The 56,197-nt window shown below is 71.2% G+C and carries 54 protein-coding genes (1 of these 54 running past the window's edge); 35 read left to right on the forward strand and 19 right to left on the reverse strand.

Features of this window, described 5'->3' with window-relative positions; genetic code table 11:
* Positions 1–376 precede the first annotated feature (376 nt).
* The 9 genes from AC07TY_RS05560 (at position 377) to AC07TY_RS05600 (ending at position 9,917) form a co-directional block, all read left to right on the forward strand.
* Positions 377–1,021, forward strand: a complete 645-nt coding sequence (locus AC07TY_RS05560; protein WP_494784613.1) for a GNAT family N-acetyltransferase — start codon at positions 377–379, stop codon at positions 1,019–1,021.
* Between the two features lie 10 nt (positions 1,022–1,031).
* The gene (locus AC07TY_RS05565) at positions 1,032–1,892 is read left to right on the forward strand and encodes an NAD(P)-dependent oxidoreductase (RefSeq protein ID WP_123505631.1); all 861 of its coding nucleotides are present in this window, start codon (positions 1,032–1,034) and stop codon (positions 1,890–1,892) included.
* A gap of 62 nt (positions 1,893–1,954) precedes the next feature.
* Entirely contained in the window at positions 1,955–3,223 is a 1,269-nt protein-coding gene (locus AC07TY_RS05570; RefSeq protein WP_494784614.1) for a D-arabinono-1,4-lactone oxidase, read from the forward strand.
* 85 nt (positions 3,224–3,308) lie between these two features.
* Positions 3,309–4,523, forward strand: coding sequence for a PucR family transcriptional regulator (locus AC07TY_RS05575; RefSeq protein WP_494784615.1), 1,215 nt, complete (start codon positions 3,309–3,311; stop codon positions 4,521–4,523).
* A gap of 91 nt (positions 4,524–4,614) precedes the next feature.
* A complete protein-coding gene (gene folE, locus AC07TY_RS05580; RefSeq protein ID WP_494784616.1) occupies positions 4,615–5,199 on the forward strand; it encodes a GTP cyclohydrolase I in 585 nt (194 codons plus the stop codon).
* Positions 5,196–6,104, forward strand: a complete 909-nt coding sequence (gene folP / locus AC07TY_RS05585) for a dihydropteroate synthase (protein WP_494784617.1) — start codon at positions 5,196–5,198, stop codon at positions 6,102–6,104. Before folE ends, folP begins: the two co-directional genes overlap by 4 nt.
* A complete protein-coding gene (locus AC07TY_RS05590; protein ID WP_494784619.1) occupies positions 6,101–6,853 on the forward strand; it encodes a pyrimidine reductase family protein in 753 nt (250 codons plus the stop codon). The genes folP and AC07TY_RS05590 overlap by 4 nt, the downstream gene beginning before the upstream one ends.
* Positions 6,854–6,945: 92 nt before the next feature.
* Entirely contained in the window at positions 6,946–8,232 is a 1,287-nt protein-coding gene (locus AC07TY_RS05595) for an NAD(P)/FAD-dependent oxidoreductase (protein WP_494784620.1), read from the forward strand.
* Positions 8,233–8,285: 53 nt separating this feature from the next.
* Positions 8,286–9,917, forward strand: coding sequence for an ABC transporter substrate-binding protein (locus tag AC07TY_RS05600; RefSeq protein ID WP_494784621.1), 1,632 nt, complete (start codon positions 8,286–8,288; stop codon positions 9,915–9,917).
* Here AC07TY_RS05600 and AC07TY_RS05605 read toward each other — a convergent pair whose 3' ends face one another.
* Complete coding sequence (locus AC07TY_RS05605) at positions 9,918–11,069, reverse strand: FAD-dependent oxidoreductase (protein ID WP_494785042.1); 1,152 nt, start codon at positions 11,067–11,069, stop codon at positions 9,918–9,920. It abuts the gene before it with no gap.
* A 160-nt stretch (positions 11,070–11,229) separates the two neighbouring features.
* Here AC07TY_RS05605 and AC07TY_RS05610 point away from each other — a divergent pair, with 160 nt between their 5' ends.
* The 3 genes from AC07TY_RS05610 (at position 11,230) to AC07TY_RS05620 (ending at position 14,619) form a co-directional block, all read left to right on the forward strand.
* On the forward strand, positions 11,230–12,531 hold the full coding sequence (locus AC07TY_RS05610; protein ID WP_488624901.1) for a CDP-alcohol phosphatidyltransferase family protein: 1,302 nt from the start codon (positions 11,230–11,232) through the stop codon (positions 12,529–12,531).
* Between the two features lie 147 nt (positions 12,532–12,678).
* Positions 12,679–14,127 (forward strand): phosphatase PAP2 family protein, encoded by a 1,449-nt coding sequence (locus AC07TY_RS05615; RefSeq protein ID WP_494784622.1) that lies wholly within the window; start codon positions 12,679–12,681, stop codon positions 14,125–14,127.
* A gap of 153 nt (positions 14,128–14,280) precedes the next feature.
* The gene (locus AC07TY_RS05620; RefSeq protein ID WP_494784623.1) at positions 14,281–14,619 is read left to right on the forward strand and encodes a hypothetical protein; all 339 of its coding nucleotides are present in this window, start codon (positions 14,281–14,283) and stop codon (positions 14,617–14,619) included.
* Positions 14,620–14,718: 99 nt separating this feature from the next.
* On the opposite strand, the gene AC07TY_RS05625 is transcribed toward AC07TY_RS05620, so the two are convergent.
* A complete protein-coding gene (locus AC07TY_RS05625; RefSeq protein ID WP_123505621.1) occupies positions 14,719–15,174 on the reverse strand; it encodes a DUF4190 domain-containing protein in 456 nt (151 codons plus the stop codon).
* A gap of 149 nt (positions 15,175–15,323) precedes the next feature.
* Between AC07TY_RS05625 and AC07TY_RS05630 the strand changes: the two genes are divergently transcribed.
* The 9 genes from AC07TY_RS05630 to AC07TY_RS05670 all read left to right on the forward strand — a co-directional run bounded on the left by AC07TY_RS05630 (position 15,324) and on the right by AC07TY_RS05670 (position 23,502).
* A complete protein-coding gene (locus tag AC07TY_RS05630; RefSeq protein ID WP_494784624.1) occupies positions 15,324–16,310 on the forward strand; it encodes an FAD:protein FMN transferase in 987 nt (328 codons plus the stop codon).
* A gap of 1 nt (position 16,311) precedes the next feature.
* Positions 16,312–16,869, forward strand: coding sequence for a ferric reductase-like transmembrane domain-containing protein (locus AC07TY_RS05635; RefSeq protein WP_494784625.1), 558 nt, complete (start codon positions 16,312–16,314; stop codon positions 16,867–16,869).
* Complete coding sequence (locus tag AC07TY_RS05640; RefSeq protein ID WP_494784626.1) at positions 16,866–18,098, forward strand: NADH-ubiquinone oxidoreductase-F iron-sulfur binding region domain-containing protein; 1,233 nt, start codon at positions 16,866–16,868, stop codon at positions 18,096–18,098. Before AC07TY_RS05635 ends, AC07TY_RS05640 begins: the two co-directional genes overlap by 4 nt.
* Positions 18,095–18,394 (forward strand): ferredoxin, encoded by a 300-nt coding sequence (locus AC07TY_RS05645; protein WP_494784627.1) that lies wholly within the window; start codon positions 18,095–18,097, stop codon positions 18,392–18,394. Before AC07TY_RS05640 ends, AC07TY_RS05645 begins: the two co-directional genes overlap by 4 nt.
* Positions 18,395–18,481: 87 nt before the next feature.
* Positions 18,482–19,426 (forward strand): SDR family NAD(P)-dependent oxidoreductase, encoded by a 945-nt coding sequence (locus AC07TY_RS05650; protein WP_494784628.1) that lies wholly within the window; start codon positions 18,482–18,484, stop codon positions 19,424–19,426.
* Positions 19,427–19,486: 60 nt separating this feature from the next.
* Positions 19,487–19,840: a hypothetical protein gene (locus tag AC07TY_RS05655; protein ID WP_494784629.1), complete on the forward strand. Its 354-nt coding sequence runs from the start codon at positions 19,487–19,489 to the stop codon at positions 19,838–19,840.
* A gap of 214 nt (positions 19,841–20,054) precedes the next feature.
* A complete protein-coding gene (locus AC07TY_RS05660; RefSeq protein WP_494784630.1) occupies positions 20,055–21,737 on the forward strand; it encodes a circularly permuted type 2 ATP-grasp protein in 1,683 nt (560 codons plus the stop codon).
* Positions 21,731–22,660, forward strand: coding sequence for an alpha-E domain-containing protein (locus AC07TY_RS05665; protein WP_123505613.1), 930 nt, complete (start codon positions 21,731–21,733; stop codon positions 22,658–22,660). The genes AC07TY_RS05660 and AC07TY_RS05665 overlap by 7 nt, the downstream gene beginning before the upstream one ends.
* Positions 22,657–23,502 (forward strand): transglutaminase family protein, encoded by an 846-nt coding sequence (locus AC07TY_RS05670; RefSeq protein WP_494784631.1) that lies wholly within the window; start codon positions 22,657–22,659, stop codon positions 23,500–23,502. The genes AC07TY_RS05665 and AC07TY_RS05670 overlap by 4 nt, the downstream gene beginning before the upstream one ends.
* Positions 23,503–23,673: 171 nt before the next feature.
* On the opposite strand, the gene AC07TY_RS05675 is transcribed toward AC07TY_RS05670, so the two are convergent.
* The 3 genes from AC07TY_RS05675 to AC07TY_RS05685 all read right to left on the reverse strand — a co-directional run bounded on the left by AC07TY_RS05675 (position 23,674) and on the right by AC07TY_RS05685 (position 26,407).
* The gene (locus AC07TY_RS05675; RefSeq protein ID WP_494784632.1) at positions 23,674–24,495 is read right to left on the reverse strand and encodes an endo alpha-1,4 polygalactosaminidase; all 822 of its coding nucleotides are present in this window, start codon (positions 24,493–24,495) and stop codon (positions 23,674–23,676) included.
* A gap of 104 nt (positions 24,496–24,599) precedes the next feature.
* Positions 24,600–25,952 carry an MFS transporter gene (locus tag AC07TY_RS05680; RefSeq protein WP_494784633.1) on the reverse strand — a complete coding sequence of 451 codons (1,353 nt, stop codon included), beginning with the start codon at positions 25,950–25,952 and terminating at the stop codon, positions 24,600–24,602.
* Positions 25,949–26,407 (reverse strand): MarR family winged helix-turn-helix transcriptional regulator, encoded by a 459-nt coding sequence (locus tag AC07TY_RS05685; protein WP_123505609.1) that lies wholly within the window; start codon positions 26,405–26,407, stop codon positions 25,949–25,951. The genes AC07TY_RS05680 and AC07TY_RS05685 overlap by 4 nt, the downstream gene beginning before the upstream one ends.
* Before the next feature lie 103 nt (positions 26,408–26,510).
* On the opposite strand from AC07TY_RS05685, the gene AC07TY_RS05690 reads away from it, so the two are divergent.
* The 6 genes from AC07TY_RS05690 to lplAB all read left to right on the forward strand — a co-directional run bounded on the left by AC07TY_RS05690 (position 26,511) and on the right by lplAB (position 32,576).
* Positions 26,511–27,263 carry an SDR family NAD(P)-dependent oxidoreductase gene (locus AC07TY_RS05690; RefSeq protein ID WP_494784634.1) on the forward strand — a complete coding sequence of 251 codons (753 nt, stop codon included), beginning with the start codon at positions 26,511–26,513 and terminating at the stop codon, positions 27,261–27,263.
* Between the two features lie 166 nt (positions 27,264–27,429).
* Positions 27,430–28,107: a response regulator transcription factor gene (locus tag AC07TY_RS05695; protein WP_123505607.1), complete on the forward strand. Its 678-nt coding sequence runs from the start codon at positions 27,430–27,432 to the stop codon at positions 28,105–28,107.
* A complete protein-coding gene (locus tag AC07TY_RS05700) occupies positions 28,100–29,812 on the forward strand; it encodes a HAMP domain-containing sensor histidine kinase (protein WP_494784635.1) in 1,713 nt (570 codons plus the stop codon). Before AC07TY_RS05695 ends, AC07TY_RS05700 begins: the two co-directional genes overlap by 8 nt.
* Before the next feature lie 125 nt (positions 29,813–29,937).
* Positions 29,938–30,522 (forward strand): hypothetical protein, encoded by a 585-nt coding sequence (locus AC07TY_RS05705; RefSeq protein WP_488624883.1) that lies wholly within the window; start codon positions 29,938–29,940, stop codon positions 30,520–30,522.
* A gap of 133 nt (positions 30,523–30,655) precedes the next feature.
* Positions 30,656–31,516 (forward strand): alpha/beta fold hydrolase, encoded by an 861-nt coding sequence (locus AC07TY_RS05710; RefSeq protein WP_494784636.1) that lies wholly within the window; start codon positions 30,656–30,658, stop codon positions 31,514–31,516.
* Positions 31,517–31,526: 10 nt separating this feature from the next.
* Complete coding sequence (gene lplAB, locus AC07TY_RS05715) at positions 31,527–32,576, forward strand: lipoate-protein ligase LplAB (RefSeq protein ID WP_494784637.1); 1,050 nt, start codon at positions 31,527–31,529, stop codon at positions 32,574–32,576.
* Here lplAB and AC07TY_RS05720 read toward each other — a convergent pair.
* The 3 genes from AC07TY_RS05720 to AC07TY_RS05730 all read right to left on the reverse strand — a co-directional run bounded on the left by AC07TY_RS05720 (position 32,573) and on the right by AC07TY_RS05730 (position 35,729).
* Entirely contained in the window at positions 32,573–33,331 is a 759-nt protein-coding gene (locus tag AC07TY_RS05720; protein ID WP_494784638.1) for a hypothetical protein, read from the reverse strand. The genes lplAB and AC07TY_RS05720 overlap by 4 nt on opposite strands.
* 485 nt (positions 33,332–33,816) lie before the next feature.
* On the reverse strand, positions 33,817–35,412 hold the full coding sequence (locus AC07TY_RS05725; protein ID WP_494784639.1) for a glycosyl hydrolase family 28-related protein: 1,596 nt from the start codon (positions 35,410–35,412) through the stop codon (positions 33,817–33,819).
* Between the two features lie 32 nt (positions 35,413–35,444).
* The gene (locus AC07TY_RS05730; RefSeq protein WP_494784640.1) at positions 35,445–35,729 is read right to left on the reverse strand and encodes a GNAT family N-acetyltransferase; all 285 of its coding nucleotides are present in this window, start codon (positions 35,727–35,729) and stop codon (positions 35,445–35,447) included.
* A gap of 59 nt (positions 35,730–35,788) precedes the next feature.
* Here AC07TY_RS05730 and AC07TY_RS05735 point away from each other — a divergent pair, with 59 nt between their 5' ends.
* Complete coding sequence (locus AC07TY_RS05735) at positions 35,789–36,643, forward strand: DNA-methyltransferase (RefSeq protein WP_123505600.1); 855 nt, start codon at positions 35,789–35,791, stop codon at positions 36,641–36,643.
* Between the two features lie 124 nt (positions 36,644–36,767).
* Here AC07TY_RS05735 and AC07TY_RS05740 read toward each other — a convergent pair whose 3' ends face one another.
* Entirely contained in the window at positions 36,768–37,271 is a 504-nt protein-coding gene (locus tag AC07TY_RS05740; protein WP_123505599.1) for a flavin reductase family protein, read from the reverse strand.
* A gap of 209 nt (positions 37,272–37,480) precedes the next feature.
* Positions 37,481–39,316, reverse strand: a complete 1,836-nt coding sequence (locus AC07TY_RS05745) for an MDR family MFS transporter (protein WP_488624877.1) — start codon at positions 39,314–39,316, stop codon at positions 37,481–37,483.
* A gap of 170 nt (positions 39,317–39,486) precedes the next feature.
* Here AC07TY_RS05745 and AC07TY_RS05750 point away from each other — a divergent pair, with 170 nt between their 5' ends.
* Complete coding sequence (locus AC07TY_RS05750) at positions 39,487–40,356, forward strand: amidase domain-containing protein (protein ID WP_494784641.1); 870 nt, start codon at positions 39,487–39,489, stop codon at positions 40,354–40,356.
* Between the two features lie 171 nt (positions 40,357–40,527).
* Positions 40,528–41,457: a putative endonuclease domain-containing protein gene (locus tag AC07TY_RS05755; RefSeq protein ID WP_494784642.1), complete on the forward strand. Its 930-nt coding sequence runs from the start codon at positions 40,528–40,530 to the stop codon at positions 41,455–41,457.
* Positions 41,458–41,553: 96 nt separating this feature from the next.
* On the opposite strand, the gene AC07TY_RS05760 is transcribed toward AC07TY_RS05755, so the two are convergent.
* From AC07TY_RS05760 to AC07TY_RS05795, 8 genes are all read right to left on the reverse strand, one after another.
* Entirely contained in the window at positions 41,554–42,087 is a 534-nt protein-coding gene (locus tag AC07TY_RS05760) for a hypothetical protein (RefSeq protein WP_488624875.1), read from the reverse strand.
* On the reverse strand, positions 42,084–43,496 hold the full coding sequence (locus AC07TY_RS05765; RefSeq protein ID WP_494784643.1) for a DUF58 domain-containing protein: 1,413 nt from the start codon (positions 43,494–43,496) through the stop codon (positions 42,084–42,086). The genes AC07TY_RS05760 and AC07TY_RS05765 overlap by 4 nt, the downstream gene beginning before the upstream one ends.
* Positions 43,493–44,503 (reverse strand): AAA family ATPase, encoded by a 1,011-nt coding sequence (locus AC07TY_RS05770; protein WP_233579921.1) that lies wholly within the window; start codon positions 44,501–44,503, stop codon positions 43,493–43,495. The genes AC07TY_RS05765 and AC07TY_RS05770 overlap by 4 nt, the downstream gene beginning before the upstream one ends.
* Positions 44,500–45,075, reverse strand: coding sequence for a hypothetical protein (locus AC07TY_RS05775; protein WP_494784644.1), 576 nt, complete (start codon positions 45,073–45,075; stop codon positions 44,500–44,502). Before AC07TY_RS05775 ends, AC07TY_RS05770 begins: the two co-directional genes overlap by 4 nt.
* On the reverse strand, positions 45,072–45,839 hold the full coding sequence (locus tag AC07TY_RS05780) for a DUF4129 domain-containing protein (protein WP_494784645.1): 768 nt from the start codon (positions 45,837–45,839) through the stop codon (positions 45,072–45,074). The genes AC07TY_RS05775 and AC07TY_RS05780 overlap by 4 nt, the downstream gene beginning before the upstream one ends.
* Positions 45,840–45,902: 63 nt before the next feature.
* A complete protein-coding gene (locus AC07TY_RS05785; RefSeq protein ID WP_123505591.1) occupies positions 45,903–46,697 on the reverse strand; it encodes a ferritin family protein in 795 nt (264 codons plus the stop codon).
* Between the two features lie 72 nt (positions 46,698–46,769).
* Entirely contained in the window at positions 46,770–49,058 is a 2,289-nt protein-coding gene (locus AC07TY_RS05790; protein WP_494784646.1) for an HAD-IB family hydrolase, read from the reverse strand.
* On the reverse strand, positions 49,055–49,876 hold the full coding sequence (locus AC07TY_RS05795; RefSeq protein WP_494784647.1) for a hypothetical protein: 822 nt from the start codon (positions 49,874–49,876) through the stop codon (positions 49,055–49,057). Before AC07TY_RS05795 ends, AC07TY_RS05790 begins: the two co-directional genes overlap by 4 nt.
* 76 nt (positions 49,877–49,952) lie before the next feature.
* Here AC07TY_RS05795 and AC07TY_RS05800 point away from each other — a divergent pair, with 76 nt between their 5' ends.
* The 4 genes from AC07TY_RS05800 to AC07TY_RS05815 all read left to right on the forward strand — a co-directional run bounded on the left by AC07TY_RS05800 (position 49,953) and on the right by AC07TY_RS05815 (position 53,832).
* The gene (locus AC07TY_RS05800; RefSeq protein WP_123505588.1) at positions 49,953–50,732 is read left to right on the forward strand and encodes an SDR family NAD(P)-dependent oxidoreductase; all 780 of its coding nucleotides are present in this window, start codon (positions 49,953–49,955) and stop codon (positions 50,730–50,732) included.
* Between the two features lie 2 nt (positions 50,733–50,734).
* Positions 50,735–51,643 (forward strand): lysophospholipid acyltransferase family protein, encoded by a 909-nt coding sequence (locus AC07TY_RS05805; RefSeq protein ID WP_233579920.1) that lies wholly within the window; start codon positions 50,735–50,737, stop codon positions 51,641–51,643.
* On the forward strand, positions 51,640–53,349 hold the full coding sequence (locus AC07TY_RS05810) for an FAD-binding oxidoreductase (RefSeq protein ID WP_494784648.1): 1,710 nt from the start codon (positions 51,640–51,642) through the stop codon (positions 53,347–53,349). The genes AC07TY_RS05805 and AC07TY_RS05810 overlap by 4 nt, the downstream gene beginning before the upstream one ends.
* 183 nt (positions 53,350–53,532) lie before the next feature.
* Positions 53,533–53,832 carry a hypothetical protein gene (locus AC07TY_RS05815; RefSeq protein WP_123505587.1) on the forward strand — a complete coding sequence of 100 codons (300 nt, stop codon included), beginning with the start codon at positions 53,533–53,535 and terminating at the stop codon, positions 53,830–53,832.
* Positions 53,833–53,932: 100 nt separating this feature from the next.
* Here AC07TY_RS05815 and pgm read toward each other — a convergent pair whose 3' ends face one another.
* Positions 53,933–55,552: a phosphoglucomutase (alpha-D-glucose-1,6-bisphosphate-dependent) gene (gene pgm, locus AC07TY_RS05820; RefSeq protein WP_494784649.1), complete on the reverse strand. Its 1,620-nt coding sequence runs from the start codon at positions 55,550–55,552 to the stop codon at positions 53,933–53,935.
* A gap of 99 nt (positions 55,553–55,651) precedes the next feature.
* On the opposite strand from pgm, the gene pheA reads away from it, so the two are divergent.
* Positions 55,652–56,197: the 5' portion of a prephenate dehydratase gene (pheA, locus tag AC07TY_RS05825; RefSeq protein WP_494784650.1), read on the forward strand. The gene runs 438 nt beyond the window's last position; 546 of the gene's 984 nt are visible here — the first part of the coding sequence; it begins with the start codon at positions 55,652–55,654; the stop codon falls past the right edge of the window.

Raw genomic sequence — 56,197 nt, forward strand, 5'->3', positions numbered from 1 at the left:
TCCTTGTGGGGCGGGCGGATTGCGGCGGTTTGCCTTGTGGGGCGTGCAGCTGGACGGCGGAGTCCTTGTGAGCGCGCAAGGCGTCCTTTGTTAGTGGCGGCGGGCGGCGCGGGCGGCGGCGCGGACGGCGGGCGGGCGCTGGGGTGCGAGTTCCTGCGCGTGCTCGCAAGGAAGTGTTGGGTAGACGTCCTTGTGGGGCGGGCGGATTGCGGCGGTTTGCCTTGTGGGGCGTGCAGCTGGACGGCGGAGTCCTTGTGAGCGCGCAGGGCGTCCTTTGTTAGTGGCGGCGGGCGGCGCGGGCGGCGGCGCGGACGGCGGGCGGCACGGAGCGCAACACGAATTGACCGCGCACGGGCCCCGCGGCTACCGTCGCGGCATGCCCGCGCCCGCCGCCCCGACGCCTGACGCCCCGCGCCCCGACGCCTTCGCCGTGGTGTGGACGACCGCGGACGCGCCCCTCGCCCGCCCCCTCGTCGACGACCTCGCCCGCGACTACGACGCGCGCTACGAGCCCAACGACGGCATCCCGTCGTCGGCGGAGCTGACGCGCTACCCCGTCGAGCTGTTCACGCCCGAGCACGGCGGCGCGTTCCTGATCCTGACCGAGGTCGCGCCGGCCGACCCTGCCCTTGGCGACGCCGCGCCCGACACCGCCGCGCCCGACACCGCCGCGGACGCCGCCGCCACGACCACCCCCGCCGCCCCCACGACCACCCCCGCCACCGCCGTCGCCGGCGGCGCCTTCATCCGCGTCGACGGCGACACCGTCGAGATGAAGCGCGTCTGGACCCACCCCGACCACCGCCGCCGCGGCCTCGCCCGCCGGGTGATGGCCGTGCTGGAGGCCGAGGCGCTGGCCCGCGGCTACACGACCGCGCAGCTCACGACGGGTGCGCGTCAGCCGGAGGCGCTCGGCCTCTACCTGCGCCTCGGCTACGAGCCGCTGTTCGACCTCGACGGCGACTACGAGCAGATCAGCTACCTGAGGTTCCGCAAGGTTCTGGCCAGCCCTGGCGCGTAGCGTCGAGTGCATGAAGGTTACTGTTCTCGGTCTCGGCATCATGGGTCTCGGCGTCGCTCGCACGCTCCTGAGAGAGGGGTTCGACGTCACCGTCTGGAACCGGTCGGCCGAGAAGGCGGCGCCGCTGGCCGATGAGGGCGCGACCGTGGCGGCGTCCCCGGAGGAGGCCGTGGCGAGCGCCGACGTGATCCTGTCGATCCTGTTCGATGCGGACAGCGTGCTGAGCGTGCTCGCTCAGGCGTCCGGCGCGGTCCCGGACGACGCCGTCTGGGTGCAGGCGTCGACGATCGGCCTCGACGGCACGAACCGAGTGGTCGCCGCGGCCGACGACGCGGGCGTGTCGCTCGTCGAGGCCATGATGCTCGGCACGAAGCAGCCGGCCGAGACGGGCAAGCTCGTGATGCTGGCGGCGGGCGACGTGGCGCTGCTCGAGAGGGTGCAGCCGGTGCTCGACGCCATGGGTGCGAAGACGGTCGTGGCCGGCGACCGGGTCGGCAACGGCACGGCGCTGAAGCTCGCCGCCAACGCCTGGGTCGCGACGGTCACGGCGGGGATCGCGCAGTCGATCGCCCTGGCGGAGGCCCTGGGTCTCGACGGCGGGCAGTTCCTGCGCGCGATCGAGGGCGGTGCGACCGACACGCCGTACGCCCACGTCAAGGGCGAGTCGATGCTGTCGGGGGAGTTCCCGCCGTCGTTCGCACTCGACGGCCTGCGCAAAGACCTCAGCCTGATCGGCGAGGCGGCACGGGGCTCCGGAGTCGAGCCGCGCGTGCTCGATGCCCTCGCCGCGACGTACGCGGCGGCGTCGGGCGACGGCCACGGCGGCGACGACATCGCGAGCGTCTACGCGGCGTTCACCCCTCGGGGCTGACCAATTGTTGCGAGTTAGAACAAATTGGTGATGTGAGCGCTCACTCCCGCTAGAGTCTCCGCATGACGTTCACCGCCGAACGCGAGCAGAACTGGGCCGGCACTCACGTGTACGGTGCCTCGCGCATCCTGAATCCCACATCCGTCGACGAGCTGCGCACGATCGTGGCCGCCGAGCCCCGTGTGCGAGCACTGGGCACACGCCATTCGTTCAACGCGGTCGCCGACGGGCCCGGCGTTCTGGTGTCGCCGATCGACATCCCCGCCGACATCGTCGTCAGCGACGACCGCACCTCGGTCGCAGTGGGCGCAGGAACCCGCTACGCCGTCGTCGCCACCGAGCTCGAGCGGCAGGGCCTCGCTCTGCACAACATGGGCTCGCTCCCGCACATCTCCGTCGGCGGGGCGACGGCGACGGGAACCCACGGGTCAGGCGCGGCGAACGGGTCGCTCGCGACCTCCGTGCGCGCCCTGGAGTTCGTCACGGCCGACGGGTCGGTCCGCACGGTCACCCGCGGCGACGCCGACTTCGCCGGCAGCGTCATCCACCTCGGCGCGCTCGGCATCGTGAGCCGCGTCACGCTCGACGTCGAGCCGAGCTACCGCGTGCGCCAGGACGTCTACCTCGGCGTGCCGTGGTCGTCGCTCGAGGGTGCGGGACTGCGCGAGATCATGAGCTGCGCGTACAGCGTCAGCCTGTTCACCGTCTACGGCGACGACATCACCCAGATGTGGGTGAAGACCAGGATCCCCGAGGGCGTCGACGACGTCGAGATGCCCGACGAGCTGTTCGGCGGCAAGCACAACGACAACCGCGTCGCCTTCGTGTCGGAGGACGACAACACGACTCCGATGGACGGCTCCGTCGGCCCCTGGGTCGACCGGCTGCCGCACTTCCGCATCGACCGGAACCCCTCGAACGGCGAGGAGATCCAGACGGAGTACTTCGTGTCGCTCGACGAGGGCGCCGCCGCAATCCAGGCGGTGCGCACGTTGGCCGCGAAGATCCAGCCGCACCTGCTCGTGACCGAGCTGCGCGCCGTCGCCGGCGACGACTTCTGGCTGAGCGAGACGCAGGGGCAGGACTCGCTCTGCATCCACTTCACCTGGGCGAAGCACGTCGACGAAGTCGCCGAGCTGATCCCGCAGATCGAGGAGGTCCTGCGGCCGTTCACCCCGCGCCCGCACTGGGGCAAGGTGAACACGGTGTCGGCGTCCGAGCTCGAAGAGCGCTACCCGCGGCTCGGGGAGTTCCGCGCGCTCGTCGCGAAGCACGACCCCGACGGCAAGTTCTCGGGCGGGTTCCTCGACGAGCTGGTCCTCGGGCGCTGAGCGCGGCTCGGGGGCTGAGCCCGGCTTCGGCGTAAGGCGGCGTCACACGGGCGGCGGCTCGACGGCCGCTGGTTAGCCTTGACGCGTGGACGACGACCTGCAGGCGATGGTCGACTCCCTCGCGCTGAGCATCCAGCGGTCCGTGGCGGTCGACGACGCTCAGCTGCGCCTCGTCCGGTCGAGCGCCCACTTCGGCGACGAGGACGACCTCCGGCTCAAATCGCTGGTCGACCGGCGCGTGCCGGACGGCGTCGCCTCGCACCTGCACCGCCTCGGCGTCCCGTCGTGGCGGACCCCGGGTCACGTGGCCGGCACCCCGGACGACCCGTTCGCGACCCGCTGGTGCGTGCCGCTGCGCACCGGTCTCGAGCTGCTCGGATTCCTGTGGGTCATCGACGACGGCGACCTCACCGACGACCAGCTGTCGCTCATCGCCGACGGGGCGGCGCGCTTCGAGGCCCGCCTGTCGCGCGACGCCGAGACCAGGGCCGGCGTCGATCGCCACCTGCAGAGGCTCGTCCGCGCTCTCGTCTCGCCGTCGGCATCCGAGCGGTCCGCCGCCCTCGACGCGGTCCGAGCCGGAGACGGCGGCGACCTGAGCCGCATCGACACCCTCCCGGCGCTGAGCGTCGTGCGGATCGCGGTCGAGCCGGGTCCGGATCCGTCGGCGGCGAGGCAGGCGCTATCGGCCTCCCTGTCGCGAGGCCTCCGAGCCGGGCTCGCGACGCGTCCGCCGGGCACCTACGCCGTCGCCGTCGGCGAGCGGGAAGCCGCCGCCCTCATCGGCTGGTCGGCCGTCCCCGCCGATGGCGACGCCGAGATCGTGGGCGCGCGGGTCCGCGACGCCCTGGCCCGGACCGACCCGGACGTGGCCGAGGGGTCGACCGTCGGCGTCGGCGGAGCGGTGACCGCGCTCGACGAGGCGCACCTCTCCGCTCGGCAGGCCGCCGTGGCCGTTCGGGCCGCACGCGCGGACGCCGAGCCGCTCCGGCTGTGGTCCCGCCTCGGCGCGAGCGCGCTCGTCGCGGCCATCACGCCAGGCGGGATCGACCTCGAGGTCCTTCCGGAGCCGTTCGCGACGTTGCTGGCAGAGCAGAGTGGCGACACCCGCGCCCTGCTCCTCGCCTACCTCGACAACGCGGGGAGCGCATCGGTCACGGCGAACCAGCTCAATCTGCACCGGTCGACGCTCTACTACCGCGTCGCGCGCTTCGAGCAGGCCACCGGTCTCAGCCTCGACCGCGGCAGGGACCGACTGGCGCTGCACCTGTGGCTGACGCTCGACCGATTCGAGTCGTGAGGGGACGCTCCGGTCGCTGTCGGCACCGCGCGGTAAAGTTCCGCCCGAGCACCCCGAAGCACCGGGGTACGCGGAGGGGTACAGCGTAGAGATGACGCGACAGTTCGATCGGCCGAGAATCGAGGCGGCGGTTGCCGAGATCCTGAGCGCGATCGGCGACGATCCCGCCCGGCCCGGCCTCGCCGATACTCCCCGCCGCGTCGCCGACGCCTACGAGGAGTTCTTCTCCGGGCTCGGGGTCGACGTGAGCGCCCTGATGGGCGCCAGTGTCGTCCCCGCCGACGCCGGCGAGCTCGGCGAGCTCGTCATCGTGCGCGACATCCGGTTCCGGGCGGTGTGCGAGCACCACCTGCTGCCGTTCCTGGGCGTCGCGCACGTCGCCTACGTGCCCGGCACGCAGATCGTCGGGCTCGGCAAGATCCCCGGGCTGGTCGACACGCTCGCGTCCCGCCCCACGCTGCAGGAGCGCCTGGGCGAGGAGATCGCCGACGCGCTGACGTCGTCCGTCGACGCGGCAGGCGTCCTCGTGGTTCTCGACGCGGTCCACGGCTGCGTGACGACCCGCGGCTCGCGGCAGACGCAGAGCTCGACGGTCACGGTGGCGAGCCGCGGCGTGCTCGGCGACCCCGCCGGTCGTGCGGAGGCCATCGCCCTCATCGGCCAGGGGGTCGAGTGACCTCGCTCGAGGCCGCGCCCGGGTTCCGGCTGCCGGCGATCTCGACCCCGGTCCGCCGCATCGGCCGCCGTACCTTCGACTTCGACCGCCAGATCGCCGTCATGGCCATCGTCAACCGCACGCCCGACTCGTTCTACGACCAGGGCGCCACATTCGCGCTCGACCGTGCCGTCGAGGCGGCGGTCGCCGCCGCCTCGGCCGGCGCCGACTGGGTCGACATCGGCGGCGTCAAGTTCGCTCCGGGGCCCGAGCTCTCAGCAGTCGAGGAGGCGGGGCGCGTCGTGCCGGTGGTGGAGGCGCTCGCACAGCAGTCGGATGTCGTGATCTCGGTCGACACGTTCCGACCGGAGGTCGCCGAGGCGGCGATCGCGGCGGGCGCCAGCGTCATCAACGACACCACCGGCCTCGCCGACCCGCGCCTCGCCGACGTGGTCGCGACCAGCGACGCCACCCTCGTCGTCACGCACTCGCTGGCGGCGCCGCGGCAGCCGGTGCCCCGCCCGCACTACGACGACATCGGCGGAGAGGTGGCGGAGTTCCTGCGCGGGCGTGTCGACTTCGCTCTCGAGCGGGGGATCCCCGAGGAGCGCCTGATCGTCGACCCCGGGCACGACCTCAACAAGAGCACGGTGCAGACCCTCGAGCTGACGCGCCGGCTGGCGGAGTTCACGACGCTGGGCCTGCCGGTGCTGGCCGCCGTGTCGAACAAGGACTTCATCGGCGAGTCGCTCGAGCGTGAGAAGCCCGAGCGGCTGGCCGGCTCGATCGCCGCGGCGACCGTCTGCGCGATGCTCGGAGCCCGGATCGTGCGGATGCACGCCGTGCCCGAGTCCGTCGACGCCATGCGCATGGTCGAGGCCGTGCTGGGCTGGCGCGAGCCGGCGAACCCGGTGCACAACCTGTGATCGACGCGCTGTTCCCGACACCGGGGAACGACCTGAGCGACGACGACCTGCTGGCGCTGTACGCGCCGGCCGACCGCTCTGTGCCGCAGCTGCGGGCGAACTTCGTGGCGAGCGTCGACGGGTCGGCGACCGCGTCCGGGCTCTCCGGCGCGCTCGGCGGCCCGGCCGACAAGCGCGTGTTCGACCTGCTGCGGCAGCTCTGCGACGTCGTCGTGGTGGCTGCGGGCACGATCCGCTCGGAGGGGTACGGGGCGATGCGCCTGCCGGCGTCGGCCGAGCAGTGGAGGCGGGCGCAGGAACTCGCGCCCCAGCCCGCCTTCGCCATCGTGACGGGGCGCCTCGACCTCGACCCGTACTCCGACGTGTTCGCGAAGGCGCCGGTGCGACCGCTCGTGCTGACCGCCGCCTCGGCCGACGCGGATCGGCGTGCGGCGCTCGCCGAGGTGGCCGACGTGGTCGACTGCGGCGACGACACGGTCGAGCCGCGGCGTCTCGTCGAGGTGCTCGTCGCGCGCGGCCTGACGCAGATCCACTGCGAGGGCGGGCCGTCGCTGCTCGGCGCCCTGATCGAGTCCGACGTGCTCGACGCGCTCTGCCTCACGATCAGCCCGGCGCTCGAGGGCGGCTCCGGCCCCCGGATCACGCACCGCGCCGCCGGCGCCGCGCCGATCGACCTGCGGGCGATGACGCTCGACCACGTGCTGAACGCCGACGGCATGCTGCTGACGCAGTACTCGCGGAGGCGCTGACCGCGACCGGTCGCGACACGTGTCGAGGTGGCGACCGCACATCCGCGACAGGTGCCGACCGACTGGGCTCCGGCCGCCGAATAGCATCGAGCATGCCCATCGATCAACCGAACCCTGCCGCCGCGGCTCGTGGCTCTGTGCACGTCGTGGGCGCGGGCATCCTCGGCCTCTCGGCCGCCTGGCACCTCCATCTCGCGGGCTATCGCGAGATCACCGTCGTCGATGCCGGGCCCGCCCTCCACGGCACGACGCCGGCGGGCGCCGGGTTCGTGCTTCCTGCCGCCGCCGACGAGAGCCGCCGGGGCGGCACGTTCGCGGTGCCGATCTCGCACTACTCGCTCGACTTCTACCGTCGGCTCCACTCCGACGGCCACGACATCGAGTTCGGCGAGCACGGCAACATCGTCATGGCGACCACCGAGTCCTTCCTCGCGGAGTCGGCGGCCGGAATCGCCGGTCATCCCCTGGCCGATCCCGGCACCCGGGTGCTGAGCGCCGCCGACGTCGTGAGCCTCACCGGAGGCGCGGTGGACGGCGCCGCGATCACGGGCGGCGTCTTCATGCCCAGAGCCGGCCAGGTGACCACTTCTCGCGTCGTCGAGGTCCTGACCGCGCTGCTCGAGGCGGAAGGCGTGCAGATCGTCTACGGTGCCCGCGTCACCGCCCTCCAGACGGCCGACGGGCGTGTCTCCCTCCTGAGCACGTCCGTCGGCGACCTCCCCGTCGAGGCTGTCGTCCTCGCAGGTGGAGCGTGGCTGAACGCTCTGCTCGAACCCCTCGGCACCCGGCTCCCGCTGCTGCCGATGGTGGCCACGCGGTTCGTCACGGCGGATGCCGGGCTCGCCGCCGATATGCCGACGATCCAGAGCCGGGACCTCGGGCCGATGTGGCTCCGCAACCTGCACGGGTCGTTCTCGTGGGGTGCCGGCCCCGGCTATCGGAGCTCGCGACTGGTCCGCGCCTCGGGGGTCGACACCGGAGTCGCCGTCGGACGCCCCCGTGCCGACGTGCTCGTCGACGCCCTCCGGGTGCACCAGCCCGTGATGGAGCACGTGTTCCCGGCGCTCGCCGATGTCGAGGTCGTCACCGTCATCCAGGGTCAGCCCGTCTGGACCGCCGACGGCCGCGGCTACGTCGGCGAGGTCCCGGGTGTCGACGGCCTGTGGGCGCTCGGCGGAGACAACGAGAGCGGCGTCATGAACGGACCCGGGATGGGCCGGCTCCTCGCCGACATCGTCACCGGCGCCGACGACCCGATCGCCGATGTCGCGGCCTTCCGTCTGGACCGCCTCCCGCAGGCCGACTTCCCGACCGAGGAGTCCATCGAGGCCTTCATCGCGTCCGAGGGCGACCGCGTCGCGCACGCGTTCACCGATTGATCCACCTCGCCACAGCAGGCACACCTCCCCACCACCGATCGATAGGCCCTTTCATGCGACTGAAGTCCCGGCTCGCCGTCCCCCTCGTCGGAGCAGCGCTTCTCGCCGTCCTCTCCGGCTGCGTCAGCGTCTCCTCCGACTCCGTCGACGACAGCTCGTCTGACACCATCACCCTCGGGACCACCGACAAGGTGACCGCCCTCGACCCCGCCGGCTCGTGGGATACCGGGTCGTTCGCCATCCAGACCAACGTCTACGGCGAGCTCCTCAACTTCAAGCCGGGCACGACGACGCCGGTTCCCGACCTGGCCGAGTCGGCCGAGTTCACGACCCCGACGACCTACACGGTGAAGCTCCGCTCGGGCGAGAAGTTCTCGAACGGGCACGCGCTGACGTCGTCCGACGTCAAGTTCTCGTTCGACCGCATGATCTCGATCGCAGACGCGAACGGCCCGTCGTCCCTGCTGTCGAACGTCGAGAGCGTCGCCGCTCCCGACGACACGACGGTCGTCTTCACGCTCAAGCAGGGCGACGACCAGCTCTTCCCGCAGGTGCTCGCCTCGCCCGCCGGCTTCATCGTCGACGAGGACGTCTTCTCGGCGACGAAGCTGACCGCCGACGCGACGATCGTCGCCGGGAACCCCTTCTCGGCGCAGTACCGCCTCAAGCAGTACACCCCGTCGCAGATCGCCGACTACGTCGCCAACACGAACTACGACGGCGTCCTCGGCTCGCCGAAGACGAAGAACATCCTCGTCACGTACTACACGAGCGCCACCGACCTCAGGCTCGACGTCGCCGACGGCAAGGTCGACATCGCCTCGCGCGCCCTCTCGCCGACCGACATCGTGTCGCTCCAGAAGAACTCCAAGGTCGCGATCCACACGGGGCCCGGCTCGGACATGCGCTTCGTCGTCTTCAACTTCGACACGATGGCATTCGGCACGAAGTCATCCGACCCCGACAAGGCCAAGGCCCTCGCCGTCCGCCAGGCCATCGCCGACGTCGTCGACCGGGCCGCGATCGCGAAGGACGTCTACAAAGGCACCTTCTCGCCGCTCTACTCGGTGATCCCGGCGGGCCTCGCCGGAGCGACCGACGCCTACAAGACCGCCTACGGCGACGGTGAGGGCGGCCCGGACGTCGCGAAGGCCGAGGCCGTGCTGAAGGCCGCCGGCATCACGGCGAAGGTCCCGGTCAAGCTGCAGTTCAACACCGACCACTACGGTGCTTCGTCGTCGGACGAGTACTCCGAGCTGGCCGATCAGCTCAACGCCTCCGGCCTGTTCACCGCCACCACGCAGTCGACCCTGTGGGAGCAGTACCTGAAAGACATCGCGGCGGCCGAGTACCCCCAGTTCCAGCTCGGCTGGTCGGCCGACTACCCCGACTCCGACAACTACTTCAACGTGATCTACGACCCGGCCTCGTCGCCCGCCTTCATCAACAACGGGGCGCGCGACGCGAAGCTCAACGAGCTGATCGCCGGCGAGAAGGTCGAGGCCGACGCCGCCGAGCGGACCACCCTGATCGAGGAGGCCCAGACCCGCGCCGCCGAGGTGCTGTCGACGCTGCCGCTGCTGCAGGGCAAGCTCGTCGCGGTCTCGGGGACCGACATCACCGGCATCGACTCGACGCTCGACGCGTCGAACCGGTTCCGCTTCGGAGTGCTCGGCCGGAAGTAGCTAGCGCGCCAGCGCGAAGCGCGACGGCGGGCGATCGCCCGCCGTCGCGAGGTCGGCGAGAATCCGGCCCACGGTCGGCGTGAACTTGAAGCCGTGCCCTGAGAAGCCGGCGCCGACCGTGACCGGGCCGACGCGGTCGAGCACGAAGTCGGTCGTGTCAGTCGACGTGTAGGTGCAGCTGATCTCGGCGAAGTCGTCGGGGTCGACGCCCGGAAGCCAGTCCGCCGCGTACCGCCGGAGGGCGTCGAGCTGCACGGGCTCCGACTCGAAGGTGCGGGCATCGGGGTCTGTCACCAGTCCGGTGCCGTGCCAGCCGACCTTGACGCCCTCGCCGGGCGTGAGCATGCCGTAGACGTCGGAGTACCAGTAGTCGCCCGACTCGCTCGAGCGGTCGTGCAGGTGGTTGAACGAGGGCCAGGCGTCGCCCCCGAGCGCGGGTCTGAGGGCGAAGTGGGCGGGCTGCTCCTGCGTGACGACGAGTCGCGGCAGCCGGATCCGGTCGCCGAGCAGCTTCTCGGTCCAGGCGCCGGCCGTGACGACGAGCGACCGGGCTCGCACGGTGACGACCCGCCCGTCGGTCTCGAGGTCGACGTCGGCGTGGTCGTCGGCCACTCGGATGTCGACGGCGCGCGTCGCGTGCCTGACCTCGGCGCCGAGCGACGTCGCCACCCGCTGCAGCGCCGCGACCGAGGCATCGGCGCGCACGCGGCCGGAGTCGGGCGAGAACAGCACGCGCGTATCGAACCGCATTCCGGGCCACCGCTCGTGCGCCTCTTCCGGGCGCAGGAACTCGGAGCGCACGCCCGTCCCGGCCAGCGCCGCGCGCACCGCGTCGAACGAGGCCCGTGATTGGCCGTCGCCGTTGCGCGGGCCCTCGCCGTGGTTCACCAGGCCGACGAGGTCGAGCAGCTCGGCGCCCGAGGCGGCCTCGAGCTCCTCCCACAGGCGTCGTGCCTCGACGAGCATGGCCACGTAGTCGGGCTCGGAGTAGGCGACGTTGAAGTTGCGGAACTCGCCGTGCGAGGCGCCCATCGCGTGGCCGGGCTCGAAGCGCTCCGCGAGGAGCACCTCGCGGCCGCGTCGGGCGAGGGCCCAGGCTGTGGCGGAGCCCATCGCGCCGCCCCCGACGATCAGCGTGTCGACGTGTTCGATGTTGGGTCCTCTCGTGGCCGTCGTTCAAAGGTACGGCGAGTGCGACAGCCGGGTGGCCGACAATCGTCGGAATCCGGAGTCGTCACCTCGACCAGGTGCCGCCGGCGGCCTCCGTCGCGGTGGACCGGATGCGCCCGCGACGATCGGTACCATAGGTCGCATGCAGGATTTCGGCGACTTCATCCAGTGGCTGACCGACTCGGCCAGCCAGCTGCCGACGACGCTCGTCTGGGGCCTCGGATTCGCGTTCGCCTTCCTCGAGTCGGGGCTCGGCCTCGGCTTCTTCGTTCCGGGCGAGACCGTCGTGACAATTCTGGCGGCGACGTTCGAGTCGGTCCCCGCCGTCCTCGTGATGCTCGTCGTCGTGGCCGTCGGCGGATCGCTGGGCGACCATGTCGGCTACACGATCGGCCGCCGGATCGGCCCCCGCATGCGCGAGACGAAGCTGATCCAGAAGCTCGGCACGAAGAACTGGGACCGCGCCGTCGGGGTGCTCGAGAAGCGCGGCGCCCTCGCGGTCTTCCTGACGCGGCTCGTTCCGGTCGTCCGGACTCTCACTCCTGCCGCGGCCGGCGTCGCCCAGGTGCCCTACCTCGCCTTCCTCCCGGCCTCGCTCCTCGGCGCCCTGACCTGGTCGACCCTCTACGTCGGCATCGGCTACCTCGTGCGGTCGTCGCTCGACGTGATCCAGAAGTACCTGGGCTCGGCCGGCTGGCTGGTGCTGGGGGCGGTCCTCGTCGTCGCGGTGATCGTCATCATCGTGCGCATCGTGCAGAAGCGCGCGCCCGCCGACGATCAGCGCGCGGTGATCGGCAACGGCGCCGAAGCCGGCACCATGCCGCCGGCCAAGGGCGTCATCGGCTCGCTGCGGTACCGGCTGTTCCAGCAGGACGAATGGCGGACGATCCCGAACGCCGTGTCGGCGGTGCGGATCCTCCTGCTGCCGGTGTTCGGAATCCTGCTCGTGCTCGAGCACTACTGGGCGTCCATCGTCGTGCTCCTCGTGGTCTTCCTCAGCGACTTCGTCGACGGGTTCGTCGCCCGACGCTTCCACATGACCAGCGTCCTCGGCGCGTGGCTCGACCCCGTCGCCGACCGCCTCACCGTTCTGATCGTCGGCGTCTCGTTCGTCGCCGCGCAGATCGTCCCGTGGCAGACGGTCGTGATCCTTCTGATCCCCGACGTCCTGATGGGGATCTGGGCGGTGGCCGCCTTCAACGGCGCCCCCGACGTGAAGGTCTCGTTCATCGGCAAGGTCCGCACCACCCTGCTGTTCGTCGGGCTGTTCCTGATGCTGGTCGGAATGGCGGTGCCGTCGGTGTACCGCGTGTTCGTGGGCGTCGGATTCGTGCTCTTCCTGCTCGGCATCATCGGCCACTACATGGCGATGACTCACAACGCGCGGGGCATGCTCGGCCTCTGGCAGCGGTCGCGGGCGGCGGGGCGGGTCGACGCGGCGTAGCCTGTCGGTTCGGGAGGGGCGGCGGCAGTTCCTGCGCCCTCTGTCTTTTTGCAGGCTGCGCAGGTTGTTCACCTTCGTGACCCCTGTTCGTTATCCGGGCTTCGTAGGTTTCTCTCGGCACCCTCCGCCGAGATCAGAGAGAAGAACATGCGCACTCGCCCCACCCGCCGAGCCGTCGGCACGGCCGCCGTCGCAGCACTGGCCGCCGTCGCCCTCGTCGCGACCCCGATCGCCGCCACCGCCGCGACCACGTACCCCAGCGACACCACGGCACCGGCGCTCACCCCGCTGCTGACCGGCTACAACCAGTTCTGGACCTCCGACGGCAAGAACGACCTCCATGGCTCGGTCGAGGACAACGCGACACTCGCCCTCAACGACAGGCTCGCCGTCTGGATCAACAACAACGCCACGGCGAAGCAGCAGTTCCGCGCCCTGCAGAATTCGGAGTACCAGACCAGCGACGGCACCGCCTACGACCAGTCGGTCTCGATCGCCGACGGCCTCGGCTCGGTCATCTCCAAGCTCTACGTCAAGGGCACCGTCAGCGGCGACCTGCCGCTGACCACCGCGCTGGTCAACTCGTCGACGGGCACCTCGGGCGCCTACGTCGGCACCAGCGTGCCGAAGGCCGCCTTCAGCTACCCGCGGCCCTTCCTCCCCAGCGACGCGAGCTCGCCCGCCGTGTCGGGCGACGCCGCCGGCTGCGCCCCCGCGACGGTGAACGCGTCGTCAGTGCAGAGCAACCGCACCGGAAAGAGCTACGCCGACGCGGCCGGAAACCTGAAGATCAAGCGCGTCGCCGACACGGTCGACGCGACGCACGAGTTCTCGAACAGCGACGTCGCCCTGTCGGCCGGCTACGGCACCGTGGGCATCTGCACCGGCGGCTCGTACCCGTCGGGTCACACCACGACGGCCTACCAGGCCGGACTCTCGCTGGCCGAGCTCCTGCCCGAGCTCGCCCCCGAGATCCTCGCCCGCACCTCCGAGGCCGGCAACAACCGCATCGTGCTCGGCGTGCACTACCCGCTCGACATCGTCGGAGGCCGCATCTCGGGCGAGGCCGCTCTCGCGACCCGCATGTCGGACGCCGCCTACGTGAAGGGCGTCATCGCTCCCGCCCGCGCGGAGCTCGTCGCGTACATCAAGTCGCAGACGCACACCACTCTCGCCAAGACGCTGAAGACCCAGAAGTCGTACGCCGACAATCCCTACGGCGGCAAGAAGATGCCCGGCGGAACCGCGCAGATCGTCACCGACCGCCGCTCGGCCGTCAACGTCTACACCGACCGCCTGACGTACGCCTTCCCGAAGACGGGCGCTACCGGTGCAGCGGCGTCCGTGCCGGCGGGCGCGAGCAGCCTGCTCCTCACGGCCTACCCGACGCTCACGGACGCCCAGCGCACCTCGGTGCTCGCGCAGACCGAGATCGCCTCGGGCTTCCCGCTCGATCAGACCCGCAAGGCGACCGGCTCGTGGGAGCGGCTCAACCTCGCGAAGGCGACCAGCGCCATCGTCCAGGTCACCAAGAACGGCACCGTGAAGGTGCTCTCGACCGGTGGCGTGGCGAAGGTCGTCAAGGCCGTCGAGTAGGGCACAGGTCAGTACGGTCGGCCGGGTCTCCGCTCTTGCGGGGGCCCGGTCGTCTGTGCGGGCGCAGGGCAATCGCATCGCCGGCGTCCAGCCCGTCGAAAGCCGCGGCCCCGATGGTTGACACGTCAGGAAGCCACGAACCGAGAGGGCCGCATGAACATCCGCGCCAGAGGGATCCGCAACGCCCGCGCCGTGACCGCCGCCGTCGGGGCCGTCGGCGTCGTCATCGCTGCCGTCAGCGGTATCGCCGTCTTCAACCAGAGCGCCGACGCGTCGGCCGATGCCGCCACCACGCCGGGCTCGTCGACCTCGTCGACTGCGACCGACTCGGCCACCGAAGAGCCGTCGAGCTCGTCGTCGTCGGCGTCGGCGTCGGCGTCGGCGTCGGCCTCCGCTGAGCCGTCGGACACCTCGTCGTCCGAGAGCTCGTCGTCCGGCATCAGCAGCGGCACGTCGTCGGGCTCCTCCGACGCGACGTCGTCCGGCTCCTAGCCCAAGGCCGTCTGCGGGCACGGCGAGACTCCAGCGTTGGCCCCTCGGCGGGGCCGATCAAGGGCCAAATCTGGAGTCTCGCCACCCGCAGAAGGCTGGCTACGAGCAGGTGTAGGTCACGCCGTTGACCTGGTGCGTGCCCGGACCGAGGTCGGCGCACTTGGCGGCGACGCCCGCGATGGCGATGCCGCCGATGATCCCGCCGATGATCGTGAGCGCGAGCACGACGCTCGCGATGATGATGCCGGCCGTGGCGAGGCCACGCGGCCGGCCGTCGCGGGGCGCGGTGCGGAACGCGATGATGGACAGGATGAGCCCGACGACGCTGAGCACGCCGAGGAAGGCGAGGATGAACCCGACGATGGCCATCGGCGAGGTGCCCTGGCGCACGGCACCCGGGTTGTAGCCCTGCTGCCCGTCGTACGGCTGCGGAGACCCGTAGCCCTGCGGCTGGCCGGAGCCCTGTCCGTATGCCGGCGGCTGTCCTCCGCCTGCCGGAGGCCCGCTCTGGTAGGCCGGCTTGCCGTCGTCGTCCGGTGTCCGTGCGTCGCTCATGTGATCCCCCTTGTTCGTGATGGTGCGTGCAACAGTAGGCCACTGGCGCCCAGGGCGCATTCCGGGTCCTCATAAGAACCGCAGGGCGACGACAGGGCAGGCCGAAAGGTGCGGCCGCGACAGTGGAGGTCCCGACGGAAGGACCAGCCATGACCCAGCACTCCCCGCAGGCGGCCACGACCCTCACGGCCGCGACCGAGTGGCCGCTGTGGAGCACGACGGCGCGCATCGTCGTCACGGACGCCGTGGCGCTGACCCGCGCCCGGCAGATCGCCGACCGGATCCTGGCCGACGTCGAGATGGCGGCGAGCCGGTTCCGCGCCGACTCGGAGGTCCGGCGGATCCAGGACCGCGCCGGGGAGGGCGTCGAGGTCAGCGACATGCTGGCGGCGCTCGTGCACCAGGCGCTGCTCGCCGCCCGCGTCACCGACGGCGACGTCGACCCCACGCTCGGCGGGGTGCTCGACGGCCTCGGCTACGACCGCGACGTCAGGATGCTGCCCCGCGCCCAGCACGGCGACGAGGCGTCGTTCTCGATCTCGGTGGCGGTGCCGCGCGAGCCCGGCTGGTCGCGCGTGCGGCTGGACGGGCGGGTGCTGACAGTTCCTGCGCCCCTCCGGCTCGACCTCGGCGCCACGGCGAAGGCCGTCGCCGCCGACCTCTGCGCGACGGCGATCGCCTCCGAGCTGCACTGCGGCGTGCTCGTCAGCCTCGGCGGCGACATCGCCACGGCCGGGCGGGCGCTGGGCGACGGCTGGCAGGTGACGGTGCAGGATCTCGCGGACGACCCGGTGTCGCGCATCACCGTCTCCGACGGCTTCGCGGTCGCCACCTCCAGCACGCAGAAGCGCCGGTGGGTGCATGACGGCCGCCAGGTGCACCACATCCTCGACCCGCGGCTCGGCCTGCCGGTGCCACCGGTCTGGCGGAGCGTCACGGTCGCGGCGCCCGACTGCTTCCACGCGAACACCCTCTCGACGGCCGCGATCGTCAAGGGGCGCCGCGCGATCGACTGGCTGACCCGCCGCGGCATGCCGGCCCGACTCGTCGACACGCACGGCGACGTCGTGCACCTGAACGGCTGGCCCGACGACGAGACCGCTCCGCACCGCCACGCCGACCGCTGGGCGAGCTGACGTGGACGACGCCCTCTGGGCCATCGGCCGAGGCACCGGCATCGCCGCGCTCGTGCTGTTCACGGGGTCGATCGTGCTCGGCATCATCACCCGGTCGGGCCGGCCGCTGCCGGGACTCCCGCGCTTCTCGGTGACGCTCGTGCACCGCAACGTGTCGCTCGCGGCCACCCTCTTCTTGCTCGTGCACATGGGCACGCTGTTCTTCGACCCGTACGCGCAGCTGAACCTGCTCGACCTGGTGGTGCCGTTCTTCGGCGAGTACCGGCCGTTCTGGCAGGGCCTCGGCACGGTCGCGTTCGACCTCGTCGGCGTGATCGTCGTGACGAGCCTCCTCCGCAACCGGCTCGGGCCCCGCGTCTTCAAGGCCCTGCACTGGTCGGCCTACGCGCTCTGGCCGATCGCGCTGGCGCACGCCATCGGCAACGGCACGAACGGCACCGACGGCTGGTTCCTCGCGCTCGCCGGGGCCTCGGTGCTCGCCGTGCTGGTCGCCCTCGGCTGGCGGCTGTCGTCGCGCTACGTCGAGTTCCGCGGAGTTCGACTCGGAGAGATCTCATGACCATGACCCAGCCCATCCGTACCAGCGTCGCCGGCCCCACCGGGGTGCGCCGCCTGTTCGCGGCATCGGCACCCGACCTCGCGTCGCACCTCGCCGCATTCGGCCCGATGCCCGCCGCCTTCGACGAGGGCCATCTGATCGCCGAGCTCGACGACTCAGGCCTGACGGGGCGGGGCGGCGCCGGGTTCCCGACCTGGCGCAAGCTCATCGCCGCGGCCGAGTCGGTGCCGTCCAAGCGCGGACCCGCGGTCGTCATCGCCAACGGCGCCGAGGGCGAGCCGCTCAGCAGGAAGGACGCCGCTCTCCTGCGCAGCGCCCCGCACCTCGTGCTCGACGGGCTCCTCCTGGCAGCGGCCACGATCCGCGCCGGCGACGTCGTGCTCTACGCACCGGCCTCGTCGCTCGAGCCGGTGGCGCGGGCCATCGCCGAGCGTCCCGATGCGGGCCGTGTGCGTCTGGTCGCCGCCCGTGACACGTTCCTATCAGGCGAGGCGTCGGCCGTGGTCAGCGCGGTCGGCGGCGGGCCCGCGATCCCGCGCGACCACCCCACCCGGATGACCGAGGCGGGCCTGCGCGGAGCCCCGACCCTCGTGCAGAACGTCGAGACCCTCGCCCACGTGGCGCTGCTCGCCCGGTTCGGGGCCACCTGGTTCCGCCAGGCGGGAACCCCCGACGACCCCGGCACGCGCCTCGTCTCGCTCAGCGGCGACCTCCCGGTGCCGGCCGTCTTCGAGGTGCCCGGCGGCGTGCCGCTCGCCGACGCGCTGGGCGCCGCGGGAGCCTCCGTCGACGGCCTCCGAGCCGTGCTGGTCGGCGGCTACCACGGCGCCTGGGTTCCGGCGTCGGCGCTCTCCACCCGGTTGTCGACGCAGGAACTCGCGCCCTTCGGCGCAACCCCCGGCGCCGGAATCCTCATGGCCCTCGGCACGCACCGATGCGGCCTCGACGCCGCCGCAGAGATCGCGGCGTACCTGGCCGGCCAGTCCGCCCGCCAGTGCGGCCCGTGCGCCAACGGCCTGCCGCGGCTCGCCGACGTGCTGCGGCGCCTCGCTGCCCGCGACCGGGCCGAGTGGCTCCCCGGCGAGGTCGACCGGCTGGCGCGGTTGGTCGCCGGGCGCGGCTCGTGCCACCACCCCGACGGAACGTCGCGCATGGTCCTGAGCGCGCTCACCGTCTTCGCCGACGACGTGCGCGAGCACCTCGCCGGACGCTGCGTGGTGACGTCGTGACCCGCGTCGACGTGCCGTTCGGGCGGCGGGCCGTCGGTGCGCGCGGCGCGCGTCCGGCCGATGTCGACGCCGCGCCCCGCGCGGCGGGCGACGGCACGCTCCACATCGACTGGACGCGCTGCGACGGCCGCGGGCTCTGCACCGAGCTCCTGCCGGAGCTGCTCGACCGCGACGAGTGGGGCTACCCGCTCGCGCGCGCCGGGTCGGGATCGGACGTCGCCGTGCCCGCCGAGCTCGCCCGGGCAGCCCGCCAGGCGGTCGCGCTGTGCCCGCGCGCGGCGCTGCGGCTGGGGTGAGCGGCGCCTGCGCAGTTCCTGCGGCCGGAGTCGCGCTCTCGAAGCGACCACAGGGCACCTCGAACCCGGCAGGCATAGCCTTCAGGCATGACACGCCTCACGACGCCCTTCGGGGCCAAGTCCACCGCCGCCGAAGTGCTCGAGGGGATCGACCTCACCGGGAAGCGCGCGGTCGTCACCGGCGGGGCCTCCGGCATCGGCATCGAGACCGCGCGGGCGCTCGCCGGCGCCGGAGCCGACGTCACGCTGGCCGTCCGCAACGAGGTCGCCGGGGCCGAGGCGGCGGCCGACATCGCGTCGACCACGGGGTCCACGACGGTCGCGAGCCGCTACCTCGACCTGCAGAAGCGCGAGACGCTCGCCGCGTTCGCCGACGCCTGGGACGGCCCGCTCGACATCCTCGTCAACAACGCCGGCATCATGGCGACGCCGCTCGAGCGCACTCCCGACGGAAACGAGCTGCAGTTCGCGAACAACCACCTCGGCCACTTCGCCCTCGCCGTCGCCCTGCACGACGCGCTGGCCTCGGCCCGCGACGGGGCCCGCATCGTGTCGCTCAGCTCCACCGGGCATCTGGCCTCCGACGTGGTCTTCGACGACCTCGCCTTCGAGCGCCGCGAGTACGACCCCTGGCTCGGCTACGGCCAGTCGAAGACCGCGAACGTGCTCTTCGCCGTCGGCGTCTCACAGAAGTGGGCCGACGACGGGATCACCGCGAACGCCGTCCACCCCGGCGGCATCATGACGAACCTGCAGCGGCACCTCGACCCCGACTTCGCCAGGAAGGCCGGCTGGGTCGCCGAAGACGGCACCCCGAATCCCGCCTTCAAGACCACGGAGCAGGGCGCGTCGACGTCGGTGCTCGTCGCGGCATCGCCCCTGGTGGACGGCATCTCGGGCCGCTACTTCGAAGACGCCAACGAGGCCCTGCCCCACGACCCCGACGGCCCGCGCTCGGGCGTCGCCGCGTACGCGGTCGACCCGTCGTCCGCCGAGCGCCTCTGGGCGGTGTCGCTCGACCTCACGCGGTAGACGGGTCGAGGGGTACGCGCAACCCCTTGTGCGCCAGTCCTGAACGCGTAGAACTGAACGATGAAGCGAATCACCTACGGCGGCCGCTCGCTCGTCACCGCGGCCGTCGTGGCCGACGCTCTGCTCGACTACGCGGTCCACGTCGCCGGGCGCGGCGTGGCCGTGGTGGTGGAGGTCCCGGTGCTGGAGGAGAACGGCGACATCGCCTCCCACGCCCTCCTGCTCGGCCCGGGGACCGCGCTCGACGTCGTCGACATCGACGGCTACATGTCCGCCAGTCGCGACGGGGAGTTCGCGATCCCCGACTTCCCCCCGCTGATGGTGCACGCGATGTCGCTCGATCCGGCCGACGCGCCCGAGCTCGCCGATCCCTTCGAGATGCTCCGCGTCGAGATGGCGCCGCGTCCGGCGTAGCGGCTAGGCCTCCTGATCCGGCCGTCACACCAGTCCGCCGCGTGGCACCCGGGCCGATCGCGAGTGCGTGGGCCGAACGGAGGGGGCGCAGGAACGGGCAGCCCGCCGGCGAGCCGCGAGTTCCTGCGCCGCTCGCCGGGCCGGCCCGGACGCCGTCACACCCCCGCCCCGCGCCCGAAACACTCCCGCAACACCGTCGGCCTAGGTTCGTCACATGGGAGACCTCTTCGACGGCTATGCCGGCGTCAGCCACGGCAGGGCCGGCGGCGCGGCCACGGGCGCATGGGACGAGATGTTCCTGCGCGCCGGCGGTCCACGCGCCATGTACCGCGAGATCCATGCCGCGCTCGAGAGCATGACGCAGGACGAGCTGCGGGGCCGCACGGCCGCCCTCGCCGACTCGTACCTCGCCCAGGGCGTCACATTCGACTTCGCCGGCGAGGAGCGGCCGTTTCCGCTCGACGCGGTGCCGCGCGTCATCGAGCAGGCCGAGTGGGTGGACGTCGAGAAGGGCGTCAAGCAGCGGGTCAAGGCGCTCGAGGCGTTCCTCGCCGACGTCTACGGCCCGCAGCGCGCTGTGGCGGACGGCGTCATTCCGGCGTCGCTGATCACGTCGTCGAGCCACTTCCACCGGCAGGCCGCCGGCATCGACCCCGCCAACGGCGTGCGGATCCAGGTGTCGGGAATCGACCTGATCCGCGACGAGGCAGGCGCCTGGCGCGTGCTCGAGGACAACGTGCGAGTGCCCTCGGGGGTCAGCTACGTCATCTCGAACCGCCGGGTCATGGCGCAGACCCTGCCCGAGCTGTTCGTCTCCATGCGGGTGCGGCCGGTCGGCGACTACCCGAACAAGCTGCTCCACGCGCTGCGCAAGAGCGCCCCGGTCGGCGTCGAGGACCCCACCGTGGTCGTGCTCACGCCCGGCGTCTTCAACTCGGCGTACTACGAGCACACGCTGCTGGCCCGCCTGATGGGCGTCGAGCTCGTCGAGGGCCGCGACCTCTACTGCTCGGGCGGCCGCGTCTGGATGCGCACCACCGCCGGCCCGCAGCGCGTCGACGTGATCTACCGCCGTGTCGACGACGAGTTCCTCGACCCCCTGCAGTTCCGCGCCGACTCGGTGCTCGGCTCGCCGGGCCTCCTGATGGCGGCGCGCCTCGGCACCGTCACCATCGCCAACGCGGTCGGCAACGGCGTCGCCGACGACAAGCTCGTCTACACGTACCTGCCCGACCTGATCCGCTACTACCTCGGCGAGGAGGCGATCCTGCCGAACGTCGACACCTGGCGCCTCGAAGACCCGGGCGCGCTCGAGGAGGTGCTCGACCGGCTCGACGAGCTCGTCGTCAAGCCCGTCGACGGCTCGGGCGGCAAGGGCCTGGTGGTCGGACCGGCCGCGTCCAAGCCGGAGCTCGACGAGCTCCGAGCTCGACTCATCGACGACCCGCGGGGCTGGATCGCGCAGCCGGTCGTCCAGCTGTCGACGATCCCGACGCTCGTCGACGACGGCCTCCGGCCCCGCCACGTCGACCTCCGCCCCTTCGCGGTCAACGACGGCGACGACGTCTGGGTGCTGCCCGGCGGCCTCACGCGCGTCGCGCTCCCCGAGGGGCAGCTCGTCGTCAACTCGAGCCAGGGCGGCGGATCGAAGGACACCTGGGTGGTCGGCGTCGACGCCGGCACCTGGGTGGCGGGGCACAGCGTCTCCGAGCTGGTCGGCGAGCAGGCGACGCCCACGTCGTCGATCCCGATCATCGCGGCCGACCACGTGCCCGACCACTCGCCCGAAGACGACCCCAAGCGCGACCAGCAGTCGCAGCAGCAGCAAGCGCAGGTTCCCGGACCCCACAACGTCACCCAGGAACAGCAGCAGCAACAGGAAGGCACGTCATGCTGAGCCGGATCGCCGAGAGCCTCTTCTGGATCGGCCGGTACATCGAGAGGGCTGACGGCACCGCCCGCATCCTCGACGTGCACCTCCAGCTGCTCCTCGAAGACCCCTGGATCGAGGAGGACGCCGCCTGCCGGTCGCTCCTCTCGGTCATGGGGTCGGAGGCGCCCGAGGGCGTCGAGATCACTCGGGCCGACGTGCTGTCGATGCTCGCCGTCGACCGCCACAACCCGGCCTCGATCGCCTACTCGCTCGGAGCGGCGCGCGAGAACGCCCGGCGGGCCCGCGAGATCGTGTCGACCGAGCTCTGGGAGTGCCTCAACACGACCCGTGCCCGGATGCCGCGCAAGGTGTCGAGCGACAAGGTGCACGAGTTCTTCGCCTGGGTGCGCGAGCGCTCGGCGCTGGCCGTCGGCATCATCGAGTCGGCGACGAGCCGCGACGAGGTCTGGCAGTTCTTCACCCTCGGCCGGTCGATCGAGCGCGCCGACATGACTGCCCGCCTGCTGGCGACGCGCACGCTGACCGAGGCGTCGGGCCCGTCGTGGACCACGATCCTGCGGTCGGTCGGGGCGTACGAGGCGTACCTCCGCACGTACCGCGGGGTGCCGAGCGCACGCAACGCGGCGGAGTTCCTGCTTCTGGATCGCCTCTTCCCGCGGAGCGTGCTGTTCGCGATCTCGCGGGCGGAAGCGTGCCTGCGCGAGGTCGAGCCCAACACGGCGCGGACGGCCTCGTCGGATGCCGGGGTCCGTATCCTCGGACAGATGCGCTCCGAGCTCGAGTACAAGCCGATCGCCGAGATCCTCGACGACCTGCCGACGCACATGGACGCCGTGCAGGCCGCGACGTCGGCCGCATCGGAGGCGATCCGCCAGCGCTACTTCCCGACCTCCGCCGCGCCGACCTGGGTCGGTGAGCGCTCGTGAGCCGACTTCGCATCAAGCACGTCACGGGGTTCCAGTACGAGGGCGAGGCCAAGGCCAGCTACAACGAGGCGCGCATGCTGCCGGCGTCGACCGAGAACCAGTTCGTGCTCTCGTCGAACCTCCGCATCGAGCCGAACTCGGGCGCCCACGAGTACCTCGACTACTGGGGCTCGCGCGTCTCGTCGTTCGAGGTGCTCCAGCCGCACCGCCAGCTGTCGCTGACGGCGACGTCGCTCATCGAGGTGCGCCCCTCGCCCCACCTGCCGCACGACCTGTCGTGGGACGACCTCCACGACGCCGCCACCCGCCGCTCGGAGTTCGTCGAGCAGCTCGAGCAGACGCCCCTCACGGCGCCGCCGCCCGAGGTCGTCGAGCTGGCCGCCGCGGCGGTCGCCGACACGGCGACGCCCTGCGAGGCCGCGCTGCGCATCGGCGAGGAGATCGGCGACCGGGTCAAGTACCTCCGGGGCGTCACGAACGTGAAGTCGACCGCGGCCGACGCCTGGGCCGCGGGAGCCGGCGTCTGCCAGGACATCGCCCACATCACACTCGGCGCGCTCCGCTCGGCGGGCATCCCGGCCCGGTACGTCTCGGGGTACCTGCACCCGAAGCCGGCCGCGCCGCTCCACGAGACGATCGTCGGCGAGTCGCACGCGTGGGTCGAGTACTTCTGCGGCGGCTGGTCGGGCTACGACCCGACGAATCTCATCGACATCGGCGAGCGGCATGTCGTCGTCGGCCACGGCCGCGACTACAACGACGTGCCGCCGTTGCGCGGGGTGTACGGGGGATCGCGGACGTCGAAGCTCTTCGTCACCGTCGACATCACCCGCGAGGCGTAGTCCGCGGCCTCCGCGTCGGCCCCGCCCTCGGCGCCCGTCCCCGCCCCCGAAGTCGCCCCCCGAAGCAGCCGAGACTCCAGACGTGGCCCCGATTCGGTATCGAAAAGGGGCCACGTCTGGAGTCTCGGTGGCTCGGCGGCTCGGTGGCTCGGCACCGCGGGGCGCCGACGGTCAGCAGGCCTCGTAGACGTAGTCGGCCGACTTCGGCGTCGTCAGGTCGCGATCGCGCAGGATCGTCATCGGCGGCGTGGCCGAGCGGGCGCAGACCTCGGCGAACGTGCCCCGGAGGTCGTCGGTGTACTCGACGTCGAGCACGTTCGAGCCGTACACCTTCGTGAAGGTGCCGCACTCGTCGTAGGTGTCGCACTCCTCCGAGACCGCGAAGTCGTAGCCGATCTGCGTCTTGCCGCGCGATCCGAGCTGCGCGGTGTTCTTCTGCCCGGCCGCGAGGCCGTCGGCATGGGCCTGCTTCACGAGCAGCTTCGCGAACGCGATCGCCTTGGCCAGCGTCAGCGCGCCCTTCGATCGGGAGTACGAGTCGAGGTTGTCGAACTCGACGGCCTCGAAGCCCTTGGTCGCGCACGACGTCGTCGACCTGCCGACGATCGTCGCCGCCTTGACCCGCTTCGCGCGCGTCGAGATGTCGATGATGTGCTCGTCGGGCCAGCCCGGGTCGACCAGCGGCTTGCCCGACTTGGTGTGCACGATGAGCGAGCTCGGCCACTTCACGCCAGGCTGGGTCTGGAACCCGTTGACGTAGCAGATCGAGTAGATGCCCTTGGCCGGCTTCGACGTGCTGTCGCGGGTGACGACCGTGACCCCGTCGGGCGGCGTGTACGAGCCGCCGAGCTGGTAGTCGGCGGCGCCGTGCACGGGCGGGAGTACGACCGTCGCGGGCGGGTCGGCGACCGAGGCCGAGCACCCTCCGGCCGTGGTGACGACGAGGGCTGCGACGACGGCGGCCGCGGCGAGAGCGAGGCGGGCGCGGAGCATGCGCCCCAGCCTAGGTGGCGCCGACGCCACGAGGCAGGCCCCCGATCGGGCAGGCGCGCAGGAACTGGCGGCCCGCCGCCGTTCGCCGAGTTCCTGCGCCCCCGCTACCGCCGCGCGACCGTCTCGTCGGCCGCCAGCTCCGTTCGGACGCCGTCGCGCACCGCCTGGCCCGGCAGCGTGATCAGGCCGGTCGGGGGCAGCCCGTCGCCGTCGTGCCGCACCCGGAAGTGCAGGCCCGAGTCGTGCCGCAGGCGCAGGTGCTGGCGCCGGACGAGCCAGATGATCGCGACGGCTGCCGCCGCGAACCCGGCCCCCGCGCCCACGCCGATGGCCGCGCGCGGGCCGTAGGTGTTGGCGACCCAGCCGACGATCGGGGCGCCGATGGGGGTTCCGCCCGTGAAGATCGCCATGTAGAGGGCCATGACGCGGCCGCGCATCTCGGGTGCCGCGCCGAGCTGGACGGTGCCGTTGGCGGTGGTCATGAGGGTGATCGACGACAGGCCGACCGCGACGAGCACGGCGGCGAAGCTCCAGTAGGTGGGCATCAGAGCGGCCACGGTGCAGGTGACGCCGAACGAGACGGCGGCGAGCACGAGGATCCGCATGCGGGGCCGCTCGCGCCGCGCCGACAGCAGGGCACCGGCGAGGGATCCCACCGCGACGGCCGAGGTGAGCAGGCCGAATCCGTCGGCTCCGACGCCGAACGCCTGCGTGGCCATCGTCGAGGTGAAGATCGGGAAGTTCATGCCGAACGTGCCGATGATGAAGATCATCACGAACACGACGACCAGGTCGGGGCGACCGCGGACGTATCGGAACCCCTCTTTGATCTGGCCCTTCGCCCGCGAGACCTTCGGCTTGAACTCGAGCTCGCGCACGCGGATGAAGCGGAGCGACGACAGGACCGCCAGGAACGACGCCGCGTTGATCAGGAAGACCCAGCCCGAGCCGACGGTCGCGATGAGCACGCCGGCGACGGCGGGGCCGATCAGCCGGGCGCCGTTGAACGACGCCGAGTTGAGCGACACCGCGTTCGACAGCTTCTCGGGTGGCACCAGCTCGGAGACGAAGCTCTGGCGGATCGGCGCGTCAATGGCCTGCACGATGCCGAGCAGCAGCGCGAAGCCCCACACCATCCAGAGCTGGACGACGTGCGTGACGACGAGCAGGCCGAGCGCCAGCCCGAGCGTGCCGAGGGCCGCCTGCGTGAACATCAGCATCCTGCGGCGGTCGTAGCGGTCGGCGATGAGCCCGGTGATCGGGATCATCAGAATCGGCGGCAGGAACTGCAACGCCATCGTGACGCCCAGCGCCGTGGCGTTGTGGTCGGTGAGCTCGGTGAGCACGACCCAGTCCTGCGCGGTCGACTGCATCCACGTGCCGGTGTTCGACACGAGCGCCCCGCCGAACCACAGCCGGTAGTTGTGCAGGCTGAGCGAGCTGAACATCGCGCTCACTCGCGAGCCAGCTCTCGCAGGATCCGCGTGGCCTCGGCAAGCGATCGGCGCTCGTCGGCGGTGAGCCTGGCCAGCCGCGGCACCAGCCACTCGTCGCGCCGGCGCCGCGTCTCGAGGACGAACGTCGCGCCGTCGAGCGTGGTGCGGAGCACGACCTTGCGCCGGTCGTCGTCGTCGGTGCCGCGCTCGACGAAGCCGAGCTCGACGAGGGCGCCGACCGTCCTGTTCATCGACGGGGGAGTCACGCCCTCGTGCTCGCTGAGCGCGCCGATCGTGAGGGGCTCGTTCTGGAGCAGGAAGCCGAGGGCCGCCATCTGCGCGTCGGTGACGTGCGTGTCGGCCTTTTGCTGACGGAGGCGGCGCGAGAGGCGGAGGACGCCCTGGCGCACGTCGGTCGCCAGCTGGGAATGGGGCACCGTGCGCAGGGCGCCGGTGCTGGGACTGGGGTCGGTCATCGATGGTTAGCCTAACAAATTAGCTTTGCTAAATAAATGGCACCGGCGTAGGATTCGAGATAAGCAACAACCGTTTACTAAATGTCACGAAGGACAGAAGAACATGGCAAGGTTCGACAGCAGGGTCGCGATCGTCACCGGCGGCGGCAGCGGCATCGGCGAAGGCATCTCGAAGGCGCTCGCCGCCGAGGGTGCGAAGGTCGTCGTCACCGACATCACGATCGAGGCCGCGCAGCGCGTCGTCGACGAGATCGTGGCCGCCGGCGGCACCGCCGCGGCCTTCTCGGCCAACACCGGCATCGCCGAAGACAGCGAGAAGACCGTGAAGTTCGCGCAGGACACCTACGGCGCCCTCCACCTCGCCGTCAACAACGCCGGCATCGGCGCGCCCGCTGCGAACATCGGCGACTACGAGGTCGCCGCATGGGACCGCGTCGTGAACGTCGACCTGAACGGCGTGTTCTACGGCCTCCGCTCGCAGCTGCCCGCCATCGTCGCGGCCGGCGGCGGCGCCGTCGTCAACATGAGCAGCGTGCTCGGCTCGGTCGGCATCGCCCAGAACGCCGCCTACGTCGCCTCGAAGCACGCCCTCATCGGCCTCACCAAGGTCGCCGCCCTCGAGTACTCGGCGCAGGGCGTCCGCACCAACGCCGTCGGCCCGGGCTTCATCGACACCCCGCTGGTCCGCTCGTCGCTCAGCCCCGAGGCGCTGACCGGCCTCGAGGCGCAGCACGCCACCGGCCGCCTGGGCACGGACGCCGAGGTCGCCGCGCTGACGCTCTTCCTGCTCAGCGACGACGCGTCGTTCATCACGGGCTCGTACCACCTCGTCGACGGTGGCTACTCGGCCCACTAGACCGCAAAGGGGGCGGCTGGGCCGCCTGAGGCCGAGAGTGCGCTCGTTGTCGTTTCCGCCCCGGAAAACGACAAAGAGCGCACTTTCGTCGTCGCGGGAGTGCGCGCTTCAGCGCCGCTTCAGCAAACTGCCGTCAAGATGGGCCCGACACAGTTGGGGAGGCCGTATGCGCGTGCTCGTCGTCGAAGACAACGCGGGGCTCGCGCACGGCCTCCGGCTCGGGCTCGAGGCCGAGGGGATCGCCGTCGACCACGCCGCGACCGGCACCGACGGCCTCTGGCGCGCCCGCGAGAACGAGTACGACGTGGTCGTGCTCGACATCATGCTGCCCGGCATGAGCGGCTACGCCATCTGCCGCACCATGCGCGACGAGGGCGACTGGACCCCGGTCATCATGCTCACGGCCAAGGACGGCGAGTGGGACGAGATCGAGGGGCTCGACACGGGAGCCGACGACTACCTGACGAAGCCGTTCTCGTTCTCGGTCCTGCTCGCCCGGATGCGCGCGCTCGTGCGGCGGGGCGCTCGCGAGCGGCCGACGGTGCTCGAGGCCGGCGACCTGCGCCTCGATCCTGCGTCCCGAAAGGTCTTTCGCGGCGACGAGCAGATCGAGCTGACGACGCGCGAGTACGCCGTGCTGGAGTTCCTGATGCGGCACGCGGGCGAGGTCGTCACGAAGCGGCAGATGCTCGACGGCATCTGGGACGACGACTTCGAGGGCGACAACAACATCGTCGAGGTCTACGTGCGGCATCTGCGCAACAAGATCGACCGGCCGTTCGACCGCGAGTCCATCGAGACCGTGCGCGGCGCCGGGTACCGTCTGGCGGGCAACGGTGGCTGAGCGTCGGCGACGAGGTTCTCTCCGCCTGCGGATCACCGTCGCGGCCGTCGCGATCGTGGGCGTGACGCTCGTGGGGGCCTCGGTCGTGTACTCCGTCGTGCAGCGGGCCGTGCTCGAGCAGGGCGTGCGGTCGACCGCGACGAGCGACGCCGACCGGGTGCTGTCGCGCCTCGAGGCCGGAACGGCGCCCGCGACGGCGGTCCGGGGCACGGGCACGCCCGACGGGTCGGTCGCCGTGGTGCTGTCGGCCGACGGGTCGAAGGTGCTCGCGTCGTGGGGCGATCCCTCCGCGGTCCGCGCCTACCTCGCGCTCGCGTCGCCGGTGAAGACCGGCACGGTGTCGCTGTCGGGCGAGCGGTACGCGTTCGAGACGTCGTCGGGCACGTTCACGCCGACGCCGGTGCCGACCGTCACCGTCCCGGCCCAGGACGACTCGGGCAAGACCTCCCCGTCGCCGAGCTCCGAGCCGACCTCGGGCGCAGGAACCGGCACCACCACCGGCACCACCGACGACTCGGGCGGCTCGGGCGCAGGCTCCGGCGGAACCTCCGGCGGGTCGGACGACTCCGGCGGCTCCGGCTCCGGCAGCGGGCGCCAGTCGGGCAAGGGCGGCGGCGGTGGCTCCGGCGGCGGTGGCTCCGACGACGTCGGCGCGCCCGCTCCCGGCGCCCCCGCGCCCGACGCGGGATCGGCCTCCGTGAGAACGCCCGGCCCCGTGATCCACCTCGCCGCCGCGCGGCCCGACCCGTCGACCGACTACGTCGTGGCCGCGGCTCGCTCGCTCGCCGCCAACGCCGTGACCGAGCGCGCCACGCTCACCACGCTCGGCGTCGTGATCCCGATCCTGCTGCTGGTCATGGCGGCGACGACGTGGCTGGTCGTCGGCCGGTCGCTCCGGCCCGTCGAGCAGATGCGGCTCGAGGTCGAGGGCATCACCGCCGCACGGCTCTCGAATCGGATCCCGGGCCAGGGCGGCTCGGACGAGATCGCCCGGCTCGCCACCACCCTCAACGAGATGCTCGACCGGCTCGACGACTCCGCCAAGTCGCAGCGTCGCTTCGTCTCCGACGCCTCGCACGAGCTGCGGTCGCCCCTCGCCGTCATGCGGCAGCTCGCCGAGGTGCAGCGCGCCTACCCCGGCCGCATCGAGCCCGAGCTGCTCGCCGACACCGTGCTCACCGAGGGACAGCGCCTGGCCGACCTGGTGCAGGGCATGCTGATCCTCGCGCGGGCCGACGAGGGCGGACTCGAGCCTGCGATGCAGGCCGTCGACGTCGACGACATCGTCCTCGGCGAGGCGGCACGCCTCCGCTCGGCGGGGGCGGTGACGGTCGACGCCACGAACGTCACAGCGGCCCGGGTGCGGGGCGATCGGGGGATGCTGGCGCAGGTGGTCAGGAACCTCGCCGACAACGCCGCCCGGCACGCAGCAGGCGCGGTCGCCCTCTCGCTCGAGGTCGCCGACGGGCGAGTGCTGCTCGCGGTCGACGACGACGGGGCGGGTGTGCCCGCGGCTGACCGCGATCGGGTGTTCTCACGGTTCGTCAGGCTGGACGAGGCCCGGGCCCGGGAGGCCGGAGGGTCGGGGCTGGGGCTCGCCATCGTGCGCAGCCTCGTCGGCGTCCACGACGGCGAGGTGCGCGTCGCCGACTCCGCCCTGGGCGGTGCCCGCTTCGAGGTGTCGCTTCCGCTGCTCGACGACTGACGGTCTTCGACGACCGAGCCCGTTCGCACCTGAACGTTCGTTCAGGACGCTTCAGACCCGGTTCAGCACCCCCTTGGGAAAGTCATGTCAGCCGCACAGGCGGCCCACCCACCACGGAGGACATCATGAACCGCACCAAGAAGCTCGTCATCACCGGCACCGCCGCCGCGGCGCTCGTGCTCGGATCCGCCGGCATCGCCTTCGCCTCGCAGGGCGCCGACGACACCGCCACGCCGGTCGCCACGACCACCGCCAGCCCCGCCGCCCCCACGGCATCGGCCACGCCGACCGGGTCGCCGAGCACCACGCCCACCGCGAAGCCGCACGCGCGCCACGGCCACGGCGCCGATGACGCCGCCGGTCACGCGCGCCACGGACGCGGGGCCGACGACGCTCCGGGCCACGTGCGCCACGGGCGTGGGGCCGATGACGTCGTCGCAGTTCCTGCGCCCGTCGCCTCCACCACGCCGGCCCCGACGACCGCGCCGGCCGCCGACGACTCCGGCCACCACGCCACTGCGCCGGCCCCGGTCGCCTCGACGGCTCCCACCCCGGTCGCCGCCGTCAGCGATGACGGCCCCTCGCACGACGCGGGCGACGACCACGGTGGAGACCGCGACGGATCGAGCAGCGGCAAGCACGGCGGCTCGGACGACGGCTCCGGCCACGACGCCGGTGACGACCACGGCGGACACGGCTCTGACGACTGATCGTCTGGGCGGCTGGCGCCGCCGTCACCGCCGAGAGTGCACTCGTTGTCGCCCAGGACCCCCTGGTGCGACAACGAGTGCACTTTCGCGCGCGGGCCGCGGCCTCGCCGCCACCCAGTGCCAGACTGGCGGCATGGCTCGCGACGACCGCACGCTCACGGACGCCCACGGCGTCGTCATCCACTACTACGTGTGGGCGGCCTCCGCGCCGCGCGGCATCGTCCAGCTCGCGCACGGCGTCGGCGAATACGCGCTCCGGTACGAGCGGCTCGCCGAGGCACTGGCCGCCGCCGGCTACACCGTCTACGCCGACGACCACCGCGGACACGGCCGCACGGGCATCGGCCAGTGGGGCGAGGGCAGCCCGATGCTCGGCCACCTCGGGCCCGGCGGCCTTCCCGCCACCGTCGAGGCCGTGCGCGATGTGACCCGGACGGCCCGCGCCGACGCCCCCGGGCTCCCGCTCGTTCTGCTCGGGCACTCGTGGGGCTCGCTGATGGCTCAGATCATCGTCGACGCGCACGCCGACGACTACGACGGCGCCGTCCTCACCGGCACCGCGTATCGCACGCCCCTGACGATGAACGGCGGCGACCTCAACAAGCGCCACGCGCACCTCGGCACCACGGGGTTCGAGTGGCTGAGCCGCGACCCCGCCGTCGCCGCCGCGATGGCCGTCGACCCGCTGGCCATACCGGCCACCCTCCTGAAGCTCTTCGGCCTCCGCGACGCGCTCCGCCTCTACGGCCGCCCGACCCGGCACCCGAAGCGAGACCTGCCGCTGCTCGTGATGGTCGGCGACGACGACCCGCTCGGCGGCCGTACCAGCGCCGAGAAGCTCGTGGCGGCCTACCGAGACCGGTCGGGCTTCACCGACGTCGAGCTCATCGTCTACGACGGGGCGCGGCACGAGGTGTTCAACGAGACCAACAGGGACGAGGTCACGGTCGACCTGATCGGGTGGCTCGACGCTCGTTCCGCAGTTCCTGCGTAGGCTCGCTTCTATGCACGGTGAGTACAAGGTCCCAGGCGGAAAACTCGTAGTCGTCGACCTCGACGTCGTCGACGGGAGGCTGTCGGGGTTCCGGCTCGCGGGCGACTTCTTTCTCGAGCCCGACGACGCCCTCGAGGCGATCGACCGCGCCGTCAACGGTCTCGACGCCGCCGCCGACTCCGCCGACATCTCGGCCGCGATCCGGGCGGGACTCCCCGAGGGCACCACGATGCTCGGCGTCTCGCCCGAGGCGATCGCCGTCGCGATCCGCCGGTCGCTGAGCCGCGCGACCGACTGGCGCGACTACGACTGGCAGATCATCCACGACGGGCCCGTCTCGCCCAACGTGCACCTCGCGCTCGACCAGGTGCTCACCGAAGAGGTGGGGGCCGGCCGCCGCGGGCCCACGCTGCGCTTCTGGGAGTGGAACGAGCCCGCCGTCGTGATCGGCAGCTTCCAGTCGCTCAAGAACGAGGTCGACGCTGAGAACGCCGAGAAGCACGGCTTCCAGGTCGTGCGCCGCATCTCGGGCGGCGGTGCCATGTTCATGGACGCCGACTCGATCGTGACCTACTCGCTGTACGCCCCGGGCGACCTCGTGCAGGGCATGAGCTTCGCCGACTCGTACGCCTACCTCGACGAATGGGTGATCCAGGGGCTCAAGTCGATGGGCATCGACGCGTTCTACCAGCCGCTCAACGACATCACGAGCGCCAAGGGCAAGATCGGCGGCGCCGCGCAGAAGCGGCTCGGCAACGGCGCCCTCCTGCACCACGCCACCATGAGCTACGACATGGACGGCGACACGATGGTGCAGGTGCTCCGCATCGGCCGCGAGAAGATGAGCGACAAGGGCACGACCTCGGCGGCCAAGCGGGTCGACCCGCTGCGCTCGCAGACGGGACTGCCGCGCGCCGAGGTGATCGACAGCCTCAAGCGCACGTTCACGGGCCTCTACGGCGCGACCGTCGGTCACGTGACCGACGACGAGCTGGCGCAGGCCGAAGAGCTGGTGCGCACCAAGTTCGCGACGCCGGAGTGGCTGGCCCGCGTCCCCTAGAAAGCCGAGTGCGAGAGGTAGTCCGCGGGCACAGCGCCGAGCACCGACGGCCGCCTCGGGTCGATCGGCTCCGTGATGGCCGTCGCGCCCTTGCGGATGCGCACGGTCACCAGCAGCTCCTGGCCGAGCGCGGGCAGCGACTCGTGATCGGGGTCGCGGATGCCGAGCACGAGCGTGTGCGAGGCGTCGGCCAGCCGGAACTCCACGTATCCCGCAGAATCCCACGCGTCGACGATGCGGCCGCCGACGGTGCCGACGGCCTCTGCCTCGTGGCTCTGCTCGACGAGGTCGGCGATCGTGCGGGTCTCGGCGGTGTCGGCGGCGGTCGTCGTGCAGGGCCGCGCAGGCGCGGCGCCGGTCAGGGCTGCGCGCCGCTCATACGGCGAGTCGCCGGCGGCCTCGGCCGCGTCGCAGAGATCGGAGAGCAGGAACTCGAGATCGGCAACCGCCCCGCCGTCACCCCCGACGAACACGGGAATCCCGTCGACGAGGCCCGCCCCCTCTTCCGCGGCGGCCGTCGCGCCCGCCAGCCGCTTCGGCGTGGCCATCGCCCGCCCGAAGAACAGCGGCAGGGGCCCGCCGCTGCGCCACCGGTACAGCACCTCGACCTGGGCGCTCAGCTCGGTCGGCGCAAGGGCGCGACGGAGCGCCTCGACACCGGAATCGTCGAGACCGGGGGCGAGGGAGGCGAGGAGGGCCGAGTCGATTCCACTGAGAAGGCTCTCGAATCGGGTCAGCTGCTGGGCGAGTGTCACCCTCTGAGTTTCCTGGAAGCGCACTCCACGCATAAGTCCGCAAAGGGGTGCGACCCGAACGCGGGCCGGTCAGCCGACGACGACGTAGTGGTAGCCGAAGCGCCCGCCGGTCAGCGACGACGGCCGGGGCGACCTCGAAGGGCTGGGCGAACACCACGCGCACCTGCGGGCCGCTGGTGGCGCGGGCACCCGTGCCGAAGACGATCCAGCCGCCGGTGTCCGAGCCCGACACGACGGCGGGCTGCCCGCCCGTTCCGTTCGCCGGAAGCAGCTGGACGGTCGGCGGGTCGGCCCGGTCGCCGAGGACGTGCCCGCCGACTGAGACGTCGTGCGCGATCCGTGCCGCTGTCGGCCGTCGCCAGGCGAGCGCGACCGCGGCGCCGCCGGCGGCTAGTGCGCCCCGTTGGGTGAAGCGGTCGGGCGCCTGGAGAGGCGTATTAACTCTGGGTAGTCATCCAGAATTAGTGTTCAAACCCATGTCGGCTCTAGCCGATGACCTGGTAGGTGAAGCCGAATCCCGTCTTCGTGACGCCCTGGGGCGGGACCTCCGCCAGGCCTATGTCGAAGTGGGTGCGCGTCGGCGACACGTAGAACGGTCGCGTGGCCGCACCCGACCCGGTCGGGGTGATGACGACCGCGGGCGTCGCGTCGAACGGCTTGTCGTAGGTGACCCGCACCAGGCCGCCTCGCGCGGTCAGGGTGCCCGTGCCGAAGTAGAGGAATCCCGACGTGTCCGTGCCGTTCAAGGTTGGTGAGGGCGGAGCGGTCCCAGCCCCGGGCAAGGGCGTCAGCTGAGGCTTCGACAATGCGCGGTCTGACCGAAGATGTCTCCCGAGGATGACGTCCTCGCTCGCGCGGATGCGACCGGGCCAGATCCACGTCGGACGGTCGGCGGAATCGCGGTCATCGGCCAGGAGGGTCTTCGAGTAGGGGGCGGTGCTCGTGGGGTCGATCAGGACTCGAGCGCCGTAGGCGTCTCCCGCCGTGACCGCCGCGCGCTCGAACCGCGCGAAGCGGGTGCCGCCGACGGCGAAGTCGTCGCCCCGCTCGAGCTGGATGAGGGTCTCGGACGGCCTGCCCGTCTTCCTGGCGTCAGCGCCCAGGAAGGCGCCGCCGATGAGGCGGATGCCGCCTGAGAGCGGCTCGGTGAGAGTGAGGTTCTGGCGGTGGACGAGGAGCGGTGCGGGGCCGCCGTAGACGAAGGCGTCGGTCAGCTCGAGCTGGCGGACGTTGCCGAGGCGGATCAGCGGATCGACGTTGCCGGGGAACGCCGAGTGCTCGTCGGCCGGCGACTCGACGTGGAGGAACGGCAGGCGCACGAACTCCACGACATTGCCGCCGTGGCCGTCCCAGGCGATGTCGAGGGCGACGTTGGCTGCCCGTTCGATGGTGAGGTTGTAGCAGGTGAACGTGTTGGTCTGCTTCGTCGGGTCGTCGGGCGTGGTGACGACCATCGCCGCGGCGTCGCGGCTTCCGCAGTTGTCGATGAACAGGTCGGTCCAGGTGTTGTTGTTGACCCGGTTGATCTGGATCGCCGTACCGGGCACATCGAACAGCCGGACGCGGTTGATGCGCGACTCGAAGCCGTTGTCGACGCGGATGAGGGGAGCCCGGCTGCCATTGCCGTGGAGCGTGATGAACTCGACGGTGATGGCGCCGCCGTCGATCACCAGCAGCGGGTCGACGCTCCGCTCGCGGTGGTGCAGGTTGACGCCGCCGCGGGCCGACGGCGTGAATCGGCTGCTGTCGGCACCCTCCCCGATGATCTTGACCAGGGTCGGGATGGTGAGGCTGTCGATGATGTAGTGGCCGCTCGGGATGAGCACGACGCCGAGTTTCGCGTGCGCCGCCTGGATGGCCGCCTGAAAGGCGGCGGTGTCGTCGGTGACGCGGTCGCCGACCGCCCCGAAGTCGGTGACGTCGAACATCGACGCTGTGACCTTCTGCCCGCTCTTTCCCGGTGCGGGTGCTGCCGATGCCGGCGAGGCGGCGACGGCCGTGATGCCGGCGGCGGTGGTGAGGGCCGCCGCGGCGAGGAAGCCGCGACGGCCATGGGGAGAGGGGCTCCGGTCAGAAGTCATGCAGAGGACTCTACATGAGATATTTCAATGACTCAGCGCCGCACGAGCTCCTCGTACTGCGGGTTCTTCTCGACGTACTTCGCGACATACGAGCAGGCGGGCACGACACGCTTGTCGCTCGTCGCCTTCACGTCGTCCAGGGCGTGCTGCACGAGCACTGCGGCATAGCCGTTGCCCTGCTCGGCGGGGTCGACCTCCGTGTGCGTGAACGCGATCTCGCTGTCGGACTCCTGGAAGGCGGCGAAGCCGATCGTCCGTCCGTCCTTGAGGATCGTGTACTGGCTCTGGGCGTCATCTCTGCGGACTTCGACGGTCATGGCCGAAACGATACGCCGCGGTGGTCGGGCGGCGCTGTCAGGACGACCACAATGGGAGGATGCCCGCAGACTGGACCACGGAGTCGCGTGACCGTGTCGTCCACGGCGACAACCTCGAGTTCCTGCCGACCCTCCCCGACGGGGCGTTCACAGTCGTCTACCTCGACCCGCCGTTCAACACCGGCCGCAGCCAGACCCGGCACGAGACGCACTCGGTGCGGGGCTCGCGCACCGGAGCCGTGGCCGGCTTCAAGGGCGTGCAGTACGAGCGGATCCGCGGCGACCTGATGAAGTACGACGACCGGTTCGACGACTACTGGTCGTTCCTCGAGCCGCGGCTCGCCGAAGCATGGCGGCTGCTCGCGGACGACGGCACCCTCTACCTCCACCTCGACTACCGCGAGGCGCACTACGCGAAGGTGCTGCTCGACGCTCTGTTCGGCCGCGCGTCCTTCCTGAACGAGATCATCTGGGCCTACGACTACGGCGCCAAGAGCAAGTCGCACTGGCCGACCAAGCACGACACGATCCTCGTCTACGTGAAAGACCCGGCGAAGTACCACTTCGACTCGAGCGCCGTCGACCGCGAGCCGTACATGGCGCCGGGCCTGGTCACGCCCGAGAAGGCCGCGCGGGGCAAGCTACCCACCGATGTCTGGTGGCACACGATCGTGTCGCCGACCGGCAAGGAGAAGACCGGCTACCCGACGCAGAAGCCGCTGGGCATCCTGCGGCGCATCATCCAGGCCTCGACTCGCGAGGGCGACTGGGTGCTGGACTTCTTCGCAGGATCCGGCACGACGGGTGCGGCAGCGGCCGAGCTGGGCCGCCACTTCGTGCTCGTCGACAGCAACACGGAGGCCGTCGCCGTGATGCGCCGACGCCTCCCCGACGCCGACTTCGTGACGGCCTAGGGGCCGCAATCTGCTGCGTTGTCGGTGGCCCGGCATAGCTCCGCTATTACCGGGCCGCCTCCGCCTTGCATCTCACGGCTCCTAGGCCGCCACTTCGTGACGGCCTAGGCCGCCACGGGAGGGTTCAGGCCGTCTTGAGCAGCTGTTTGAAGGCGCTGCCGTGGAACACGAGGGGTTCCAGCGACGCGTCGGTGTAGAGGCCGGTGACCTCGAGCAGGATCATCGTGTGGTCGCCCGCGGGGTACTCCGCGTACGCCTTCGTCTCGAGCCACACGGGCGAGCCGTGCACGAAGAGGGCTCCGTCGTCGCTGGTCTCCAGCTCGAGGTTCTCGAAGCGCGTCGCCTTGTCTTTCGCGGCGATCTGGCGCGCGGTCTGGCCGTGCGTCTCGCCGAGCACCGAGATGCCGATGCGCTCGGCCTTCTTCAGCGTGGGCCAGGTCGTCGACGTGTTCTGCACCGAGAAGCCCACGAGCGGCGGGTCCATCGAGATGCCCACGGTGAACGACGAGGCCACGAGGCCTTCGCGCTCGCCGTCGACCTCGGCGGCCAGCGCGACCACCCCGGACGGGAAGTACGAGAACGTCGTGCGCAGGAGCTGCGAGTCGGGGGAGTACGGGGTGAGAGCCATGATCGGGTCCTTCGTCGGTGTTGTGGTTCCATCGTGACACTCGATTGTTGAATCTAGATTTCGCCGCCGTGAAAAAAGTCGCCGTATTTCGTCGGAGGCCTGGCCGTGGCGGCGGAAGGCCCGGAACTGCGGGAGTTCCGGGCCTTCTGCCGAGGTGACCACCTCGAGTTCCTGCGCCCTGGGCTCTGCCCGGACGCGAATCCGCCGACCTAGTCGCGGCTGGGGATGCGGATGCTGCCGGTGTCGGGCGACACCGGGGAGCCCATCGTGTTGGCGGCGGACTGCGCGGCGAGTGCGGCGCGGTCGGTCTCCTCGGCGTCGGCATCGACCTGCGCCTTGGCGGAGGCCGCCTCGGCGTTCTGGTGGGCCTGCTCGTCCATTGCGGAGCGCGTGCGGAGCGGCGCCGGGCGGAGGAAGAAGCTCAGGACGAACGCCACCGAGACGACGACGAGCGCGATCGTGAAGACCGAGACCGACGCGTGCGCGAAGCCGTAGAGGAACGGCGCCTTGAGGGCTTCGGTCGCCTTGTTCAAGAACGAGGTGTCGCCGTTCAGTGCGTTTCCGAGAGCGGCGGTGTTGCCCGTCTGGACCTGCTTGAGCAGGTCGAGGATCCCGGCGTTGTTCGGGTTCGACGTCACCGTCGTGTCGGCCAGCGCCGACTTCAGGTTCGCCGCGAGCGTCTTGTCTTTGAAGCCGTCCGGGATCGTCGTGCCGAGGCGCGAGAACAGCACCGAGAACAGGATCGCCGTGCCGGCCGTGCCGCCGATCTGGCGGAAGAACGTCGACGACGAGGTCGCGACGCCGATGTCGGCCGGGCCGACGGAGTTCTGCGAGGCGAGGGTCAGCGTCTGCATGAGCTGGCCGAGGCCGAGGCCCACGAACACCATGCCGATGGAGAGGAAGTACCACGGCTTGTCGTAGGTGAGCTGGCTGAACCAGGCGAAGCCCAGGATCATGAACGCCGTGCCGATCGGCGGGAACATCTTGTACTTGCCGGTGCGGGAGATGATTTGGCCCGAGACGATCGACGAGATCATCAGGCCCAGGATCATCGGGAGCATCTGGAAGCCCGACTCGGTGGGCGTGGAGCCGTTGACGAGCTGCAGGTAGAGCGGCACCGTCAGGAGCGCGCCGAACATGCCGAAGCCGACCAGTACGCCGAGGACGGTCGCCATCGAGAAGGTGCGGCTCTTGAACAGCTTGAGCGGGATGAGCGCGGCGTCGCCCATCATGCGCTCGGCCACGATGAAGCCGATGATGCCGAGACCGCCGATGACGTAGCAGGCCCAGGCGCTGAGCGAGCCCCAGCCCCACTCGCGGCCCTGCTCGGCTACGAGGAGGAGCGGAGCGGCCGACACGATGACGAGCGAGGCGCCCCACCAGTCGATGCGGATGTTGTCTTTGCGGCTCTGGCCGGGGATGTGGAGGAAGCGGCCGACGATGATGAGGGCGACGATTCCGATCGGCACGTTGAGCAGGAAGACCCAGCGCCATCCGGTGATGAACAGGATCGAGTCCGCACCGGCGAAGAGGCCGCCGATCAGCGGGCCGATGACCGACGAGATGCCGAAGACGGCGAGGAAGTAGCCCTGGTACTTGGCGCGCTGGCGGGGAGCGAGGATGTCGCCCATGATCGCGAGCGGGAGAGCCATGAGGCCACCGGCGCCGAGGCCCTGCAGGCCGCGGAAGGCGGCGAGCATGTACATCGAGTCCGAGAACGACGCGGCGGCCGACCCGATGATGAAGATGGCGATCGCGATGATGAACAGCGGGCGGCGGCCGAAGAGGTCGGACAGCTTGCCGTAGATCGGCGTCGCGATGGTGGAGCAGATCAGGTAGGCCGTCGTGACCCAGGCCTGGTGGTCGAGACCGTGGAGGTCGTCGCCGATGGTGCGGATCGCCGTGCCGACGATCGTCTGGTCGAGCGACGACAGGAACATACCTGCCATCAGGCCGAAGATGACGAACAGGATCTGCCTGTGCGTCATCAACCCCTGCTGCTCGACGGGTGCCGTCTCTGGTGCGGCTGCTTCTGCCCGGGACATCTGTCTCTTTCCGTCTCATTGCGTACCGCGCGCACTGACCGCGCGCGATTGTTTGCAATCGATGCAAAATTACACGAGTGTCACGAATTTGCCTAAGCCGTTCTCCCGAGCTGCCGAGGTCGCAGTGTTAGTGTGGCCGCCGCCCGGTCTGACTCGAATGGTTTTGGTGCATGCGTAAAAGGTTCGTCCCTGTTCTGACCTCGGCCGTGGTCGCGACCGCCCTGCTAGCAGGATGCACCTCCGGCACGTCCGGCGTCATGCCTCCCGCGACGCTCGGAGAGCAGACGCCCCTGAAATCGTCGACCCCGGCGGCTCCCACCGCGTCATCGCTGTCGGCGACCTCCGGCGGTCTCGTCGGCGGCTCGACCGTCACCATCTCGGGCACGTCGCTCGCCGACGTCAGCGCCGTGAAGTTCGGCACCGTCGCCGCCACCTCGGTCAAGGCTACCGCCACCTCGGTCACCGCCGTCGTGCCGCACGCCGTCGACTACCAGCCGTCGACGGTCGATGTCACAGTCACCGGCGCCTCGTCGTCGGGGCTCTCGTACGACTACAAGGTGACCGACGGTGTCGACAGAGAGATGCAGTACGCGTTCCAGCACTGGTCGGCGAAGGCGTACAACGCGTCGTTCGCCAACTTCAACGCCGTCGGCGGCGACTGCCAGAACTTCGTGAGCCAGGCCCTCGCCGCGCGCGGCCTCGCCCAGAACGACTCCTGGTACTACAACTCGACCGGCCACAGCGAGTCCTGGGGCTACGCTCCGTCGTTCGACACGTACCTCGCGACGACGCCGTCGCTCGGCTTCACCCGCCTGGCCGCGACCGAGCGCTCGAAGCTCGCCATCGGCGACCTGGCGTACTTCGACTGGAACGACAACGGCGTGCCCGACCACGTCATGATCGTCAGCGCGATCGCGGGCAGCAAGATCTCGCTCGTCGGCCACAACCTCGACTACGACTACCGCGACCTCGACACCGCCATCACCAAGGACCACCCCGGTGCCGACGTCTGGTTCTACAAGGTCCCAGCGTCTCTGTAGCAGCGCCTGCGGCTGCGCCTGCGGCGCCGGCGGGTGAGGAGTCGCTCGTTGTCCTGCTCGACCCCGGTCGCCGACAACGAGCGACCCCTCACCGTCGTCCACAGGGGGCGCTTCTCCACAGAAGGGACCTGGCGCAGGAACTCGGGGTGGCCGGGCCGCCACGCTGGGTGCGTGTCCTCGTCGCCCCTTCCTGATCCGCTGGCTGAGGCGCCGTTCGCGGTCGCCGATGCGTACCGCGCCGGAGTCGGCGTGGGCCGCCTTCGCGCGGCAGACCTCGCCGTGCCGTTCCTGGGCGTCCGGGCGGTCAGCCCGGCAGCAGACCTGGCCGGTCGATGTCGCGAGGCAGCCCTCGTGCTCGGGGCGGACCAGTGCTTCAGCCACCTCACGGCGGCGGCCCTCTGGGGTCTTCCGCTTCCTTCCCGGTACGCGGATCGTCCGGTGGAGCTGCACGTCTCGACGACGGGGAGTCGGGCGATGCGTCGTCCGGGAGTCATCGGCCACCGGATCACGCCCGTAGCTCGGCTCCTTCTCGACGGGCTGCCGGTCGTCGATCCGGTCACGGCGTGGGCGCAGTGCTCGGAGCAGCTCCGGGTCGACGATCTCGTCGCGATGGCCGACGGCCTCCTCGGGGAGTGGTCGACACGACCCCGGGCGCGACTCGTGGAGCGCGAGCTGCTCGAACGCGCCGCGGCCTCGCGTGCGGGATCCCGCGGTGTCGTCGCGCTCCGGGAGGCGCTCGATCTGGCACGGTCGAACGTTCGCTCACCCGGCGAGACGCGCCTCCGCCTCCTCCTCGTGCGGGGCGGACTGCCGGAGCCCGAGCTCAACGTCGAGGTGCGTGATGACGACGATCGCTGGCTCGGCATCGGCGACCTCGTGTTCCGCGACGCTCGAGTCGTCGTGGAGTACGAAGGCGACGGGCACCGCGTCGACAGGAAGCAGTTCGAGTCCGACATCGACCGCCGAGAGCGGTTCGCCGACGCGCGGTGGCGCACCATCCGCGTCACCGGAGGCGCACTGCGCACGTCGTCGAGCCAGGTCGTCGCGCGAGTGCGCAAGCACGTCCTAGCTGCTGCAGATACTTCCCCTGCAGGCCGGTGAGGGGTCGCTCGTTGCTGTCGGCGGGGCGTTTGAGGACAAGCAGCGACTCCTCGCCGGCGTGCGCGCGTGCGCGTGCGCGTCAGCGCGCGCTCGCGCTCAGCGCGTGGGGCGGAGGAGGAGGGGGATGAGCACCGCGACGGCGAGGAGCACGGCGGCGACACCCCCGACGAGGCCGAGCCAGAGGGCGCCCGCGCCCGGGGCGGAGCCCGGCACAGGGCGTGCGAAGGTGAGCACGACGAACGCCACGACCTGTGCCGCCACCTGGACGAGCACGTAGCGCACGAGGGGCGGCCGGAGCACGGCGACCTGCACGCGCGCACGGAGCGGCAGCCAGGCGGCGAGCTGCCCGGCGACGAGCAGGAGGTGGATCGCTGCGAGGAGCACGACGAACGCGGGCGTGTAGCCGAGGTCGCCGTCGATGACGAGCGCGAGGCCCAGCATCACGCTGAGGATGGCGGCGAAGGGCGTGCGCGGCAGGGCGGCGGCTCCGACCGTGAGGAGGAGCGCGACGACGAGCCAGCCGCTGACGCCGATCACGACGAGCGACGCGAGGGCTCCGACGACGCCGACCAGGGCGGTGACGGCCGCGGCCGGGACGGTGCGGCCGACCGCAGGGAAGCCGGGGGTCATCGCATCCTCCGGGGGCGGCTGAGCATGCGCAGCTGCACGGCCGGAACGGGCACGCCGGGCTGCTCGCCCCACCGCACCAGCTCCACGCCCGATGCGGCCATGCTGTCGAGCCGGTAGGTGCGCTCGAGCATGAGCAGCTGGTGGGCGGTGCGCTCCTCGCGGGTGGTGCGGGAGATGTCGGCGGCGGGCAGCACGTCGACGGCGAGCACCCGGTGGCCGGTGGAGGCCCAGGTGATCGCCATGGTCGCGGCCTGCTCGTCGAGGAAGGTCGACAGCACGACGACCAGCGACGAGGCCGGCACGAGCGGCGTGCGCACGGACCGGACCGGCTCGCCCGTGGGGGCCGCCGTCGCGATGGTCTTCTGCAGGCGTTCCAGGTGCCGCGTGCCGCCGCCCGGCTCGACCGAGCGGGCGGTGCCGGCGAGGTCGCGCAGGCCGACCCGGTCGCCGGCGGCCAGGTAGGCGGTCGCGAGCGAGAACGCGGCCTCCCGGGCCAGGTCGAGCGACGTCGCCGTGGCGACCGTGCCGCGCGCGCCCGACCAGCGGGTGATGTCGGCGCCGACGTCGTCGCGGTCGTCGACGACGAGCATCACGATGGCGTCGGCGGTCGAGAAGGTGCGGCGCACGTAGAGCTCGCCCTCGAGGGTTGCGCGGCGAGCCGTGGCCTTCCAGTCGATGCGCCGCAGCCGATCGCCGGGCGTGAACAGGGCGACGTCGCGGAACTCCCCGCCGTCTCCCGGCGTCGCCGACCCGTGGGCGCCGGTGATGCCGACGACGCGGAGGGGCAGCGGCAGGTTCTCCATCCGGAGGCGCGGCGGCGGTACGACGCGCGAGCTCACGGGCCCGGGCTCCGGCGACGAGACGGCCGTGCCGCGGGCACCCAGCACCGAGTAGTGCATGCGCACGATCTCCTGCGGGCCGGAGTGGGCGACAGGGATCGTGCCGATCAGCCGCGCGGCGGTGTCGCGGTCGACGGCGAAGCGGTGCGTCGTGTCGTCGGCGGCCTCCAGCAGCACGGCGACGCTCTCGGCCCCCTCGGGCAGATCGAAGCCGATGCGGTAGGCCACCCCCGACGAGTCGGCATCAGGGCGCAGGAACGTGCGGACCGTCACCGCGGCCCCGCGCCGCGGCCGCGCGTCAGCCCCGAGCGCCACCGCCACGAACAGCGGGAGCGCCAGCAGGGCGAACTCGGCGTGCGTGGTGACGAGTCCGAGGGCCGCCAGCAGCACGGCGGCCCCGGCGCCGAAGAGCACGGGCGGGGTCACCGCCCAGCGCGGCGCCGCCGAGGTCTGGTCGACCGCCCCTCCCGCACCCGGATCACGCTCGCCTCTCGCCGGCGTGCCGACTCCGCCGGAGGACTGCGCGCCGGTCGGCGAGGTCGCCCCCGACAGAGGCTCGGCCCCGGTCACGGGCGCGCGGCGACCGCCGGCGCGCCCTCGCCGACGGCGGGCGGGCCCGCGACCTGTCCGACGATTCCCCGGATCACGCCGGCCGAGTCGACGCCGTTGGCCCAGGCCTGCGGGGTCAGCGAGACGCGGTGGGCGAGCACGGGGACCGCGGCCGCCTTGATGTCCTCGGGGGCGACGAAGTCGCGGCCGTCCATGACGGCGCGGGCGCGACCGACGAGCATGAGGCCCTGGGCGCCGCGGGGCGAAGCGCCGACCTGGATGTCGCGGTGGCCGCGAGTGGCAGTGACGAGGTCGACGCAGTAGAGGGCGATGTCGGGGTCGACGTGCACGGTCTCGATGGTGTTCTGCATCGCGAGCAGCGTCTCGGGGCTGATCACGGCCTCGACGGAGCCGACCTCGCGGCGGCGGTCGACGCGGTTGAGCAGCACGGCCTGCTCGCCCTGCCGCGTGGGGTAGCCGACCGAGAGGCGCACCATGAAGCGGTCGAGCTGCGCCTCGGGCAGCGCGTACGTGCCCTCGTACTCGATGGGGTTCGAGGTCGCGATGACGTGGAACGGCTTCGGCAGCGGGAAGCTCTGGCCCTCGACGGTCACCTGGCCCTCGGCCATCGCCTCGAGAAGCGCCGACTGGGTCTTGGGCGAGGTGCGGTTGATCTCGTCGGCCAGGAAGAGGCCCGTGAAGACCGGCCCGGGGCGGAAGACGAACTCCGAGGTCTTGGGCGCGTAGAGGAACGAGCCGGTGATGTCGGCGGGCAGCAGGTCGGGCGTGCACTGGAGACGCCGGAAGTCGAGCCCGGTGGCCTGCGCGATGCTGCGCGCCGCGAGCGTCTTGCCGAGGCCTGGGACGTCTTCGAACAGGACGTGACCGCCGGCCAGGATGCTCGCGAGGGCGAGCTCGAGCGGGTCGCGCATGCCGACGACGAGGCGGCCGACCTCGTCGAGGATTCGTCGGCTGAGGTCGGCGACCTCGGCGATGGAGAGCTGCGCGTCGGGGGAAGTCGTGGTCACGGGTGCCTCTCGGTGGGTGCGGGGTCGGACGCGGGTGCGCCGCCTGGATCGGGTGCGCTGCTGGGAGCGGCTGCCGGGCCCGAAGCGGGTGCCCTGCCGAGCGCCTCGACGGCATTCATCAGCCGGGTGAACGACACGAGGTCGAGGTGCGACCTCCGCGGCGTCATCAGCGTGCGGACGACGGGCGGTGCGAGGATCGCCTCGATCTGAGCCCGGTCGTCGGGGTCGTACAGGTCGAGCCCGTAGAGGAACAGCAGGCGATGCCGGGCCGCCTCGCGGACTCGGGACAGCGTCTTCTCGTGGATGCCGCCGTGCGATTTCATCGCCCAGCCGAGGCGCTCGAGGTCGCGCCGGGCACCGGGCGTGCGCCGGACGACCGGGCGCGGCCACTCGGCCCTGTCGCCCTCCTGGACCGAGATCCAGGTCACGCCGACGGCGAACACGGCCAGGCTCACCAGCGACGCCGGCAGCGGTTCGACGCCGAAGAACCAGACGATCCCGCCGACGACGAGCGCGGCGACGGCGACCAGGATCGCCGGCACCCGCAGCGGCGGACGGAGCAGCGCCCTCACGGCGCGGCCTCCGCGTCGGCGGCGGCCCACTGGGCGTCGAGGGTCTGCAGGGCCGCGCGCGCCGCGGCCACGTCCCGCGCCGTCGAGACGGCGTCGCCGAACCGGACGGCCAGGTACAGGCGTCGGAGGGTGGCGAGGGCGGACCCGTCGACTCCCGTCCGTTCCAGGATGCGGCTCGTGAACTCGGTCGGGGTCTCGGACTCCAGCCGGCGGTACCCGGCGTCCTCCGCGGCCTCCTGCAGGCCGAGCCAGGCCTGCACGATCGCGTCGCCGGGCTCCCGGTCTCCGTCGAGCACGTCGAGCGCGCGTCGGAGCCCCCGCCGGAGGTACGGGGCGCTCGTCTCGACCGACGGGTCGTCGCCGAGGAGGTCGAGCGCCTCATCGCCGAGACCGCCCGGGCCGCCGCGCTGGCGATCGCGCAGGCGCTGCAGCACGTACCGGACGACCACGAAGACCAGGAACGCTCCCACCAGGCACAGCACGAGGATGACGATCCAGCCGAGGTCGGGGCGGCCGCCCGTCGCGATCGGCGGCGGAGTGCCCGTCGCCACGGCGGCCGGCGGCGGGGTCTGGACGAGCGGCTTCGGGCTGGGCAGCACGCCGAACGTGCGGCGCGGGCCGGTGAAGACGAGGGCGCTGCCGAGGGCGCTCCCGAGTGCGATGAGCAGCGCGAGGCCGCCGGCGACGAGGCCTGCCACGGGCAGGCGGAAGCGGCGGCGTGGCTCAGCCACGTCGGGTTCCTGCCGCGAATCGCCCTCGCTCATGCCTCGACGCTACCGGACGCATCGCGGCCGGAACCGGGACGGTGCGCGCCTGGGGATAACTCGCTACGCGGCGACGCCGAGGCCGTCGAGCGCCTTCTCGAAGATGGTGAGCCCCTGCATGCCGGGGAGGCTGGCGATGTTGTTGTCGAGCTTCTTCATCTCTTTGCGGCCTTCGACGCCGCTCATGATCTGGCCGAACACGAACTGCACGTCGTCGCGCTCCATGATGCTCGAGCCGACGGGGGCCCAGAACTTCGAGAGGAGGAGGCGCGTGAGCTTCTGGGCGCGCTTGCTCTTCTGCAGGCGCTCGCGGGCCTGCGACACGTAGAACGCGACGTGGCGGGTCTCCTGCTTGGCGATACGGCGCAGCAGCTCGCCGAGCACGGGATCGGTCTCGAGGTCGGCCATCCGCTTGTACGCGCTGACGGCGGACCACTCGTTGGCGGCGCCCCACGACATGTGGACGGCCACGAAGTCGCTGCCGACGATCTTGCCGAGCATGGACTGCTTGATCGGGTCGAGGCGGTCGCGCCAGCCCAGCTTGAGGCGGGAGGCGCGGAGAGCGTCGTAGTCGACCGTGATGCCGTGGACCTCGAGGACGGCGCCCAGGGCCTCGCCATGCCAGAACTCCTCGCGGTTCCACATCGTCATGAACGTCGAGATGTCGCCGTCCTTGTGCGACGGCGTGGTGAGGAGGTCTCGGGTGTAGCAGACGGTGTGGTACTCGACGTCGGCCATGTAGCGCAGAGTGCGGAGCGTCTCGGGAGAGAGGGGGTTCTGGCGGAAGTGCTCGAGATCGAGGTCGTCCCAGCCCAGGCGCTCAGAGCCGGCAGCGTACTTGTCGATATCGAATGCCATTACATGTCGGAAGAGGCATATAGCCTCTCCCACTCCCTTCGGGTCTGCCGTCTCGACGGCGCGCGCAGAGTTCTACGCGTCCTTAGAGATTAGCTCGATCGGCCCGCGCTTCCAATCGCGGATTCTCCACCTTCTTCGGAGCGCCTCCCGCGAGAGATTGGCATCGGGGTTGACGGCACTGGGATTTCCGACCATCTCGAGCCAGACGAGGTCGGAATGGCTGTCACCGTATCCATAGGAGGCACTCAGGTCGAGGCCGTTCAGAGCGGCGTACTGACGCAGCCAGGCGGCCCTGGCCTCACCCACCACCGGGGGCTTCGCGAGGTACCCGGTGAATATGCCGTCGCGGGCATGCATGGTGCCTGCGACGACCTCGTCGAACAGGTTCGCGAGGGGCTCGACGAGAGTCCCGATCGATCCGGTGACGAGCACCGTGCGGTGGCCGGCAGCGCGGTGGGCGGCGATCCGCTCGATCGCGGCGGGCATCGTGCTCTTCAGGAGCGTCTGACCGAAGCTCTTGGCGACGACCTCCTCGAGGCGGCTGACGGGCATGCCCTCATAGCGGCGCAGGAACGCGCGGATGAACTCGGCGCGATCCCGCTGCTCTGCCCGCAGGTACCCCGGCAGCGCCGCCAGCAGGCTCGCCACCTCGCCCGGCCAGGCCGCCTTGCCGAACCCGCTGCCGCGCACCCAGAGGTACTGCTCGACGAGGTTCGAGTCGACGACCGTGCCCTCGAGGTCGAACACGGCGACGACGTCGCTCCGCTGCGGCAGCACCGGCTCGGCTGCCGGCGCCGAGGTGGCAGGTCGCACGCTGAACGCGCGCGTCATCGTGGTGACGGCGGGGAAGTGGACGCCCTGGAAGTAGTCCTCCCACTGGATGTCGGTCATGTCGAAGCCGATGTCGAGCGCCTTCTCGGGCGTCTGGGTCGCTACGATCGCGGCCTGGAGAGCCTTGGTGCGGGTGTCGTCGAAGATGATCTCGGACTGGATGTAGTGGCGGTAGAGGTCGGTCAGGCTCTGCAGCGACTCGAGGTCGCTGCGACGGCGGTCGACCGAGGCCAGCGCTTCTCGGGTGCGCGTCGTCGAGGGCATCCGGATGAAGAGCGACTCGCGCGCGTCGTTGATCCGGGCCCGAAGGCGCACGGCCCGCTCGACCTTGCGGCCGCCGGGGAAGCGCCAGGTGGCCGCCGCGATGTCGCCGCTGTCGGGCGTCGGCACCGGATGCGCCGTGAAGAACATTCTGAGGTTGGTGAACATGCGGTGGATCGGGAGCGGGTTGCTGGCCCCCGACGACACGTGGAAGAACTGCGGTTCGCCCGCCGGGGCCGGGTTCGCGGCCACCAGGACGATCACGTTGACGACGAAGTCGACGGGCACGACGTCGAGGACGGAGTCGGGGACGCCCGGGAACTCGGGGAGCATGCCTCGGCCGTAGGCCATGATCAGCGGGTCGGCGACCTTGAAGCCGTCGATCCAGCCCGGGTACGGGTGGCGGAGAGCGCTCTCGACGATGGCGGGGCGCACGAACGAGAGCCGGTGGCCCGCAGCCGCCCACATCTGCTCGGCGGCGCGCTCGGCGAAGGCCTTCGTCAGCGTGTAGACGTCGGTCCAGCCCAGGCTCTCGGCACGTGTGCGGCCGTGGTCGACCAGCTTCGCCTTCACCCAGTCGACGCGGCGCGACTCCGCCTCACGGGAGACGGCCAGAGGGCCTTCCTTGCCGTGCTTGGCCCGGGCCTCCGCCATGAACCGGCGGAGCACCTCGGGCTGGCGCGAGGCGAGCTCGACGCGCGAGCGGGCGCCGCGTGCGGCGTCGAACTCGGCGCGCCAGTCGACGTCGTGCGTCAGCGACGCCTCGGGGAAGATGCCCTTGCGGAGGCCGCCGACGTACGCGGTGGAGACGTGCACGACGTGCGGGTCGATCTCGGCCGCGAGCAGTGCCTCGTAGAGGCCGACCGCGCCGCCGACGTTGGTCTCGAACGCCTGGTCGATGGGCGGGTCGAACGACACGCTCGACGCGCTGTGGATGACGAGGTCGATGTCCTTCGGCAGAGCCGGGACGGAGTCGAGCCCGCCCTCGAGCACGCGGAGCCGCTCGGTGACGGCACGCTCGACCTCGGCCTCGCCGACCGAGTCGCGCCACGACTTGAAGACGGGCTTCCGGAGCATGTGCCGCAGACGGTCGACGCCGGACGTGCTGCCCTTGGTCCGGATCAGCAGCGAGACGGTCGTCTCCGGGTGCGAGGCGAGCAGCCGCTCGAGGATGGCCTGGCCGACGAAGCCCGTCCCGCCCGTCAGGAAGACGTGGGCGTCGCCGAGGTCGGTCTGAAGCTCGGGGAAGGCGGTGACGGCGGCGCTCACGGCAGGAGCTTCTTCGCCGTGACGGAGCCCATGCGGGCGTCCATGCCGGGCAGGGCCGCGACGCGCGTGCCGATCGACTCCGCGCGGGCGCGGCCCCCGGTCCCGCCGAAGACGAGCGCCTCGAACATGTCGCGGTCGACGGCGGCTCGCTCGACGCCGCCGATCGGCCAGGCGGCCGTGAGGAGGGCGGCCCTGGCGCGCCGGACGGCCGCCTTGGAGTCGCGGAGCCGCCAGTCGGTCTCGTCGGCGAAGAACGCCTCGTGCCTGGTCTTGATGATCTGGATCCTGTCGATCGTGTCGCGCAGCGCGGACGACGTCGTCGTCTCGCGCAGGTGGTCGTATGCCGCTCGGAGTATCCACTCGTCGATCAGGCCGACCGTCATGTGGACGGCCACGATCGGAGTCCCGAGCCCGACGGCCGCGAGGGCTCGGCGGATGGGGCCGGAACGCTGGATCGCCTCGTCGGCGCTCCTGCGGGGTGCCCCCTCGGGAACGGTCCGGGTGCGGGGGAGGCCGTGAGCCTCCAGGACGGCGTCCAGGGCGTCGGCCATCCAGAACTTCTCGAAGGCCCAGGTGACGAGGAACGCGGTGACCCGGGCGTCCTTGTGGGTCGCTGTCACGAGGAGGTTGCGGAGGTGCTCCATCGTGGCGGCTTCGAGCCTGGCGGCGTAGCGCAGGAACTCGAGTTCCTGCGCTGAGAGGGGCTCGGACTCGTACGAGGCCAGGTCGAGCTCGGACCGGAAGTTGCCCTGAGCCGTGCGCGTGAACTCGCGGATGTCGAACGGCCGTGCGACCTGCGGGTCAGGACTCGTGGTCATGAGCGTTTGCCTCCGGAGCGGTACTGAGCAATGGTCGATGCACGAAGTTGCCCGTAGGCACCGTATCGTAAGCGGCATGGCTGTAGCGCTCGTGACCGGGGGCACGTCCGGCATCGGAGCCGAATTCGCCCGCCAGCTCGCACACAAGGGATACGACCTCGTTCTCGTCGCTCGAGACGAGGTGAGGCTCGCCTCCATGGCGACGGAAATCCGCGGCATCGGCCGCTCCGTCGAGGTCTTCCCCGCCGACCTCGCGAACCGCGACGACGTCGACAGGGTGGCTTCGCGACTCGAAGACGACGACCGTCCCGTCGACGTGCTCGTGAACAATGCCGGCTTCGGCATGCACATCCCGTTGACGTCGCGCGACGTCGCCGGACTCGACCTCGGCTTCGAGGTGATGTGCCGTGCGGTGCTGGTGCTCTCGGGTGCTGCGGCACGGTCCATGCGCGGTCGCGGAACGGGCCGCATCATCAACGTGTCGTCGACGGCCGGCCTGCTCGCGATGGGCGCCTACTCCGCGATCAAGGCGTGGGTGACGTCGTTCTCCGAGGGCCTCGCCGTCGAGCTGGACGGAACCGGCGTGACCGTCACAGCCGTCCTGCCCGGCTGGGTTCGCACGGAGTTCCATCAGCGAGCCGCTATCCGGACGACCAGCATTCCAAACTCCCTCTGGCTCGACGCCGAACAACTGGTCACCGCGTGCTTGCGCGACGTCGACAGGGGCAGAGTGATCTCCATACCCACCGTTCGGTACCGAGTGCTGGTCGGGTTGCTGCGTCACGCACCCAAGAGCGCAGTCCGCAAGGTGTCGGGAGCCATCTCGTCCAGCAGGAAGAAATCCGTGGAGGCGTGATCGTGGACGAACCGAAGAGCGACAAGGTCGAGAAGGCCGACAAGCACGACGACGCTGCGTCGAAGCTGGGCGCCGTCGCGGCTGACGTCGCCGGCCGAGTGAGCGAGAGCGCCGCCGACGTCAAGGTCCGGGTCAGCGAGGGCGCCGCCGATGTCAAGGTGCGCCTGGGCGAGGGCGCGGCCGACGTGCGCGACCGCTTCAACAGCCGGAGGCACGCGTCCGCGCGCTACGTGGCCCAGCGCTGGCTCATGAAGCCGACCATCTGGTCGATCACCGACGTGACCGTGATCGGGCGCGAGCGGCTCAAGGGCCTCGAGGGCGGCTTCGTGCTCATCGCCAACCACTCCAGCCACCTGGACGCGCCGCTCATCGTCGGCGCCCTGCCGCGCAAGCTGTCGCGCTACCTCGCGACCGGAGCCGCGGCCGACTACTTCTTCGACGTCTGGTGGCGTCGCGGCCTCACCTCCCTGTTCTTCAACGCGTTCCCGATCCAGCGCGGACGCCGAGCCGGTGCGAAGCCGTCGAAGCACGCCGACGCGGCCGTCAGCGCCGCCTCGCTGCTCAGCCGCGGGTTCCCCGTCCTGGTGTTCCCCGAGGGCACGCGGTCGAAAGACGGCGAGATGGGCCCGTTCAAGCCCGGAGCCGCCCGCCTCGCAGCGGCCTGCGACGTCCCGATCGTCCCGCTCGCCCTGATCGGCGCCAACATCGCGCACCCGCGTGGGGCCCACTGGCCTCGCCCGGGCCGGCTTCCCGTCGGCGTCGCGTTCGGCGACCCGATGCGGCCGGAGCCCGACGAGACCGCGATCGCGTTCTCGAATCGGCTCCGCGAGGAGATCCTGCGCATCAGAAACCAGTACTCGGCCGATATCCTGGGCCGCACCCTCTCGCCGTCCAAAGGAGCCCGCCCGTGACCGACCTCAAGCCCCGACAGGCCTCGGCCGCCGAAGACGGTCCCGACGTCAAGCACATGAAGTGGTGGGGCTGGGGCGTCGACGGCGTCGCCTTCCACCACGAAGACAAGCCCGCGTTCGCGCCGTTCGTGAAGAAGATGGTCGGCGTCGACCTCAACTCGGCCGCCGTCACCGCCGCCCCGTCGTTCGACGAGCTCGACATCCCCGGCTCGAAGATCACCGCCGAGGTCTCGTCGGCCCTGTCGCTCATCGTCGGCGAAGGCCACGTCGTGCTGGGCGACATGGAGCGCGTCGTGCACACGTACGGCAAGAGCATCCGCGACCTGATCAAGATCCGCAACGGCATCTTCCCGCGCGTGCCCGACGCGGTCGTCTACCCGGCCACCGAGTCCGAGATCGCCAAGATCGTCCAGCTCTGCGTCGAGCACGACCTCGTGCTCATCCCCTTCGGCGGCGGCAGCAACATCGTCGGCGCGCTGGAGCCGATGCCCGGCGAGGACCGCATCGTTCTCTCGCTCGACATGGGGCGCCTCGACCGTGTGCTCGACATCGACGAGGACGGCCGCCTGGCTCGCATCCAGGCCGGTGCCCAGGGGCCCGACATCGAGGAGCAGCTCAACGCCAAGGGCTGGACGATGGGGCACTTCCCCGACAGCTTCACGCACTCCACCCTCGGCGGCTGGGTCGCGACTCGCTCATCGGGCATGCAGTCCGACAAGTTCGGCGACATCGCCGACCTGACCAAGGGCCTCCGCCTGGTTCGCCCCGACGGCGTCGTCGTCATCCGCGCCGTGCCGTCGGCCTCGACCGGCCCGTCGCTCCGCGAGATGATCATCGGCTCCGAGGGCCGTCTCGGCGTCATCACCGAGGTCACCGTCCAGGTGCACCGCCTCCCCGAGAAGCGCGAGATCCTCGCCTACTTCTTCCCGACCTGGGAGGCCGGCCTCGCGGCCATGCAGGCCATCTCGGAGAGCGACGCCAACCCGTCGATCACCCGCGTCTCGAACGAGTTCGAGACCGAGATGTCGCTGGCCACGTCGAAGGCGAGCAAGGGCATCTCCTCCCTCCTCAACCAGGGCGTGCAGCGGTTCATGAAGCTCAAGGGCTGGGACCTCTCGAAGATCTGCCTGTCGTTCATCGGCTATGAGGGCTCCGAGGAGCACGTCGCCATCAACGAGAAGCTCGTCTCGAAGATCGTCCGGAAGCACGGCGGCTTCGGCGTCGGCAAGGGCCCGGGCGTCCTCTACGACCAGAAGAAGTTCGACACTCCCTACCTGCGCGACTTCTTCCTCGACCACGGCGGCGCAGCCGACGTCTCGGAGACGAGCGCCCCCTGGTCGAAGCTGCTTCCGCTCTACAACGGCGTGTACGCGTCGGCGAACCGCGCCTTCGAGAAGATCGGCGTGCAGGGCCTGATCATGGCGCACCTGTCGCACTCGTACCACTCGGGCGCCTGCCTGTACTTCACGTTCGCGTTCGAGCACGGCGACCAGCCGCTCGAGCAGTACGACGTCGTCAAGAAGGCAATCCAAGACGCGTTCATCGCCGAGGGCGGCACCGTCTCGCACCACCACGGAGTCGGCCTCGAGCACGCCCCGTGGATGGCCGCCGACGTCTCGGCACCCGGCCTCGCGCTGATGCAGGGAATGCTCGACACCGCCGACCCGAAGCGCAACTTCAACCCGGGCAAGATCACCGGCAAGTAGGGGCGGGGCGCGTGCTGGCCCCGGGCCGGTGGGCCAGCCCCGTCACATCGGCTCACCCGCCGCGCCAGCCCCGCCAGATCGGCTCGCTCCCTCCGTGTGAACGGCGGGGGTGAGCCGATTCGAAGGGGCTCGCCGTGTCTCCGGGCGCAGGAACTGCGCCACCCCGTACGGCAGACTGTCCGGATGCGCACCGCCAGCCCGTCCAACTCCGACCGCAGCCGCTTCACCGCCCTCGAGCTCGAGCTGGCTGCCATCCTGTGGGCCTGGGACCCTGTCGGGGTCGCCCCCGGCCGCACCGACGACGGCGAGTACGACGACCTGGTGCGGCCGATCCTCATCGAGCTCGGCCACGGCGTCCGCGACACCGCCCTCGCCGTGAAGATCGCCGGCGCGATGAGCACCGACTACGGCCTGGCCATGCGCGAGCAGCAGGCCCGCGGCGTCGCCGCCACGATCACGGAGTGGTGGGCGGCGCAGCCCTGAACCGCCGCTCGCGCCGCATGCCGACGGCCCCGCACGCAGACGGCCCCACAGGCCGCGGCGAGTGGGGCCGTCTGCACTGAACCGTGCGGTGCTCGGACAGCTAGGCGCCGAGCGCGGCGTCGACGATCGTCTTCGCCTCCTCCTGGACGCGCTTCAGGTGCTCTGGGCCCTCGAACGATTCGGCGTAGATCTTGTAGACGTCTTCGGTGCCCGACGGGCGGGCGGCGAACCACGCCTTCTCGGTGACGACTTTCACGCCGCCGACCGCGGCGCCGTTGCCGGGGGCCTCGCTGAGCTTCGCGACGATCGGGTCGCCGGCGAGCTCGGTGGCCGCGATGTCGTCGCCGCTGAGCTTGCCGAGTCGTGCCTTCTGCTCTTTCGAGGCGGCGGCGTCGATGCGCTGGTAGACCGGAGCGCCGAACCTCTCGGTCAGCTCGGCGTACAGCACCGACGGAGACTTGCCTGTGACGGCGAGGATCTCGCTGGCGAGGAGGGCGAGGATGATGCCGTCTTTATCGGTGGTCCAGACGGATCCGTCGCGACGCAGGAACGACGCGCCGGCCGACTCCTCACCGCCGAAGGCGACGCTGCCGTCGACCAGCCCGGGTACGAACCACTTGAACCCCACCGGGACCTCCCAGAGGCGACGGCCCAGCGAGTCGGCGACCTTGTCGATGATCGACGACGACACCAGCGTCTTGCCGATGGCGGCGTCGGAGCGCCACTCGGGGCGGTGGCTGTAGAGGTAGTCGATGGCGACGGCGAGGTAGTGGTTCGGGTTCATGAGGCCGCCGTCGGGGGTCACGATGCCGTGGCGGTCGGCGTCGGCGTCGTTGCCCGTGACGATGTCGAACTCGCCCTTGCGCTCGACGACGCTCGCCATGACGGAGGCGCTCGAAGGGTCCATCCGGATCTTTTCGTCCCAGTCGAGCGTCATGAAGCGCCAGGTCGGGTCGACGCCGGGGTTCATGACCGTGAGGTCGAGGCCGTAGGCGTCGCGGATGGCGGCCCAGTACTCGACGCTCGCGCCGCCCAGCGGGTCGGCACCGATCTTGATGCCGGCCTTCTTGATGGCGTCGAAGTCGATCACGTTGGCGAGGTCGAGCACGTAGCGGCGCAGGAAGTCGTAGCGGCCGGGGCTGACGTCGCTCGTCTTCACCTCGACGTTGCCGCCGGCGATGATCTCGTTGGCGCGGTTGGCGATCCACGACGTGGCGTCGCTGTCAGCCGGACCGCCGTGCGGGGGGTTGTACTTGAAGCCGCCGTCACGAGGGGGATTGTGGCTGGGCGTCACCACGATGCCGTCGGCCTGCTCGGTGTGGGCGGGATCGTTGTTGTAGACGAGGATCGCGTGGCTCACCACGGGGGTGGGCACGTAGCCGTTCTCGGCGTCGGCGAGGACCTTCACGCCGTTGCCCGCGAGGACCTCGAGGGCGGTGCGCTCGGCAGGGCCCGAGAGGATGTGGGTGTCGCGGCCGATGAACAGCGGGCCTGTGATGCCCTGACCGGTGCGGTACTCGACGATGGCCTGCGTGATCGCCGCGATGTGCGCCTCGTTGAAGGCCGAGTCGAGCGACGAGCCGCGGTGGCCGGACGTGCCGAACACGACCTTCTGCGACGGGTCGGTGACGTCGGGGGTCAGCGAGTAGTAGGCGGATGTGACTGCCTCGGGGTCGATGAGGTCAGCGGGGGTGGCGTAGGTGCCGGCGCGATCGGTCATGAGACTCATAGTGGCACCTGGCGGAGAACCGCGTCGAAGTTGTCCACAGGCGAGCCGGGCCAGCGGGGAGGAGGGTGCGCCTGCCCTAGGCTCTGAGCCATGTCAGAGCACGCCGGCGCCCGCCCCGAGACCACGTACAGCTATCTCGGCCCGGCGGGCACCTTCACCGAGGCGGCGCTCAAGCAGGTGCCGGAGGCCGCCGGGAAGACCTGGCGCAGCGTCAACAACGTGGGCGAGGCCCTGGCCGACGTCGTCGCCGGGCGCAGCGTCGCCGCGATGATCGCGATCGAGAACTCCGTCGACGGAGGCGTGAGCGCGACGCAGGACGCCCTGGCGAACGTGCCCGGCCTGCGGATCCTCGGCGAGTACCTCGTCAAGGTCGACTTCGAGCTCGTCGCGCGGCCGGGTACGTCCCTCGCCGAGGTCAAGGTCGTCAACGCCCACCCGGTCGCGTACGCCCAGTCGCGCCGGTGGCTCGACAGCACGCTGCCCGAGCACGGCCACCTCCCGGCCACCTCCAACGTGGCTGCGGCCGCTGCCCTCCTCCCGCCGGCGCCGGGTGAGGCGATCGTCGGGGTTCTCGCCGACGCGGCCGTCGCGCCCCTCGGCATCACCGAGCACTACCCGCTCGAGGTGCTCGCGCGG

The sequence above is a fragment of the Frondihabitans sp. GW821-FHT04F02 genome (assembly GCF_059420045.1).

Bases quoted from the DNA above. Each gene is read 5' to 3' on its own strand.
- AC07TY_RS05560 (WP_494784613.1), top strand. From the start codon at position 377: ATGCCCGCGCCCGCCGCCCCGACGCCTGACGCCCCGCGCCCCGACGCC.
- AC07TY_RS05565 (WP_123505631.1), top strand. From the start codon at position 1,032: ATGAAGGTTACTGTTCTCGGTCTCGGCATCATGGGTCTCGGCGTCGCT.
- AC07TY_RS05570 (WP_494784614.1), top strand. From the start codon at position 1,955: ATGACGTTCACCGCCGAACGCGAGCAGAACTGGGCCGGCACTCACGTG.
- folE (WP_494784616.1), top strand. From the start codon at position 4,615: ATGACGCGACAGTTCGATCGGCCGAGAATCGAGGCGGCGGTTGCCGAG.
- AC07TY_RS05595 (WP_494784620.1), top strand. From the start codon at position 6,946: ATGCCCATCGATCAACCGAACCCTGCCGCCGCGGCTCGTGGCTCTGTG.
- AC07TY_RS05600 (WP_494784621.1), top strand. From the start codon at position 8,286: ATGCGACTGAAGTCCCGGCTCGCCGTCCCCCTCGTCGGAGCAGCGCTT.
- AC07TY_RS05610 (WP_488624901.1), top strand. From the start codon at position 11,230: ATGCAGGATTTCGGCGACTTCATCCAGTGGCTGACCGACTCGGCCAGC.
- AC07TY_RS05615 (WP_494784622.1), top strand. From the start codon at position 12,679: ATGCGCACTCGCCCCACCCGCCGAGCCGTCGGCACGGCCGCCGTCGCA.
- AC07TY_RS05620 (WP_494784623.1), top strand. From the start codon at position 14,281: ATGAACATCCGCGCCAGAGGGATCCGCAACGCCCGCGCCGTGACCGCC.
- AC07TY_RS05625 (WP_123505621.1), bottom strand. From the start codon at position 15,174: ATGAGCGACGCACGGACACCGGACGACGACGGCAAGCCGGCCTACCAG.
- AC07TY_RS05630 (WP_494784624.1), top strand. From the start codon at position 15,324: ATGACCCAGCACTCCCCGCAGGCGGCCACGACCCTCACGGCCGCGACC.
- AC07TY_RS05640 (WP_494784626.1), top strand. From the start codon at position 16,866: ATGACCATGACCCAGCCCATCCGTACCAGCGTCGCCGGCCCCACCGGG.
- AC07TY_RS05650 (WP_494784628.1), top strand. From the start codon at position 18,482: ATGACACGCCTCACGACGCCCTTCGGGGCCAAGTCCACCGCCGCCGAA.
- AC07TY_RS05655 (WP_494784629.1), top strand. From the start codon at position 19,487: ATGAAGCGAATCACCTACGGCGGCCGCTCGCTCGTCACCGCGGCCGTC.
- AC07TY_RS05660 (WP_494784630.1), top strand. From the start codon at position 20,055: ATGGGAGACCTCTTCGACGGCTATGCCGGCGTCAGCCACGGCAGGGCC.
- AC07TY_RS05665 (WP_123505613.1), top strand. From the start codon at position 21,731: ATGCTGAGCCGGATCGCCGAGAGCCTCTTCTGGATCGGCCGGTACATC.
- AC07TY_RS05675 (WP_494784632.1), bottom strand. From the start codon at position 24,495: ATGCTCCGCGCCCGCCTCGCTCTCGCCGCGGCCGCCGTCGTCGCAGCC.
- AC07TY_RS05685 (WP_123505609.1), bottom strand. From the start codon at position 26,407: ATGACCGACCCCAGTCCCAGCACCGGCGCCCTGCGCACGGTGCCCCAT.
- AC07TY_RS05690 (WP_494784634.1), top strand. From the start codon at position 26,511: ATGGCAAGGTTCGACAGCAGGGTCGCGATCGTCACCGGCGGCGGCAGC.
- AC07TY_RS05695 (WP_123505607.1), top strand. From the start codon at position 27,430: ATGCGCGTGCTCGTCGTCGAAGACAACGCGGGGCTCGCGCACGGCCTC.
- AC07TY_RS05705 (WP_488624883.1), top strand. From the start codon at position 29,938: ATGAACCGCACCAAGAAGCTCGTCATCACCGGCACCGCCGCCGCGGCG.
- AC07TY_RS05710 (WP_494784636.1), top strand. From the start codon at position 30,656: ATGGCTCGCGACGACCGCACGCTCACGGACGCCCACGGCGTCGTCATC.
- lplAB (WP_494784637.1), top strand. From the start codon at position 31,527: ATGCACGGTGAGTACAAGGTCCCAGGCGGAAAACTCGTAGTCGTCGAC.
- AC07TY_RS05725 (WP_494784639.1), bottom strand. From the start codon at position 35,412: ATGACTTCTGACCGGAGCCCCTCTCCCCATGGCCGTCGCGGCTTCCTC.
- AC07TY_RS05730 (WP_494784640.1), bottom strand. From the start codon at position 35,729: ATGACCGTCGAAGTCCGCAGAGATGACGCCCAGAGCCAGTACACGATC.
- AC07TY_RS05735 (WP_123505600.1), top strand. From the start codon at position 35,789: ATGCCCGCAGACTGGACCACGGAGTCGCGTGACCGTGTCGTCCACGGC.
- AC07TY_RS05740 (WP_123505599.1), bottom strand. From the start codon at position 37,271: ATGGCTCTCACCCCGTACTCCCCCGACTCGCAGCTCCTGCGCACGACG.
- AC07TY_RS05745 (WP_488624877.1), bottom strand. From the start codon at position 39,316: ATGTCCCGGGCAGAAGCAGCCGCACCAGAGACGGCACCCGTCGAGCAG.
- AC07TY_RS05750 (WP_494784641.1), top strand. From the start codon at position 39,487: ATGCGTAAAAGGTTCGTCCCTGTTCTGACCTCGGCCGTGGTCGCGACC.
- AC07TY_RS05760 (WP_488624875.1), bottom strand. From the start codon at position 42,087: ATGACCCCCGGCTTCCCTGCGGTCGGCCGCACCGTCCCGGCCGCGGCC.
- AC07TY_RS05780 (WP_494784645.1), bottom strand. From the start codon at position 45,839: ATGAGCGAGGGCGATTCGCGGCAGGAACCCGACGTGGCTGAGCCACGC.
- AC07TY_RS05785 (WP_123505591.1), bottom strand. From the start codon at position 46,697: ATGGCATTCGATATCGACAAGTACGCTGCCGGCTCTGAGCGCCTGGGC.
- AC07TY_RS05795 (WP_494784647.1), bottom strand. From the start codon at position 49,876: ATGACCACGAGTCCTGACCCGCAGGTCGCACGGCCGTTCGACATCCGC.
- AC07TY_RS05800 (WP_123505588.1), top strand. From the start codon at position 49,953: ATGGCTGTAGCGCTCGTGACCGGGGGCACGTCCGGCATCGGAGCCGAA.
- AC07TY_RS05815 (WP_123505587.1), top strand. From the start codon at position 53,533: ATGCGCACCGCCAGCCCGTCCAACTCCGACCGCAGCCGCTTCACCGCC.
- pgm (WP_494784649.1), bottom strand. From the start codon at position 55,552: ATGACCGATCGCGCCGGCACCTACGCCACCCCCGCTGACCTCATCGAC.